The organism is Mycobacterium sp. IEC1808 (genome assembly GCF_002101935.1).
Taxonomy (GTDB): Bacteria; Actinomycetota; Actinomycetes; order Mycobacteriales; family Mycobacteriaceae; genus Mycobacterium.
Map to the genome: position 1 here is coordinate 56,193 of NZ_LQPV01000025.1, position 57,671 is coordinate 113,863.

The 57,671-nt window shown below is 67.1% G+C and carries 50 protein-coding genes and 2 pseudogenes (2 of these 52 cut by a window edge); 24 read left to right on the forward strand and 28 right to left on the reverse strand.

Going from position 1 to position 57,671, the window contains the following annotated elements; genetic code table 11:
- On the forward strand, nt 1-178 hold the 3' portion of the coding sequence (locus AWB92_RS15690) for a PE family protein (RefSeq protein WP_085186893.1). It extends 122 nt beyond the left edge of the window; only the last 178 of its 300 coding nucleotides appear in the window; the start codon falls outside the window, past its left edge; the stop codon is at nt 176-178.
- A gap of 15 nt (nt 179-193) precedes the next feature.
- Nucleotides 194-1,324 carry a PPE family protein gene (locus tag AWB92_RS15695; protein ID WP_085186895.1) on the forward strand — a complete coding sequence of 377 codons (1,131 nt, stop codon included), beginning with the start codon at nt 194-196 and terminating at the stop codon, nt 1,322-1,324.
- Between the two features lie 667 nt (nt 1,325-1,991).
- Here AWB92_RS15695 and AWB92_RS15705 read toward each other — a convergent pair.
- The 5 genes from AWB92_RS15705 to AWB92_RS15725 are packed head-to-tail and all read right to left on the reverse strand — an operon-like array spanning nt 1,992 to nt 7,180.
- A complete protein-coding gene (locus AWB92_RS15705; protein WP_068179564.1) occupies nt 1,992-2,582 on the reverse strand; it encodes a hypothetical protein in 591 nt (196 codons plus the stop codon).
- Between the two features lie 29 nt (nt 2,583-2,611).
- Nucleotides 2,612-3,508, reverse strand: coding sequence for a hypothetical protein (locus AWB92_RS15710; protein WP_085186899.1), 897 nt, complete (start codon nt 3,506-3,508; stop codon nt 2,612-2,614).
- Nucleotides 3,508-5,082 (reverse strand): bifunctional 3-(3-hydroxy-phenyl)propionate/3-hydroxycinnamic acid hydroxylase, encoded by a 1,575-nt coding sequence (locus AWB92_RS15715; RefSeq protein ID WP_241523471.1) that lies wholly within the window; start codon nt 5,080-5,082, stop codon nt 3,508-3,510. The genes AWB92_RS15710 and AWB92_RS15715 overlap by 1 nt, the downstream gene beginning before the upstream one ends.
- Nucleotides 5,079-5,996 carry a fumarylacetoacetate hydrolase family protein gene (locus tag AWB92_RS15720; protein WP_085186901.1) on the reverse strand — a complete coding sequence of 306 codons (918 nt, stop codon included), beginning with the start codon at nt 5,994-5,996 and terminating at the stop codon, nt 5,079-5,081. Before AWB92_RS15720 ends, AWB92_RS15715 begins: the two co-directional genes overlap by 4 nt.
- A gap of 38 nt (nt 5,997-6,034) precedes the next feature.
- Entirely contained in the window at nt 6,035-7,180 is a 1,146-nt protein-coding gene (locus AWB92_RS15725; protein WP_085186903.1) for a VOC family protein, read from the reverse strand.
- A 393-nt stretch (nt 7,181-7,573) separates the two neighbouring features.
- On the opposite strand from AWB92_RS15725, the gene AWB92_RS15730 reads away from it, so the two are divergent.
- Together AWB92_RS15730 and AWB92_RS15735 are read left to right on the forward strand one after the other, a co-directional pair.
- The gene (locus AWB92_RS15730; RefSeq protein WP_068179583.1) at nt 7,574-8,032 is read left to right on the forward strand and encodes an MmpS family transport accessory protein; all 459 of its coding nucleotides are present in this window, start codon (nt 7,574-7,576) and stop codon (nt 8,030-8,032) included.
- Entirely contained in the window at nt 8,029-10,962 is a 2,934-nt protein-coding gene (locus AWB92_RS15735) for an RND family transporter (RefSeq protein WP_085187030.1), read from the forward strand. The genes AWB92_RS15730 and AWB92_RS15735 overlap by 4 nt, the downstream gene beginning before the upstream one ends.
- 46 nt (nt 10,963-11,008) lie before the next feature.
- Here AWB92_RS15735 and AWB92_RS15740 read toward each other — a convergent pair whose 3' ends face one another.
- Nucleotides 11,009-11,314 (reverse strand): hypothetical protein, encoded by a 306-nt coding sequence (locus AWB92_RS15740; RefSeq protein ID WP_085186905.1) that lies wholly within the window; start codon nt 11,312-11,314, stop codon nt 11,009-11,011.
- A 117-nt stretch (nt 11,315-11,431) separates the two neighbouring features.
- Between AWB92_RS15740 and AWB92_RS15745 the strand changes: the two genes are divergently transcribed.
- Nucleotides 11,432-12,937: an NAD(P)/FAD-dependent oxidoreductase gene (locus tag AWB92_RS15745; protein WP_241523472.1), complete on the forward strand. Its 1,506-nt coding sequence runs from the start codon at nt 11,432-11,434 to the stop codon at nt 12,935-12,937.
- Nucleotides 12,938-12,993: 56 nt separating this feature from the next.
- On the opposite strand, the gene AWB92_RS30585 is transcribed toward AWB92_RS15745, so the two are convergent.
- The gene (locus AWB92_RS30585; RefSeq protein WP_085186909.1) at nt 12,994-16,959 is read right to left on the reverse strand and encodes a GAF domain-containing protein; all 3,966 of its coding nucleotides are present in this window, start codon (nt 16,957-16,959) and stop codon (nt 12,994-12,996) included.
- A gap of 218 nt (nt 16,960-17,177) precedes the next feature.
- On the opposite strand from AWB92_RS30585, the gene AWB92_RS15755 reads away from it, so the two are divergent.
- Nucleotides 17,178-18,734 (forward strand): adenylate/guanylate cyclase domain-containing protein, encoded by a 1,557-nt coding sequence (locus AWB92_RS15755; RefSeq protein ID WP_085186911.1) that lies wholly within the window; start codon nt 17,178-17,180, stop codon nt 18,732-18,734.
- A 17-nt stretch (nt 18,735-18,751) separates the two neighbouring features.
- On the opposite strand, the gene AWB92_RS15760 is transcribed toward AWB92_RS15755, so the two are convergent.
- Nucleotides 18,752-18,979 carry a hypothetical protein gene (locus AWB92_RS15760; protein ID WP_085186913.1) on the reverse strand — a complete coding sequence of 76 codons (228 nt, stop codon included), beginning with the start codon at nt 18,977-18,979 and terminating at the stop codon, nt 18,752-18,754.
- A 385-nt stretch (nt 18,980-19,364) separates the two neighbouring features.
- Between AWB92_RS15760 and AWB92_RS15765 the strand changes: the two genes are divergently transcribed.
- Together AWB92_RS15765 and AWB92_RS15770 are read left to right on the forward strand one after the other, a co-directional pair.
- A complete protein-coding gene (locus AWB92_RS15765; RefSeq protein ID WP_085186915.1) occupies nt 19,365-20,753 on the forward strand; it encodes an NAD-dependent succinate-semialdehyde dehydrogenase in 1,389 nt (462 codons plus the stop codon).
- 39 nt (nt 20,754-20,792) lie between these two features.
- Nucleotides 20,793-22,493 carry a thiamine pyrophosphate-binding protein gene (locus AWB92_RS15770; protein WP_085186917.1) on the forward strand — a complete coding sequence of 567 codons (1,701 nt, stop codon included), beginning with the start codon at nt 20,793-20,795 and terminating at the stop codon, nt 22,491-22,493.
- 102 nt (nt 22,494-22,595) lie between these two features.
- Here AWB92_RS15770 and AWB92_RS15775 read toward each other — a convergent pair whose 3' ends face one another.
- Together AWB92_RS15775 and AWB92_RS15780 are read right to left on the reverse strand one after the other, a co-directional pair.
- A complete protein-coding gene (locus AWB92_RS15775; RefSeq protein ID WP_085186919.1) occupies nt 22,596-23,198 on the reverse strand; it encodes a DUF1269 domain-containing protein in 603 nt (200 codons plus the stop codon).
- A gap of 192 nt (nt 23,199-23,390) precedes the next feature.
- Nucleotides 23,391-24,638: a nucleotide disphospho-sugar-binding domain-containing protein gene (locus AWB92_RS15780; RefSeq protein WP_085186921.1), complete on the reverse strand. Its 1,248-nt coding sequence runs from the start codon at nt 24,636-24,638 to the stop codon at nt 23,391-23,393.
- 318 nt (nt 24,639-24,956) lie between these two features.
- Here AWB92_RS15780 and AWB92_RS15785 point away from each other — a divergent pair, with 318 nt between their 5' ends.
- The gene (locus AWB92_RS15785; protein WP_158090381.1) at nt 24,957-25,664 is read left to right on the forward strand and encodes a GAP family protein; all 708 of its coding nucleotides are present in this window, start codon (nt 24,957-24,959) and stop codon (nt 25,662-25,664) included.
- Nucleotides 25,665-25,707: 43 nt separating this feature from the next.
- Here AWB92_RS15785 and AWB92_RS15790 read toward each other — a convergent pair whose 3' ends face one another.
- The 6 genes from AWB92_RS15790 to AWB92_RS15815 form a co-directional block, all read right to left on the reverse strand.
- Nucleotides 25,708-25,965, reverse strand: a complete 258-nt coding sequence (locus tag AWB92_RS15790) for a hypothetical protein (RefSeq protein WP_068179616.1) — start codon at nt 25,963-25,965, stop codon at nt 25,708-25,710.
- Between the two features lie 387 nt (nt 25,966-26,352).
- On the reverse strand, nt 26,353-28,593 hold the full coding sequence (locus tag AWB92_RS15795) for an MMPL family transporter (protein ID WP_241523473.1): 2,241 nt from the start codon (nt 28,591-28,593) through the stop codon (nt 26,353-26,355).
- On the reverse strand, nt 28,590-29,702 hold the full coding sequence (locus AWB92_RS15800; protein ID WP_085186925.1) for a type III polyketide synthase: 1,113 nt from the start codon (nt 29,700-29,702) through the stop codon (nt 28,590-28,592). Before AWB92_RS15800 ends, AWB92_RS15795 begins: the two co-directional genes overlap by 4 nt.
- A 21-nt stretch (nt 29,703-29,723) precedes the next feature.
- The gene (locus AWB92_RS15805; RefSeq protein ID WP_085186927.1) at nt 29,724-31,493 is read right to left on the reverse strand and encodes a fatty acyl-AMP ligase; all 1,770 of its coding nucleotides are present in this window, start codon (nt 31,491-31,493) and stop codon (nt 29,724-29,726) included.
- Nucleotides 31,490-31,756 carry an acyl carrier protein gene (locus AWB92_RS15810; protein WP_085186929.1) on the reverse strand — a complete coding sequence of 89 codons (267 nt, stop codon included), beginning with the start codon at nt 31,754-31,756 and terminating at the stop codon, nt 31,490-31,492. Before AWB92_RS15810 ends, AWB92_RS15805 begins: the two co-directional genes overlap by 4 nt.
- 221 nt (nt 31,757-31,977) lie before the next feature.
- Entirely contained in the window at nt 31,978-32,718 is a 741-nt protein-coding gene (locus AWB92_RS15815) for an IclR family transcriptional regulator C-terminal domain-containing protein (protein WP_085186931.1), read from the reverse strand.
- 211 nt (nt 32,719-32,929) lie between these two features.
- Between AWB92_RS15815 and AWB92_RS15820 the strand changes: the two genes are divergently transcribed.
- Genes AWB92_RS15820 through AWB92_RS15850 form a run of 7 tightly spaced genes read left to right on the forward strand, consistent with a single transcriptional unit; the run spans nt 32,930 to nt 39,745 of the window.
- Nucleotides 32,930-33,484, forward strand: a complete 555-nt coding sequence (locus AWB92_RS15820; protein WP_085186933.1) for a 2,4'-dihydroxyacetophenone dioxygenase family protein — start codon at nt 32,930-32,932, stop codon at nt 33,482-33,484.
- Between the two features lie 22 nt (nt 33,485-33,506).
- Nucleotides 33,507-34,679 carry a CoA transferase gene (locus AWB92_RS15825; RefSeq protein ID WP_085186935.1) on the forward strand — a complete coding sequence of 391 codons (1,173 nt, stop codon included), beginning with the start codon at nt 33,507-33,509 and terminating at the stop codon, nt 34,677-34,679.
- Nucleotides 34,663-35,208, forward strand: a complete 546-nt coding sequence (locus tag AWB92_RS15830) for a MaoC family dehydratase N-terminal domain-containing protein (RefSeq protein ID WP_085186937.1) — start codon at nt 34,663-34,665, stop codon at nt 35,206-35,208. Before AWB92_RS15825 ends, AWB92_RS15830 begins: the two co-directional genes overlap by 17 nt.
- Nucleotides 35,208-35,621 carry a MaoC/PaaZ C-terminal domain-containing protein gene (locus tag AWB92_RS15835; RefSeq protein WP_085186940.1) on the forward strand — a complete coding sequence of 138 codons (414 nt, stop codon included), beginning with the start codon at nt 35,208-35,210 and terminating at the stop codon, nt 35,619-35,621. The genes AWB92_RS15830 and AWB92_RS15835 overlap by 1 nt, the downstream gene beginning before the upstream one ends.
- Nucleotides 35,618-37,408, forward strand: a complete 1,791-nt coding sequence (locus tag AWB92_RS15840; RefSeq protein ID WP_085186945.1) for an acyclic terpene utilization AtuA family protein — start codon at nt 35,618-35,620, stop codon at nt 37,406-37,408. Before AWB92_RS15835 ends, AWB92_RS15840 begins: the two co-directional genes overlap by 4 nt.
- A complete protein-coding gene (locus AWB92_RS15845; protein ID WP_085186948.1) occupies nt 37,405-38,568 on the forward strand; it encodes an acyl-CoA dehydrogenase family protein in 1,164 nt (387 codons plus the stop codon). Before AWB92_RS15840 ends, AWB92_RS15845 begins: the two co-directional genes overlap by 4 nt.
- Nucleotides 38,569-38,599: 31 nt before the next feature.
- Nucleotides 38,600-39,745, forward strand: a complete 1,146-nt coding sequence (locus AWB92_RS15850) for an LLM class flavin-dependent oxidoreductase (protein WP_085186951.1) — start codon at nt 38,600-38,602, stop codon at nt 39,743-39,745.
- Here AWB92_RS15850 and AWB92_RS29825 read toward each other — a convergent pair.
- Nucleotides 39,732-39,869 carry a hypothetical protein gene (locus AWB92_RS29825; protein ID WP_158090382.1) on the reverse strand — a complete coding sequence of 46 codons (138 nt, stop codon included), beginning with the start codon at nt 39,867-39,869 and terminating at the stop codon, nt 39,732-39,734. The genes AWB92_RS15850 and AWB92_RS29825 overlap by 14 nt on opposite strands.
- 124 nt (nt 39,870-39,993) lie before the next feature.
- Nucleotides 39,994-40,332 carry a hypothetical protein gene (locus AWB92_RS15855; RefSeq protein WP_142282121.1) on the reverse strand — a complete coding sequence of 113 codons (339 nt, stop codon included), beginning with the start codon at nt 40,330-40,332 and terminating at the stop codon, nt 39,994-39,996.
- Between the two features lie 326 nt (nt 40,333-40,658).
- On the opposite strand from AWB92_RS15855, the gene AWB92_RS15860 reads away from it, so the two are divergent.
- From AWB92_RS15860 to AWB92_RS15870, 3 genes are all read left to right on the forward strand, one after another.
- Nucleotides 40,659-41,492: an alpha/beta fold hydrolase gene (locus AWB92_RS15860; RefSeq protein WP_085186957.1), complete on the forward strand. Its 834-nt coding sequence runs from the start codon at nt 40,659-40,661 to the stop codon at nt 41,490-41,492.
- 39 nt (nt 41,493-41,531) lie between these two features.
- Complete coding sequence (locus AWB92_RS15865) at nt 41,532-42,818, forward strand: YncE family protein (protein WP_085186960.1); 1,287 nt, start codon at nt 41,532-41,534, stop codon at nt 42,816-42,818.
- Between the two features lie 121 nt (nt 42,819-42,939).
- The gene (locus tag AWB92_RS15870) at nt 42,940-43,620 is read left to right on the forward strand and encodes a cutinase family protein (RefSeq protein ID WP_085186963.1); all 681 of its coding nucleotides are present in this window, start codon (nt 42,940-42,942) and stop codon (nt 43,618-43,620) included.
- A gap of 66 nt (nt 43,621-43,686) precedes the next feature.
- On the opposite strand, the gene AWB92_RS15875 is transcribed toward AWB92_RS15870, so the two are convergent.
- On the reverse strand, nt 43,687-44,397 hold the full coding sequence (locus tag AWB92_RS15875; RefSeq protein WP_241523474.1) for a DUF2182 domain-containing protein: 711 nt from the start codon (nt 44,395-44,397) through the stop codon (nt 43,687-43,689).
- 163 nt (nt 44,398-44,560) lie between these two features.
- On the opposite strand from AWB92_RS15875, the gene csoR reads away from it, so the two are divergent.
- From csoR to AWB92_RS15895, 4 genes and pseudogenes are all read left to right on the forward strand, one after another.
- Nucleotides 44,561-44,920: a copper-sensing transcriptional repressor CsoR gene (csoR, locus tag AWB92_RS15880; protein ID WP_085186969.1), complete on the forward strand. Its 360-nt coding sequence runs from the start codon at nt 44,561-44,563 to the stop codon at nt 44,918-44,920.
- 83 nt (nt 44,921-45,003) lie between these two features.
- Nucleotides 45,004-45,297, forward strand: a complete 294-nt coding sequence (locus AWB92_RS15885; protein WP_142282125.1) for a DUF1490 family protein — start codon at nt 45,004-45,006, stop codon at nt 45,295-45,297.
- Between the two features lie 55 nt (nt 45,298-45,352).
- Nucleotides 45,353-47,644, forward strand: a pseudogene (locus tag AWB92_RS15890) (copper-translocating P-type ATPase); the annotation flags it as partial.
- Between the two features lie 149 nt (nt 47,645-47,793).
- Nucleotides 47,794-48,369 carry a hypothetical protein gene (locus tag AWB92_RS15895; RefSeq protein ID WP_085186978.1) on the forward strand — a complete coding sequence of 192 codons (576 nt, stop codon included), beginning with the start codon at nt 47,794-47,796 and terminating at the stop codon, nt 48,367-48,369.
- A 34-nt stretch (nt 48,370-48,403) separates the two neighbouring features.
- On the opposite strand, the gene AWB92_RS15900 is transcribed toward AWB92_RS15895, so the two are convergent.
- The 4 genes from AWB92_RS15900 to AWB92_RS15915 are packed head-to-tail and all read right to left on the reverse strand — an operon-like array spanning nt 48,404 to nt 52,837.
- Nucleotides 48,404-49,108, reverse strand: a complete 705-nt coding sequence (locus AWB92_RS15900) for a cation transporter (RefSeq protein WP_085186981.1) — start codon at nt 49,106-49,108, stop codon at nt 48,404-48,406.
- 56 nt (nt 49,109-49,164) lie between these two features.
- Entirely contained in the window at nt 49,165-50,775 is a 1,611-nt protein-coding gene (locus tag AWB92_RS15905; protein ID WP_085186984.1) for an esterase-like activity of phytase family protein, read from the reverse strand.
- A gap of 19 nt (nt 50,776-50,794) precedes the next feature.
- Nucleotides 50,795-51,565 (reverse strand): hypothetical protein, encoded by a 771-nt coding sequence (locus AWB92_RS15910; protein WP_085186987.1) that lies wholly within the window; start codon nt 51,563-51,565, stop codon nt 50,795-50,797.
- 48 nt (nt 51,566-51,613) lie between these two features.
- A complete protein-coding gene (locus tag AWB92_RS15915) occupies nt 51,614-52,837 on the reverse strand; it encodes a class I SAM-dependent methyltransferase (RefSeq protein WP_085186990.1) in 1,224 nt (407 codons plus the stop codon).
- Between the two features lie 169 nt (nt 52,838-53,006).
- Here AWB92_RS15915 and AWB92_RS15920 point away from each other — a divergent pair, with 169 nt between their 5' ends.
- Nucleotides 53,007-53,327: a DUF732 domain-containing protein gene (locus tag AWB92_RS15920; protein ID WP_085187036.1), complete on the forward strand. Its 321-nt coding sequence runs from the start codon at nt 53,007-53,009 to the stop codon at nt 53,325-53,327.
- A gap of 28 nt (nt 53,328-53,355) precedes the next feature.
- On the opposite strand, the gene AWB92_RS15925 is transcribed toward AWB92_RS15920, so the two are convergent.
- The 5 genes and pseudogenes from AWB92_RS15925 to arsB form a co-directional block, all read right to left on the reverse strand.
- Complete coding sequence (locus tag AWB92_RS15925; RefSeq protein ID WP_085186992.1) at nt 53,356-53,973, reverse strand: TetR/AcrR family transcriptional regulator; 618 nt, start codon at nt 53,971-53,973, stop codon at nt 53,356-53,358.
- Complete coding sequence (locus AWB92_RS15930; protein WP_085186995.1) at nt 53,966-55,219, reverse strand: cytochrome P450; 1,254 nt, start codon at nt 55,217-55,219, stop codon at nt 53,966-53,968. The genes AWB92_RS15925 and AWB92_RS15930 overlap by 8 nt, the downstream gene beginning before the upstream one ends.
- Before the next feature lie 186 nt (nt 55,220-55,405).
- Nucleotides 55,406-55,954, reverse strand: a complete 549-nt coding sequence (locus AWB92_RS15935) for a DinB family protein (protein WP_085186998.1) — start codon at nt 55,952-55,954, stop codon at nt 55,406-55,408.
- Between the two features lie 26 nt (nt 55,955-55,980).
- On the reverse strand, nt 55,981-56,466 hold the full coding sequence (locus tag AWB92_RS15940) for an ArsI/CadI family heavy metal resistance metalloenzyme (protein ID WP_085187001.1): 486 nt from the start codon (nt 56,464-56,466) through the stop codon (nt 55,981-55,983).
- Between the two features lie 23 nt (nt 56,467-56,489).
- Nucleotides 56,490-57,671 (reverse strand): annotated as a pseudogene (gene arsB / locus AWB92_RS15950) (ACR3 family arsenite efflux transporter) (it continues 331 nt past the right edge of the window).

A 57,671-nucleotide genomic window follows, 5' to 3' on the forward strand; every position in this document is an offset into this window, starting at 1 on the left:
GGCTGCCGCCGACGAGGTGTCGGCACTGACCGCGGCCGCGTTCACCGCGCACGGCGTGTTGTATAAGGAGGTCGGCGCGCAGGCCGCGGCCATGCATCAACTGTTCGTGGCCACCTTGCAGACCTCCGCCGGTTCCTATGCGGCCACCGAGGCCGCCAACGCGGCCGACGCCCGCTGAGAGCCGGTCGGACACATGGACTTCGGAGCACTACCGCCGGAAATCAACAGCGGCAGAATCTATTCCGGACCCGGCCCGGGGTCGATGTTGGCCGCCGCGACGGCTTGGGAAAAGCTGGCCGCGGACCTGTACTCGACGGCCTCCTCGTACGCCGCGGTGGTTTCCGGACTGACCTCCGACGGCTGGCAGGGGCCGGCATCAGCCTCAATGGCCGCCGCGGCGCGGACCTACGTGACCTGGCTGGGTAGCGCGGCATCGCAGGCCGGGCAGGCGGCGAATCAGGCGCACGCCGCCGCGGCGGCGTTCGAGGCGGCGTTCGCGGCCATGGTGCCACCGCCGCTCATCGCCGCCAACCGCGCGCAGTTGGCAACGCTGGTTGCGACGAACTTTTTGGGCATCAATACCGCGGCCATCATGGCGACCGAGGCCCAGTATGCCGAGATGTGGGCTCAGGACGCCGCCGCCATGTACTCGTATGCCGGATCTTCGGCCGCCGCGGCGACGCTCACGCCGTTCACCGCGCCGCCCCAAAACACCAACCCGGCCGGTGTGGGCACGCAAAGCGCCGCGGTCAGCAGTTCCACCGGGTCGACCCTGCCGTCGATCGACACGATCGTCCAGCTGATCGCCGACGACATCAACAATGCACTGGCGCCCGACCATATCAACTCCGGAATCAGCGCGTTCGCGACGATCCCCTCGATCATCTTGGCGGCGGCCTCCCTGTTTTCGAGTTCCGGCACCAGCGCCGCCGACTCAACGGCGGCGGCATTGACCGACGTGAGCGCCGGGCTCGGCCGGGTGGCGAGCACCCTAGGATCGGCGGGCTCCGCGTTCGGCCCGGTCCAGCTGGGCGGATCGGTGTCCGCCGCGATGGGTCGGGCGGCCGGTTTGGGCGCGCTGTCGGTCCCACAGAGCTGGGGCACGCTCACTTCCGCGGCGTCCGGCTCGCCGAAAGCGTTGCCGGTCAATCTCGTCAGCGAAACCGACCTCGGGGAGATGGCGCCGCCGGTCAGCCTGGCGGGCGCCCCGGCGACCCTGGCGGCCGGGGGGGCCGCCCGGGGCAGGTCGATCGTGCCCGACGGAACGACCCTGCGGTCGTTGATGCGGCCCACCGTGCTTCCGCGTCAAAGGTATATCGGATAGCGCGACAGCACGCCCGCACCAAGCGCCTCCGACGGCGTTGGGCCACCGGCTATTTCGGCGCGTCCGCGCCGCGACCAGTGCCCATGCCGGCGGCCGTCACACGCGCGGACTGGGCGCGCCGGTCATCGCCGCGGGAATCCCGTGTGCCGCTCGACGACAGTGCGACTGTCATGCAGGGCCCACGCGAGGGTGCTCAATAGCAGGATTGCCAGCAATACGGTCAACATCGGCGATACCTGCCCTTCTCGGTCGTCCCCGTCCAGACCGGCCGCCGCGTCCGACGAGACTGTCTCACAAACGCTTTGGCCGCCATCGCGGCGGGTTGCCGGGCGAAGGTAAACGCGCCGCCCGGCAGTTACAACTTCAGCATCGCCCGCGACGGCCGACATGTCGTCCCTGCTGGCCGCCGCAGCAGCCCCCGGGTAGCTGTACATCGCCACGTCCGCACCCCGACACCTCGGCTTCGGCAATGGCGCGCACGCGTGTACCGGCCAAGCCCTAGCCCGCCTGGAGACGGCCGCCATGCGCATGCTGCGCGCGCTGGTCAGACGCGTCGACCGCATCCATCTCAGTGGCCGACCGAAATGGGCCGTCAACAACATCATTCGCCGACATCTTTCGCTTTCGGTAACCCTCGAAGCAGCCTAAAGAATTGCGTCAGCCCCCGTCAGTTCAGCGGGAACTGCGCACTATTGAGGCTTTCGCGCAGCATGCGCCGGTAGCGTGACCACACCGGCACGTAGAGGCCGAGCTCCTTGCGCGCTGCCTGCACCACGTCCTGACGCCTGACCTTAACGTCCTCGTACGTCCTAAGGGCCGCTCGTTGCCCTTCGGGCATATTGTCCAGCCACATGTCGAGTCGCCCGGTCAAACCCTCGTCGGTTTCGACCTGCCTTACCCACTCCGCCAGCTGGACGGACTGCTGGTACGCGTAAGCGATGGCGAGATCTGCGGTCTTGAAGTTTCCGGTGAGCGCGAGCTCGCTGATCACCCGATCGATCGCTTCGGCCTTTTCAGCGAGGGCTTCCCTTCGGACGTCGGGCGGCAGCGCCTTGAGAATCTCCAGGTCCCTGCCGATCCTGAGGGCTTCGGCGTAGAGCTGCTTCATCTCCTCGTAGTGGAAGCGCTTATGCTCTGACCTCCGGTCGAGCGAACCCGTACCGAACGCGATGATGCCAGCCAGGACGACGAAGGCGCCGCCCAGCAGGGTCCCCTGTCCCGGAGTTACGTTGTGCCAGAGGTCCATCCACCCGCTCACATTTGCCACCTTTCACCACGGCGAGCAGATCAAGTCTGGGCAAGCGCGAGGCCCGTGAGCCCGAAGCCCAGGTGCACCAGTTCAGTGTCGACGCCGGTGTCGAGGTTGACGTAACGGATGCTGCCGCCGAGGTCGCCGACGTAGAACTCCGAGTCGGACACCGCGGCGACACCGATCGCCTCGTGGTACCCGCGAGACACAATCTCCGGTGCACCGATCGTCGGCTGCACCGCTGCGCGGTTGAGCGTGTTGCCGTCGGGTTCGGCGCCGCGATCGGTCCACAGCATCGTCGTGCCCGCGAACAGGTGCAGATCGATGGGTTCCGGGAGACCCCGCCACAGCAGTTCGATGTCCTCGCGATGCCGCGGACTGACATCTGCCGGCAGATCCAGCGGCGCCCGAAAGATCCTGCCCTCACCGGCCTTTGGTGCACCCTTCTGCGTCCAGTACAGCAGCCGGCGCTCCAGGTCGACGGCGATGCCGACGCAATGGTAAGCGATCGTTTGCGCGTCCTCCTCGCCTACCCCGGTCACCACCAGGGGCCGCAGGTCGCTGCCGTCGAGGTTGCAGGTCAGCACTTGCATGCCCTCACGGTCGCACCAATACAGCACGCCCGCTTGCCAATCGGCCGCGAGCTGCTTGCCCGTGGTGAAGGCGCCGCGCGGCACGATCGTGACGCGGTTGGTTCCGTCCAAATCCGCGCGCTCCAGCGATCCGTTGCGGGCGTAGGCAACTTCCGAACGTGGGTCGCCTCCGGGATCGGGGGCGCCCATGTTCGTCCAGTAGATGTGGCCGCGTTCCTGGTCGACGACGAGACCGTCGGGCCTCTCCTCCAGCCCGGCGATCAGGGTCCGCACCCGGGCACCGTCCAACGACACCGCCTGCATCTCCTGCTTGCCGTCATTGAGCACCAGCAGCTCGGTCATCAGCGCTCGCTTTCGTTTTCCGCGGCAGCGCCGACGGAGAACGACGGCACCGCATCGCACAGCGTACGAATGTCCTTGCCGGCCTGCATGACCGCGCCGTCCGGTCGGACGATTGCCGCAGTCGCCCGGCCTCCCTGGAGCCACTTGCCGAGCTGGCTCTCGCGAGTGACGGAGACCACCACGGCCCCGCGGTCGTCGAGCTCCTTCTGCTGCGTCGGGCTCAACCACGCCGACGTGACCAGCGCGAAGCGGTTGCCAACGACCTGGTCGAGGTGCAGCCCGTCGCGCAGGACCGGGTTGGGGCACAGCGTTCCCGCCAGGCCGCCCGGAACACGCGACTTGACGACCATTTCCGACCGGTGCAATCCGGGCGCGACGCCGTCGGCGGCGCTGGTGCGGGTGCCCGGCAGGCGTAGGTTCTGCAGCCGCGGAAAGACCACCTTGCGGACGAGGTCGCCGACCGTGCCGCCGCCCGTCATCGCCGCTCCGACCGACACGGCCATCATGATCATGGCCGCGGCGTGGGCCTTGCGCTCCTGCTCGTAGGTGTCCAGCACGCTTTCGGGCAGCGAATTGCCCAGCACGCCAGCCACTTTCCAGGTCAGGTTCAGCGCGTCACGCAGGCCGGCCGCCATCCCCTGGCCGACGAACGGCGGCGTCAGGTGGGCCGCGTCGCCGAGCACGAACACGTTGCCTTCGCGCCAGCTGCTGGCCACCTGCGCGCGGAAGGTGTAGGCGGTGACGCGGACCAGGCGCAACTGCTCCGCCGGCACCTCGCCCAGCCATGGCTTGATCAACGGCTCGATCTGCTCGATGGTCTGGTAATCCGCGGCGCTCTCCCCATCGAGAAGCCGGAATTCCCAACGGTAGCGGGTCTGCCCGACGCGCATGTACGTGCCGGCACGCTCCAGGCTGCACAGCTGGTGGCAGCCCTCCCACTGGTCGAGGTCGGCGTCGGTGTCGACGTCGATGACGATCCACTCCTGCTGAAACGGCAGCCCGTACATGTGCGAGCCGATCGAGGCCCGGACGATGCTGTTGGCGCCGTCGCAGCCCAAAACATAAGCGGCCTCCACGGACTGCTGGCCGCCGCGGACGCGGTCGAGGAAGCTCACCCGCACCTTCCCGTGCTTGTTCTGCGTGACGCTGGTGACCTCGACGTCGCCGCGGAGTGTGACGTGCGGGTAGCGCTTGAGGTTGGTGCGCATCATCGCTTCCAGCTCCGGCTGGTCGAACATGTTCATCTGCGGGTAGCCATTGGCGCTGGGCTCCGTGCTGCGCGCGAGCTCCGCGAGCACGTGGAAGTCCTTGTCCAGCAGCCGAAGACCGTGCGCGGGCCGCCGGTGGGCGGCGAACTCGTCGCCCACGCCCAAGCGGGCCAGGATGCGGTAGATCTCGTCGTCGGCGTGCACCGCCCGCGGCAGCGGGTAGACGGTTTCGTGCCTGTCGAGCACCAGCGTCGGGATGCCGTACTGCCCCAGCAGCGTGGCCGCCGTGATGCCGGTCGGCCCGGCGCCGATGACGATCACCGGCACGAAGTTTGGCAGGGCGCCCGGGTTGGAGTTTGCGTTCACTTGTAGACCACCTTGTTGCGTTGCGTGCCGAGGTCGATGGCGCCGTCGTCGGTGGCCACCGTGGCCTCCACGACGTCACCGTGATGCAGGTAGTTGGGGTTCTTCGCCTGGCCGGCAAGGAAACTCGCCAGATCCATCTGATGCGGGTTCTCGACGCCACGCGCGGTGAGCGCGGTGCCGACCGGGGTCCCCGTGAGGATCAGGTCGCCGGCTTCCACCTTCTGGAACCTGGCCAGCGTCTGCAGAGCCTCGACGGGCGAGTACAGCATGTCGCCCTCCACCACCATGTTCTGCCGCAGCTCGCCGTTGACCCGCAGCTGCAGCCGAAGGTCACCGAAGCGCTTGAGCTCGTCGGCGTCGACCAGCACCACGGCCGGCCCGACCGGGGTGAACGTCGGGTACGACTTCGACTCGAAGAACTGCTGTTTGGTCAGCTGCACGTCGCGCGCCGACACGTCGTTGGTCACGACCAGCCCGTGAACGAACTCGGCCAGGTTGGCCTCCGTCACCTCGGTGCCCACTGGGATCTCGCGGCCGATCAGCAGACCGATCTCGAGTTCGTAGTCCAGCAGCTTCACGTGGGGTGGCTTGACGATGTCGTCGAACGGACCGGTGACCGAACCGGAGGCCTTGCGGAAGAAGGTCAGCGGTGTCTTGGCCGGGTCGCGCCCGACGTCGCGCACGTGCGAGGCGTAGTTGGTTGCCTGGGCCACCAGCCGGCACGGCGTGGTGACCGGCGAGACCAGCGCGAGGTTCGCCACCGGCACCGTGTCGGTGGAGTGGGCGGCGTCGTCGATGGCGTGGCGGTCGGCCAGCACGCCGGCGGTGGTGGTCGCGTCGGTGCGGATGCGGGCGGCGCCGTTGGGCGTCTGCACCCACCACGCGTCGGCGGTGCGCAGGATCGAGATGGTCATTGCGGGGATCCTTACTTTCTCTTGGTGGGTGGTGGGTGTCAGGAGTTGCCGACCGCGAACAGCCCGCGCAGGGCGGACAGGTCGAACTCGTTGTCGTGGCGCAGCGCGTCGACCATCAGGGCGACTTCGCGCGCGGTCTCGCTCGGCGAGCCGACGCCCAGGAAGTCCCGGCTCGGCGGCGGGCCCCATTGGTACAGGCCGGAGGCAGTCAGCGGCGCCCAGCCGGGCTCGAGGGTGTTGTCGAACATGTCGCCGTCGGCGTAGTGCTCGACGAGGAAGTCGCCCTCCGGGTCCCGCCAGTAATCGAAGAGCTGGCTGCCCTGGATGTGGCGGCCGATGCCCCACGAGCGGAAATACCCTTGCTCGCGCAGGTATTCGCCGCCGGCCGCCAGCGCGTCGAGGTCGGCGACCTGATAGGCCGAGTGCACGTAGCGGTGGGTCGGCCCCAACGCCATCGCCAGCGTGTGGTGGTCGGCGGGCACCGAGCCGCGGTCGCAGCGGATGAAGCTCATGACGGGGCCCCGCTCGCGCTGGCCCGGGTAGTAGCAGAAGTCGCTGACGATCAGGCCGAGGTGCTCCAGGTACCAGTTCAGCGCCTCGATGTACTTCGGGGTCTGCAGCACGATGTGCCCGAGCCGCTGGACCGTGGCGGGCACGCGCGGGGGCCGCTGGGTGGAGTTGGCCCGGACGGTCCGGTGGCTGGGGCCGAAGTTGAACACGTGCGGCTGCTGGGAGGGCAGCTCCTCGAACTCGTAGACGCCCGAAACCACCTTCAGCGGAATGCCGCTCGGGTCGACGAGGTGGATCGCCACCCCACCGAGGGTCTCGGGCAGCGGCCGCACCGTCGTCCCGGTCGCGCCGGCCAACCGCAGCAGGTCGGAGTACTCGGCGGCCACGAAGGCGGGGCCGATGAACCGCGACCGCGCGCCGCGGCGGATCAGGACGCACGGCGCACCGGCGTCACTGCCGCGCAGGTGTAGCTCGTCTTCGGTGCGCAGCGCGACGCTGAACCCGAACGCCACCGCGAATTCCTGGGCCTGGTTCAGGTCGGGCTTCTCGAACTCCAGCCAGATGACGTCGTGGACTTTGATGACCGGGTTGGCTGAACGTCCGGGATGCTCACCCGGCAGGCCGCCCTGCTCGCTGTGCAGCCCGTTATGGGCACCGATGAGTTGGTCGGTCATTAGTCGCTCCTCAGACAAGATGAAAGACATGAATTGGCAAGGCTTTCGGCGGCACACACGTCCGCGTACCGCACTCCCCATCAAGCATGGCGCCGTGGTGACCGTCTGTCCTTGCGGCTGACGGCAATCGGCACACCCTGCTAGCGGGTATTCGCGGTTCTGAGGATTTGTCACTGTTGTGCTGGATGACAACGCAACTCGGTCAACGACGAGCCGATGCCCCCCAAGAATCGCTGTTAGATTGCGCAACTAATTCATATAGCGCTCTTCGCTTTTTAGCGCTTACTATGCACACACAACCGAATCTGACGGTCCAGGAAAGGTCGAAAGACCCGCCTTGGAGGCTTGCCTCCAATAGTGCGCGCGTGGTGAACGATCCGGAGGAGGATCGGCATGAGCACTAGACGCAAAGGGCGAGGAAACATAAGCGCCCTCGGTAAACTTTGGCGGCCCCTCGTCATTGTGGCCGTCCTCGCGGTCGTCGCTTACGGCGTCAACATCGTCCGGAATAACAGCGAGGCCATCAGCCATCCGGCCACGACGAGCTCCCTCCCGGCCACCGTCGTCCAGATCAACCCCAAGAACGTCACCTACGAGGCATTCGGCACGCTCGGCGAGGGCGGCAAGGTCGTCTACGCGAACCTTGACAGCCAGCCGGTCGAAGTCCGGCTGACAGCCCTGCCCTGGTCGGTGTCTGAGACGACGATGTCGCCCTCGGCGACCTTGAGCCTCGTGATGCAGGTCGACGGGGACTCGGCCGGGTGCCGCATCCTCGTCGACGGCAAGGTCCGGGACGAGCACCTCGTGTCCCACCAGAGCGCCGCCGTCGCGTGCACGGTGACCGCGGCATGAACGACGAGGCGCCCACCGGGCCCATCGAGACCGAAGAACCGGTCCCGGCTGACGAACCGGTCAAGCGACCCCTCCTCGCGAGATTGTGCCGCCAGTTCGCACTGCCGATCGTCTTGTTCTGGGTGGTGCTGGGCGTCGTGGTGAACGTCTTCGTCCCCTCCATCGAGGAGAACACCAAGGCCAACGCCAAGGCGCTCGTCCCCCGGGATTCGCCGTCGTCGCAGGCCGCACTGGTGCAGGGGCACGCTTTCCGCGAGTCCGACTACACGAGCGCCGTCGTCGTCCTTCTCGAAACGGACGGCCGCAAGCTCGACGACCAGGACCACAAGTTCTATAACGAGCTGGTCCGCCGGTTGCGCGAAGACAAGCAGCACGTGCAGTCACTGCTGGACCTCTGGGGCAAGCCGGTGACGAAGTCGGGGCAGCAGAGCGCCGACGCCGAGGCGGCCACGTTGACCGTCCGCCCGACCGGGGACACCGGTGACGCCACGTCGAGCCGCTCGATCGACGCCATCCGGGACATCGTGGCCAAGGTCCCGAAACCGCACGGCCTCAGGACCTATGTCACCGGACCGGCCGCGCTGAACACCGACACGCTCGACGCCGCCGACGCCAGCATGTTCACGCTCACGATCGTGTCGGTGATCGTGATCATCGTCATGCTGCTGCTCGCCTACCGCTCGGTGGCCCGAGCCCTTATCCCGCTGGTGGGTGTGCTCCTCATCCTGGCGACGGCCCGAGGCGTCGTCTCGTTCCTCGTCGGCCTGCACGTTCTGGGTATCTCGTCGTTCGCGATGAACATGCTCGTCGCGTTGGTTCTAGGCGTCGCCACCGACTACGGCATTTTCTTCATCGGCCGATACAACGAGGCGCGCCGGGCGGGACACGACAAGGAATCCGCCTACTACGAGTCGGTCGCGAACACGCAGCACGTCATCCTCGGGTCGGGCATGGCGATCTCCGGGTCGACGCTGTGCCTGAGCCTGACAAAACTGAACTACTTCCGCACCCTGGGCCCGCCTTGCTTCGTGGGGATGGTCGTGGCGGTCGTCGCCGCGCTCACGCTGGGGCCCGCGATGCTCGCGCTGGGGGGCCGCATCAAGTGGCTGCAGCAAATCAGCCCGACGAGCCCGATGTGGCGCCGACTGGGGACCGCGATCACCCGGTGGCCGGCCGCATTCATCTTTGTCGCCCTCCTCGTCGTCCCGCTCTGCGTCATGAATCTCGCCACCTACAAGGTGAGTTACAACGACCGGGACTTCGCGCCTGCGACGGTCGAGTCGGTCGAAGGCTACGCTGCCTCGGACCGGCACTTCCCGAAGAGCCAGTTGTCCGTCGACAACCTCTACGTCAGCGCGGATCACGACATGCGCAACACGACCGACCTGATCTCCCTGGACCGGATCGCCAAGACCATCCTGCGGGTTCCCGGCATCTCCATGGTGCAGGGCATCACCCGGCCGAACGGCCGGCCCCTGGAACACGCTTCACTTCCCTACTCCATGGGGTCGATGGGAACGAAGATCGGCGAGAACCTCGCCTTCTTCAAGGATCGGGTCGCCGACATCGACACGACGGCAGACCACATGGGCAAGCTCATCGAGGAAACCACCCAGCTTGAACAGCTCACCGGCCGGCTTGAGGATCTCACCAGCCAGCTGACCGGGGGCACTCACCTCTCCCGCGAGGCGACCGACCGGATGCGAGCGATCACCGATGAAGTCCGAGACAACCTGGCGAACGTCGACGACTTCTTCCGGCCGCTGCGCAGCTACCTGTACTGGGAGAAGCACTGCTACGACATTCCCGTCTGCTGGGCCATCCGGTCGCTTAACGAGACGGTCGACAACGTCGACCAGGTGAGCGAACAGCTCGGCAACTTGGTGAAGGGCCTCGCCATCATCGACTCGGTCACTCCGCAGATGGTTCCCCAGATGCACGCCATGGCCGAACACATGGGAACGATGGTCAAGGAAATGCGGGCGATGCAGTCGCTGACGCTGAGTACGCAAAGCACTCTGCACGCCATGATTCCTCAGATGGAAGTCATGATTCATCCGATGATCGACATGGCGCAGGCATTCGACAACGCGAAGAACGACGACTTCTTCTTTCTGCCGCCAGAGTCGCTCCAAACCGAGAATTTCAAGGTCGGTCTCGAGTTCTTCATGACTCCTGACGGAAAAGGCGCGCGCTTCTCGATTTTCCATGAGGGCGAGGCGATGAGCCCGGCGGGCATTCAACAGACGCGGAATGCGACTACAGCCGCGCACGAAGCCATCAAACAAACGGCGCTCTCGAACGCGAAATTGGACATGGCGGGCGCCTCGCCGACCTACCGCGATGTCGAGGACTTCTCCCACAACGACCTCATCCTCATGATGCTGGCGACTTTCGGATTGGTATTCGTCATCGTCTTGGTCATCACCAGGGCACTGGTTGGCTCAATCCTGGTCCTGGTCGTCGTCGTGCTTTCGTTCGCTGGTTCGTTGGGTTTGGCGTCTTTGATCTGGGAGACGTTGCTCGGCACCCAACTGCATTGGCTGAACGTCCCCATCGCGTTCATCGTGCTCGTGGGAGTGGGTTGTGACTACAACCTGCTGCTGCTCTCCCGGTACCGGGAAGAGCTCGACGCCGGTATTGCGACCGGCATGATCCGCGCAATCGCGGGTTCCCTGAGCGTGGCGGTCACGGCGGCCCTGGTCCTCGCCGGCACGATGCTGGCGCTGCTTTCCAGCGACGTGAAGAACATCGGACAGGCCGGGTCGACGATCGCGATCGGGCTGATCTTCGACATGTTCATCATGCGGCTGTGCCTCGTCATGCCGATCGCCCGAATACTCGGCCCGTGGTTCTGGTGGCCGCAGCGGGTGCTGAGCCGGCCCAGGGCTGCCGCCGGTGCTCGGCCGGCGGCCGTTCCGCCGCTATAGAGTCAGCCGCCGTGATGCGGCCGCCGGAGCTCACGCCGCCCGAGCCTCACAGGGGCCGGAAACACATGCACTGTTCGACGGTCTTGAAATTCTGCCCGCAGTAGATGCACCGCATTCGGCCCGAGCGGCCGATTCTGGCCAGAGAAGCCCGCACCCACTTGCGGTAGTGGAACGTGCACACCGGCTGATGACCACCGCAGGGCTGGTGGCGCAGCGCGAGCCAACTCGCCGGCCGCTTACACCCGTACGCGCTTTCACAGCGCACCGGCTCGGCCCATGCGGACACCACGGCGTCGAACGAGTCGGCCGTTTCGGCCGGGACGGCATCCGACGTCTCGGGACGCGGGGTCATGTCGGTGCCTATACCCTCCGCCGCTCTCGTCAATCGCCTCGGCGGGATCCTTTCGCGGGGCGGATATCGGAGTCAGACGCGCTCAGACGGGTTCACGCCAGCCGGTAGGTGCCGCTGGTGGCTTTCCGCAATCGGCTATGGGTGCCAGCGGTGATGTGTTTTCCAGCGTCAATCTCGATCATTGACACGCACGGACTCAGTCGGCGCGCCGGTTTGTTCCGTGGCGCGGAACCGTGCGGAGCAAGTGCAACGCGAGATGGTGATTTAAGAACTACTGAAGGACGTGAAGTGGCAGTGCAACAACGGCATCGCGTTGTCGTGATCGGTTCCGGGTTCGGCGGGCTGACCGCCGTCAAGGCACTCAAGCACACTGCCGTCGACGTCACGATGATCGCCCGCACCCAGCACCACCTGTTCCAGCCACTCCTGTACCAAGTGGCGACCGGCATCATCTCGGAGGGCGAAATCGCCCCCGCCACCCGAGTGATCCTGCGGAAGCAGAAGAACGCCAAGGTGTTGCTGGGCGACGTGGTGCACATCGACCTCGAAGGTCGCCACGTGGTTTCCGAGGTGCTCGGGCGTCGTTATACGTGCGAGTACGACACATTGATCGTTGCGGCAGGGGCGGGCCAATCCTATTTCGGCAACGACCATTTCGCCGAGTTCGCCCCCGGCATGAAGACCATCGACGACGCGCTGGAGTTGCGCGGGCGCATCCTCGGGGCGTTTGAGCAGGCGGAGCTCTCCAGCGATCCGGCGCACCGGCAGAGGCTGTTGACCTTCACCGTCGTGGGGGGTGGTCCGACGGGTGTGGAGATGGCGGGTCAGATCGCTGAACTGGCCCGGGAGACGCTGAAAGGCTCGTTCCGAAACATCGACTCCGCCACGGCGCGGGTGATCCTGCTGGACGCCGGCGATGCGGTGCTCCGACCGATGGGACCAAAACTCGGCAGGAAGGCCCAGGACCGGCTGCATAAGATGGGGGTCGAGATTCAGCTGGGCACGATCGTCACCGACGTCGACCACAGTGGCCTGATGGTCAAGGACGCTGACGGGAGCGTCCGCCGCATCGAATCGCAATGCAAGGTGTGGTCGGCGGGCGTGTCGGCCAGCCCCTTGGGTCAGGACATCGCCGACCAGTCCGCGGCCGAGATCGACCGTGCCGGACGCGTCAAGGTGCTGCGGGACTTGTCGATTCCGGGCTATCCGAACGTGTTCGTGATCGGCGATATGGCGTATATGGAAGGCGTGCCCGGCATGGCCCAGGGCGCGATCCAGGGCGCCAAGTACGTGGCTGCAGTGATCAAGACGGAACTCAAGGGCGCCGGCGGCGCCGAACGGAAGCCGTTCAGCTACTTCGACAAAGGATCGATGGCCACGGTGTCGCGGTGCTCGGCGGTGGCCAAGGTCGGCCCGATCGAGTTCGGCGGGTTCATCGCCTGGTTGGCTTGGTTGTTCCTGCACCTAGTGTACCTGGTGGACTTCAAAAGCAGGACAACGACACTGGTTTCGTGGATCCTGACGTTCTTGAGCACGCGTCGCGGCCAGCTGACGATCACCGAGCAGCAGGCCACCGCCAGCGTCACGCCGCAACAGCTGGCGGACATCGCTGCGGCGAGTTGAGACGAACAGGTTTTCCGCCCCGCCCGTTCAGAAGCCTTGCCTTGCAGCGCTTACCTTCATTCGGCTCGGCTGGTGTGGTGCGGGATGGTGATGTCGAGGGCGGTGCCCCCTCCCAAGGGGCTGGCCACCCGCATCCAGCCGCCGAGCACCTCGATGCGGTCCTTCAGGCCGATCAGCCCGGAGCCCTTACCGGAGTCCGCTCCGCCGACGCCGTCGTCCGAGATGAGCACGGTGAGGTTTCTGTCGTCGGCGTGCGCCCGCACCCTCACCTCGGATGCCTGAGCGTGTTTGGCCGCGTTGGTCAACGCCTCCGCGACCACGTAGTACGCGGCGACCTCGACGGAGTCGGGCAATCGCTGCCCGATCGCGACGTCGAGCTCGACGGGCACCGACGAGCGGCGGGCCAGCGTCTTGAGCGCCGCGGGCAGGCCGCCGGTCGACAGCACCGCCGGATGGATGCCCCGGGATATTTCCTGCAGCTCGGTGAATACGTCGGTCAAGCCCGAAACCGCCTCGGAAAGCTCGTGTTTCAGGGCATCGGACTCGGGCGGCACCGACTCCTGCGCGAGACGGAGTTTCAGGCCCAGGGAGACGATCCGTTGCTGGGCTCCGTCGTGGATGTCTCGTTCCAGGCGGCGACGGGCATCGTCGGCGGCCGCCACGATCCGGGCCCGCGACGCGATCAGCTCCTCGCGGGTGGTCGCGGCCGCGATCGCCGTCGCTACCAGTTCGGCGAATTCGACGATGCGCGCTTCGGTGTCGGGCGGCAACGGATCTTGGTCGGTGGTGGCAACCACGGCCAACCCCCACAGCCGCTCGTCCACCACGATCGGCGCCCCGACCCGCGACCGAACACCCAACTCCCGAACACGCTCGGCGATGGGGCCGTCAGCGCCCTCCCAGCTGTCCATCCGCGCCGCGCGCCGCGTATGCAACACCCTCGCGGCGACGTTGTCGCCCTCGGTGCCCAGGCGCTCCCCCACCTCCAAATGCGCCACTCCGGGCGCCGCATGGGAGGCCACGACGAAGATCGCCGCGCCGTCGTCCTCGAAACGGAGCACCTCGGCGCTCCCCACATCGAGGCAGTCGGCCATCTCCTCGGCCACCGCCGAGAACACCTCCGCCGGACTGACCCCTTGTGCGACCAGCGTCGCCACGCGCCGCAGCGCCGTCTGCTGCCTGGCCAGCACGCTCAGGTTGTCGGCGAGTTCGCGCAGGCTATCGCGGCTGGCCTGCAACTCAGATCTGGTGGCGGCGTTGGCAATCGACGTGCCCACTAGATCCGCGAAGTCCGCCATGCGCGACTCGGTGTCGGGCGGCAAGGGTCCCGTTCGCGACGCCACGCCGACCGCACCCCAGACATGGCCACCGACGACGACGGGGACCGCGACCATGGATTGGATGCCGAGATCACGGATGAAGGCAGCCGTCGAGCCGGCCGCGCCGTCGTGGGTGTCCATGCGGGCGGGCCTCCCGGTGCGCAGCACCATCGGCGCGACGTGGTCGCCGCCCAGCGAGAAACGCTGACCGGCCGTCGGCGCGCTCATGTCCAACTCCTCCACGCGCCCGACTGCCTCCACGACGATGTCGTCACCGTCGAAACGAATCACGGTCGTGTTGTAGACGTCCAGGCATTCCCCCAGCTGCTCGGCGACCGCGTTGAAGACCTCGGCGGGCGCCGCCTCGCGGGCAACGAGTTCGGCCACCAGGCGCAGCGCCGTCTGCTGGCCAGCGAGGTCGCGCAGGCTGTCACGGCTGGCTTGAAGTTCAACCCTGGTGGCGGCGTTAGCGATTGACGTGGCCACCAGATCCGCGAAATCGGAGATGCGCGCCTCGGTGTCGGCCGGCAGTGGGTCGTTGCGCGACGCCGCGGCAAGCACGCCCCACACGTGCGCCCCGACGGTGATGGGCACGCCCACCATGCACCGCACCCCGGCATCGCGAATGCGTGCGGCCGTCACGCCCGCCGCATGGTCGTGGCTGTCAATTCGGGCGGGGCGACCGGTGCGCCGGATGATTGGCCCGATGTGGTCGCCGGTCAGGGGTAACCGCTCGCCGATCGCCGGCGGGTTCGGCAGTTCCGGCTCGGCGCGACCAAGGGCCTCGATGACGATGACATCGTCATCGAACCGGCCGACGGTCGTGTTGTGGACGTCCAGGCAGCCTGCGGTTTCCTCGGCCACCGCCCGGAATACCTGGCGAGGCGGCGCCTCGCGCGCAACCAGTTCGGCCACCCGCCGCAACGCCGTCTGGTGCCGGGCGAGGTCGCGCAAACTGTCGCGGCTCGCCCGAAGCTGTTCCCTGGTGGCCGCGTTGGCGATCGCGGTGGCGACGAGGTCGGCGAAATCGGCCATGCGGGCTTCGGTCTCAGGGGGCATGGGCGTGGTCCGCGACGCGACCGCAAGCACTCCCCACAGATCTGAGCCGACAACGATGGGGACACCAACGACTGATTGAAGTCCGCCGTCACGGATGCGTGCGGCCCACGCGCCCGAAGCGTTCTCGTAGTCATCAATTCGCGCCGGTCGACCGTCTCGCCGAACCATTAGGGCGATGTTGTCCCCCTCCATCACGAACCGCTCCCCGACCACCGGAAGGTTCGGCACCGCGGAATCGGCCCGCGCGACGGCCTCAACGATCGTCGCGTCGTCGTCGTAGCGGACCACCGTCGCATTCTGGACGTCGAGGATGCTTGCGATTTCCTCCGCGACCGCGTGGAACACTGCCGCCGGCTGCGCCTCACGCGCGACCAGTTCCGCCACCCGGCGCAGCGCCGATTGGCGTCGCGCGAGCTCGCGCAGGCTGCTGCGGCTGGAATTCAGCTGTTCACGAGCCGCCGCATTGGCGATCGCGGTCGCAACCAGATCGGCGAAGTCGGCGATGCCCACCTCGGTGTCGGCCGGTAGTGAATCGCCCCGCGACGCCACGGCGGCCACCCCCCACAGTTGTTCACCGACCATGATCGGGACGCCGACCATCGATCGGATGCCCATCTCCCTCAGGCGCGCCGCCGAAACGCCCACCGCGTGCTCGTGGTTGTCGACCCGCGCGGGCCGTCCCGTGCGCCGAACGATCGCAGCGACGTCGTCGCCCTCGAGTGGAAACCGCTCGCCCACCGCCGGCGGATTGGGGAGGTCGATCTCCGGACGCCCAAGCGCCGCAGTGACTATTTCATCGCCTTCGTAACGACCCACCGTCGCGTTGTAGACATCCAGAATATTGGCCATTTCCTCGGCCACGGCGTTGAACACGTCAGCAGGCTCGGCATCGCGGGCGACCAGTTCGGCGACGCGGCGCAGCGCCGTCTGATGCCGGGCGAGCTGACGCAGGCGGTCCCGGCTCGCCCGCAGCCGCTCCTGGCTGGTCTCGAGCATGGTCCGGATTTCGCGGAGTTGCTCTTCTTCCTCGCGTTGACCGGTGACATCACGGCCGACGGCATAAAACAACCCGTGGTGCGGCGTGACGATCCATTCGATCCACCGCGAAGAACCATCACGTCTAATCGCCCGATTTTCGAAACGAACCGGCCCACGGCCCTCGGTCAGGTCTTTTATGGGCTCGCGGAGCCGATCCATGTCTTCCGGCGGTACCAATTCGAAAGGGGCGGCCATCAAATCGTCCATCGTGTAACCCAGCGTCTTTTCGAAGGCCGGATTGACTTTGAGCAATTGACCCTGATCGGAAATGACCATGAGGTCGGAAGTTAGTTCGAAGAACTGTTCCAATCCGTGCGGGCTCTCGGCCGATCGGTTGCTGACCTTCCCGCGGGCGGTGGCGGCGGCGACGACGGCGGCCACAAAATTGCCGACGAGGGCCACGCCCAACAGAACCGCGTAGATCGTCCCAGTCGGGTCGTCCGGTGCCACTTGCTTGAGGAGAACGACCAGCACTGCCGCGACGACCGAGAATCCCGCCGCGGCGGTGACCGCAAATCCGGGCGCCGGAACTGCCCGCAGCCGAACCGACGCTTTTGAAGGCGCAACCGTTGACGTGCGGGCGGCGCGCCGACGTCTGGGCGACATCTGTTCAGTATGTAGCGTTCGGACGTTCAGCAAAGCCCCCACCGTTGCTTTTTTGCACTCCCCTTACCGCGCGTCGACCTTGCCACCACGCAGCGGCGAAGCCGACCAGCACACCTGGCAGAGTCCTCAGAAAAGGCGAAATGAGCGGCTTTGTCGCATGCCCTGCGCGTTGCCGGAGATGTGATGACGGCCAACGCGTACAGCAGTACGCTCATCCGATGGCGGAAACGTCGTACGCGCCCTGCGGCGATTTGAGCCTTGCTTATCAAGTATTCGGCGACGGGCCCATCGAGCTGGTCCTCATCCCGCCTTACGTCAGCCACGTCGAGCTGTTCTGGACGCAGCCGGAGTACAAAGCGTTTTTCGAGCGTCTCGGGACCTTTTGTCGCGTCGTGGTGTTCGATAAGGCCGGCGTCGGATTGTCGGACCCGGTCCCTAAGGTTCGCTCGGTGGACGATCGAGCCGCCGAGATCGAGGCCGTCATGGACACCGTTGGCTTCGATAAGGCCGTCCTTCTTGCGTTGAGCGAGGGTGGCCCCGCGGCCATTGTCTGGGCGGCACGTCGACCGGAGCGAACGCGCGCGTTGATCCTGCACGGCACGTACGCCACCCTGGGCGGTCTGGAGTGGGACGACTTGGATCGCAGCACGGAGGAGGTGCGAGCGCGTATCGTTCGCGAACTCGGTGACGAGTACGCGCCGACGATTCAGCAGCTCGAACGCTGGCAGGACTTTGGCGACGCTGTCCGCTCGGATTGGGGCGACGGTAGGGCGGTCAAGTGTCTGGTGCCGTCAGTTCGTTCGATCCGCCAGCTCGGAATGATGGAGCGGATGTGCGCGAGCCCCGGGATGGCGCGGGCAACCGTCGAAGCGTCGTTCGGCATCGACGTTCGGCCGATCCTGCCGACCCTCAACGTCCCGACACTCATCGTCCACGCCCGCGGAGACCCCGGGGTGCCGGTGCAGTATGGGCGATACCTCGCCGACCACATTTCCGGTTCTCAGATCATCGAGGTCGAGGGCGTGGACCATGCGCCCTGGTTCACCGAGCCCGAAAGGACCACGACGGCGATCGAGGAGTTCCTGACCGGCAGCCATGCAGCGCCGCCGCGATCGCGTCGCGCCCTGCGCACCGTGTTGTTCGCGGATATGGTCGCCTCGACACACGTCGCGGAGACGGGCGATGATCATTTTCGTGCGATCCTGCAGCGCTTCGACGAAGTCGTGCGCGAACTCACCCAGCGGTTCGACGGCAGCGTGCTCAAGAGCACCGGTGACGGCCACCTCGCCAAGTTCGACGGCCCGACGCAAGCGATCCGCTGCGCCGAGGCGTTGCGCAACGACGCTGACACACTGGGTATCCGGATTCGCAGCGCCATCCATACGGGCGAGTGCGAACTGCTCGACGGAGACATCACCGGAATTGCGGTAGACGTCGCCGCGCGGATCCTCGAGCAGGCCGGTGCCGGCGAAATCCTCGTCTCCCGCACCGTGCGTGACCTTGTCATCGGCTCGGGCACAGGCTTCGACGACCGGGGCACCGTCGAGCTGCGCGGGGTGCCCGGCACGTGGCAACTGCTGGCGGTCGACCGGCGCGGTGCGCGGGCCGGAACGGCTGAGGCCACACTGGCGTCAATGCCTACGCCTGGCCCGCGCACCGGGATGCGCCGATCGGACCGCGCCGTAGCGGCCATCGCCAGAAGAACACCGTGGATCCTGCGGGGGTTGGCCTATTTGGCCCCGGACGTCGACCGCAATGGATCAGAGACACGTTGAGCTGCAGGGCATTTAGGTTAGTTGACGCAGATCGTGCCCCTCAAATGCGTGCCGTCGCCGGTAAGGCATCCGTTCGGCGGATCCTTGGGTAGCCCGGGCGGCAGGCAGTTCTGCCGTTCGCTATCCCAGTACCAACCGCTCGGGCAGTCGGCTAAATTGTCCGAGCCGGCCGTCGCCGCCAGCGACGCCAGCGCAATTCCTGCCACGGCCATCGAGGCGGCCACGGCGACTTTCAGGTTCTTCATGTCGGCGTTTTCCTTTCACGTTGACATGCCTTGCCACCAGTGTCGCCATTCGCGGTGGCGGATAGCTGCATGCCACCCGCAGACCAACCCCCCGGCTAGCACCAATTCGCCGCCGAGGTCCCGTCGGCGCGAATCTCGTTGTCAATCATCACAATCCTGACGAATCGTCAGGATGTCGTTGATCCGGCCGGAATACCAGCTGGCAGGAATCGCCATTTGACGGTGGCCGTAACGACACGCATGGGCCCGGCCAGCATCCTGATAACAACGCCGCGCATGCAAGGGATTGCGCGTAAGCGCTTGCGGCAAGCGCTGTTTCACAGAAGCAGGCACAACATGCAAAGACGCCGGCCACGGGCCGGTGCGAAACAATGGAGGAACAACCATGGCATACCGGACCGTCAACCCGTTCAACAACGAGGTCGTGGCCACTTTCGACGAGCTCACCGACGCGGAGGCAATGAACCTTCTTGCCCAGGCGCAGAAGACTTTTGAGTCGTGGAGCCAGGCGTCCTACGCCGAGCGCGCCGCTTTGTGCCAGCGTGCCGCGGCCATCCTCGCCGAGCGCCCCGACGAATTCGCCCGCCTGCTGACGCTGGAGATGGGCAAGCTCTACAAGGAGGCCCTGGGCGAGGTGGCGCTCAGCGCACACATCTTCGCCTACTACGCCGAGAACGCCGAGAAGTTCCTGGCGCCCGAGCGCATCGACACGCTCAGCATCAACGACAACGCGATGCTCGTCAGCGAACCGCTCGGGGTAATCCTGGGCGTGCAGCCGTGGAACTTCCCCTTCTACCAGCTGGCGCGCGTGGCGGCCCCGAACCTGATGGCCGGCAACGTCGTCATGGTCAAGCACGCCTCCAACGTCCCGCAGGCCGCGGCGGCCTTCGAGCGCTTGCTGCTGGAGGCGGGCTTCCCCGAGGGTGCCTACACCAACCTGTTCGCGACCAAGGACCAGATCAACCTGCTGATCGACGACCCGCGGGTGCGCGGTGTGTCGCTGACCGGCAGCGAAGGCGCCGGCAGCGTCGTCGCGGCGCGCGCCGGCAAGAACCTGAAGAAGTCGACCATGGAGCTGGGCGGCTCGGACGCGCTGATCGTGCTGGCCGACGCCGACCTGGACAAGACCGTCCCGTGGGCGGTGTGGGGCCGGATGAACAACGGCGGTCAGTGCTGCGTGGCCTCCAAGCGGATCATCGTCGCCGAGGAGATCGCCGACGAGTTCCTGGAGAGGTTCTCCGCCGCACTCGCCGAACTCAAGACCGGCGACCCGTTCGACGAGGCCACCACTTTGCCGCCGATGTCGAGCCAGGGTGCCGCCGACGAGCTCAACGAGAAGATCCGCGTCGCCGTCGAGGCCGGCGCGACGGCCATCCCGCTCGGCGAGCCGGTGCCCACCACGGGCGCGTTCGTGCAGCCGACCATCCTGACCGACCTGACCCCGGACAACCCCGCCTACTACCAGGAGTTCTTCGGGCCGGTCGCGCTGTTCTTCCGCGCCACCAGCGAGGACGACGCCGTGCGGATCGCCAACGACTCGCGATTCGGGCTCGGCGGTTCGGTGTTCACCCAGGACCCCGAGCGCGGCGTCGAGGTGGCCAAGCGGATCGAGACCGGCATGGTCTTCGTCAACCACCCCACCTGGACCAAGCCCGACCTGCCCTTCGGCGGCGTCAAGCTCTCGGGCTACGGGCACGAACTGTCCAGCGTCGGCATCAAGGAGTTCGTCAACCAGAAGCTGATCAACGTCGTGCCGATCGACGCGCCCGAGTAATTCGATTCCCTACTGGCTCAACGCAAAAGGAAGGCAATCATGGCTGACTTCACCGTGGGGAAGTACCTCGCGGCCCGGTTCGAGCAGATCGGGCTGAAGCACTACTTCATGGTCCCCGGCGACTACAACCTCGTCCTGCTCGACGAGCTGCTGGAAAACGAGCACATCGAGCAGATCGGCTGCTGCAACGAGCTGAACGCCGCCTACGCCGCCGAGGGCTACGCCCGGGTGAATGGGGTCGGCGCCGTGCTCACCACGTTCAACGTCGGGGCGTACTCGGCGCTGAACGGGGTGGCCGGCGCCCACGCCGAGCGCCTGCCGGTGATCATGGTGTCGTCGAGCCCCAACACTAACGACGCCGGTGAGAACCACATCCTGCACCACACAGTCGGCACGCACGACTTCACCGCGCAATACGAGGTGTTCCGGCAGGTGACCTGCGCCGCGGTGCGGATCCAGCACCCCGACAACGCGCCCGCCATGATCGATTACGCGATCAGCACCGCGCTGCGCGAGCGCAAACCGGCTTACATCGAGATCCCGTGCAACCTGTCGGCCGCGCCGTGCGCCGCGCCGGCTCCGTTCTCGGAGTTGCCCGGCTGGCAGCCGAGCAACGCGCGGACGCTCGCCGACGCCGTCGCGCGGGCCACCGACCTCATCGCCCAGGCGAAGAAGCCGATCCTGCTGGCCGGCGTGCACCTGCGCGCCTACGGCGCGATCGACGCCTTCCGCGAATTGGCGGAGGCGCTGGGCTGCGCGGTGGCGGTGATGCCGAACGCCAAGGGCTTCTTCCCCGAGGACCACCCGCAATACGCGGGGATCTATTGGGGCGAGGTGAGCAGCCCGCAGTGCCAGGCCATCGTCGACTGGTCCGACCTGATCGTGGCCGCCGGTCCGGTGTTCAACGACTACACCACGGTCGGCTACAGCGCGTTGCCGCCGCGGAAGCGGATGATCAACGCCGAGCCCCGCGTGGTGCGGTTCCCCGACGCCGAGTTCACCGGAGTCGCGCTGGCCGAGTTCTTGAGCGACCTCGCGAAGAAAGTGCAGGCCAACGACGCCACCCTGACGCAGTACAAGCGCCTGCGCGGGACGGCATCGGTGACACCCCGGCCGGCGGCCGACGACCCGTCGGCACCGCTCAGCCGGGTGGAGATGTGGCGCCAGATCGAGGACGAGCTGGACTCCAACACCACCCTCTTGGTGGAGACCGGCGACTCCTGGCTCAACGGCATGTACACGCGGCTGCCGGGTGGCGCGCGGTTCGAGATCGAGATGCAGTGGGGTTCGATCGGCTGGTCGGTGCCCGCCAGCTTCGGCTACGCGATGGGCCTGGAGGACGACCGCCGGCTGGTCTCGGTCATCGGCGACGGGTCGTTTCAGCTAACGGCCCAAGAGGTTTCGAACATGATCCGCCACCGCCAGGAGATCCTGATCTTCCTGGTCAACAACCGCGGGTACGTGATTGAGTCGGCGATCCACGACGGTCCCTACAACTACTACAAGAACTGGGACTACGCCGGGCTGGTCGACGTCTTCAACGCCGAGGACGGCGGCGGGCTGGGGCTGAAGGCCATCACCGCAGCGGAATTGGCCGAGGCGATCGAGAAGGCCCGCGCCCACACGGGTGGCCCGGTGCTGATCGAGTGCGAGATACCGAATGACGACGCCAGCCCCGAGCTGATCTCCTGGGGATCGAAGGTGGCCCGCGTCAATTCCCGCCCGGACCCGCGGTTCTGAACGGCGGGTTGCGGCGAGAGCCAGCCGGCCGGTAGTGCAAGTTGCTGAGGCGCACTACCGGCCGGCTTTCGCGGATTTAAGAAAACTTGGTCGGCCGGGCGATCAGCTGATGTGCAGCTTCTCCCGCAGTTGGTTCTTGCGCTCCTGGTACTTGCCGTGCAGTTCCGCCTTCTTGCGTTCGCGCGCCTTCTTGCGGGCCTGCCTCCGCGCCTCCTCGGCGGCCTCCTCGGCAGCCTCGATCTCGGCCAGGACGTCGTCGGCGGACCGACGCAGCACGGTTCCGCCCTGCGCGGTCATCGCGCCGTCGACGACCTCCTCGGCGTATTCGTCCACCTCGGCCAGGAGTGCGTTGTGGCCGGGCGGTACGTGCCGGCCGACCTCGGCCAGCGTCTCGTCTTGCACGTCCGCCTGATCCATCTCGTAGATTCCCCCGACGAGGCCGCCAGCGCCCAGGCCGAGAAGCATCCCGAGCGGGCCGCCGAGGACGCCGATCAGCATGCCGATCAGCCCGCCTGCCAGGAAACCCTCACCGGAGACGTTGTCCGTGTCCTCCGGGACGCGGAGTTGCCCGTCCTCGCTGCGCTCGACGACCGCCGCGCTCTCGAGTCCTACGCGGCCCTCGCGGTCCAGCCCCTTGAGGGTGCTCAGGGCTTGATACGCCTTGCTCGGCTCGTCGAAAGTCACAGCAATCACGTTCACGGTCATGGCTATTGCTCCTTTTCTCCCTTACGGCCCGCGGATGGGCGGTAGGGACAGTCAAGGCAGCAGACCCGAGGTGCGCTAGGGACATTCGGCCCTCAATGGTCACCAGTTGACCCGAAGACACGGCAGGGATTCGCCGAAATCGCCGTGACGCTGTGCTCGCGCGACAGCCAGTTGGTTAGTGACTGCCGCGCGTCACGAGCGAACGCTCACCGCGGCGCCGAGCACTCGCTGCTCGATCAGGTCGGCACCGCGGGCCACACCGCCGGTTGCCCGGAAACCGCCCGCCACCAGGCGGGCGCCGGCCGACATGGTCATCGCCTGCTGCACCTTGGCCGAAAGCCGTTTCGCGGTGAGCTTTTTCGCCGGCAGGCGGGTACCGCACCGCGCCACCTCGACCCGCCGTGCGACCTCGAACTGGTCGCGTCCGAACGGCACCACACACACCGGGACGCCGCGAGCAAGGGCCTTCTGGGTGCCCCCCATGCCGCCGTGCGTGATCGCGCACACCGCGCGGTCCAGCACCGGGCCGTGCGGCACGAACTGAACCACCGTCGCGTTGCGGGTGGGGGGAATGTCCCCGGGCAGGCCGGCGGGCAGCGTCGCCACCACATGCACCGGCAAGTCGGCCAGGGCGGTGATCGCGGTCCTGACAAGTCTCTCGTCAGCCTGTTGTTGTGACGAGGTAGTCACCAGGACGATCGGCCGGTCGATCGCCTCGAGCCACTCGGGCACCTCGTGCATGGCCGGTTCGAACATGCACGGGCCGATCATCTGCACGGCGTCGCCCCACTCGGTTTGCGGGTACTCGAACGGCTTGCCGCTGGCCACCAGCATCAGCGGAGCCCGCCGGAAGAACCCGTCCGCCGACGTGACCGGCGGTGCGCCGGCGCTCGCGCGAATCTTGTTGCCCGCCGGCAGAACTGCCCGCTCCATCATGCCCATCACGATCGGCCGCAGCGCGGCGTCGCGGGCCCGGCCCACCGGGCCGGCCAACGGAGCCAGACCCAACCCGAAGGGCGGGACCCCGCGCGACTGCAGCGGCGGCGTGTACGGCGAGAAGCATGCCCACGGGGTGTCGCCCGCGTCGGCGACCGACAGGGCGCCCCAGCAGTTGACGTCGACGATCAGGGCATCGGGACGCGTGCGGGCCACCGTGTCAGCGAAGTCGGCGACTTCGTAAGCGGCCCGGCGGCAGAACACGTCGACGGCCCGCTTGAGGGCACCTCGCGGGCTGGACGCCTTCCAGTCGTCGTTGACCGTCGCCTCGATCCGGGGATCGATGATGTCGGCGATGAAACCGAGCTCCCGCGCCATCTCCACTCCGGTGGACAGGGTGCGCAGGTGCACCTCGTGGCCGCGGGCCGAAAGTTCGAGCAGCAGCGCGCTGAACGGGAACAGATGGCCGAGCGCCGGCGACGTGTAGGCCAAGATTCTTGCCATTTGTGTTTCCCATCTTCTGGGCGCGTGATGTTCATCGGGCGTCTCATATTGTTTCCGACCAAACGTCGCGTGTCAGTAGGGCAGGCCACCATATGCATTGGGTGCCAACAGCTATTCGCTCGCATGGTCTCCGGCTTTGCTGAATAGTGCTGACAGGAAGGGCAAATGGCGGCCAGCTGTACCGACGGGAATCGCTTCGTCAGCGACACTGTAGCCATGTCGGCAGCAACCCTACTGATGCTTCGTTGCGACATGTTCGCGTTTCGCACGGCTCATTTCGACCTGGCGTAGGCGCCGATGTGTAGCGCGGTCATTCTTTTGTCGCTCGTCGCGGCTGTCGACCCGGTGCGGATCGGTATCACGGCGCTGCTGATCTCCCGACCGAAGCCCATGCTGAATCTCTTTGTCTTCTGGCTCGGAGGCATGGTGATGGGCATCGGCGCGGCGCTCGCCGTGGTGCTCTTCCTGCGCGACGTCACGCTCTCCGCCATGCAAACGGTGATTTCGACCACGAACTCCCCGACAGCGGCCTACGTCCAGGTGGGAATCGGCTTGCTCGCAGTATCTTTCGCCGCCCTGCGGCTGGCGCGTTCGGGAGCACAACAGCGCCCACCCGTGCCGGCGACCGCTGGCCAGTCCTCGGTGCTGCTGTTGGAACCGGACGAACCACCGCCCGCCTCTCGGCTGTCGATTCGGGGCCGGCTCGAATCCGGATCATCGTTGGTGGCGTTCGTCGCGGGGGTTGCTCTGGCAACCCCGCCGGTTGAGTACATGGCGGCGATCCTGGCCATCCTGGCGTCCGAGCCCGCGGCGGCTGAGCAGCTGGGCGCGGCGGTCTTCTTCACCGTGGTCGCGTTTGCGGTCGTCGAGGTTCCGCTCGTCACCTATCTCACCGCGCCGATGCAGACGCTTGCCGTCGTGCAGCGACTGAACAGCTGGATGAGCGCGCGTCGTCCTGCCATCCCCGCCGTGGTCGTCGCCGTCTTAGGTCTCTCATTGTTGGCCTCCGGCATGGGCCGGCTCTAGCGGCCTCGCCGCGCCGCCGCGACCCGATCGGGAAGCGGCGCGGTCAGATTCGCGACCAGCGCAGCACCGAGACAGCCAGTTTGCAGCGCTCGCACGTCCCAACGACGTCGCGATGCTTGCGGCACGAGAGCATGACCGCGCCGCAGCAGTCGTTGCGGGTCGCCCAGCGGGCGGGTCTCTTGCAGCGCCACAGCATGATCGGTCGGGCCAGCTTCAGCGCGGCGAACAGGTCGCACGGAAGGTCGAACCTCAACTGGTCGAGAATCGCTGCCTCGGGGCCATTCTGGCGGCCGGTTCTCATCGCGCCACCTCGGGCCGGGCGGCGGTCGCATAGTCCGCAGCGCTTCGGTCAGAGCATGTCGTCGAATCCCCTGGGGCATGCGAATGACGGTCACAACGGATCTCGGCCGACATGCTTCGCCGGTCGAATTGCCTTGTCAGGTCGAGCATTTCCCGCCACTTCGCCGTACGCGCTTCACTGTCCACACCCTCAAGGGTGGATGTCACTGCCCGGTAAGTCATCGGCGCTGGCGCCTATCAATGACTGTCGGGCAACCTCAGTGCCGCATACTCGCCAGCTGCAATCGTCTGCCGTTTACTTGCGTGCGTCGACCTGAACAAAGGGCGTGTGTTGACGCCAAACGGACGTCTGCGCTCAGGCCGCTTCAGGCGCGACGCGAACAGCCCCTTACTGGGCTTCCAATGCGTACGCCGGTTGACCGCCGACCGCTGGACGCTCGGGATGCGGGACGGCAACGCCGGTCTCATGCCGATGGCGCAACCGCGTAACCCATTGTGGCGCCCACCAGTTGGCCCGCCCCATCACGCGCATGAACGCCGGGACGAGCAACATGCGGACCAGGGTCGCGTCGGACAGTACCGCCAGCGTCAGCCCGACACCGAACATCCGCATGAACGACACCTGCGCTGCGATCAGCGCGGCGAACGAGATCGACATGATCAACGCGGCGGCGGTGATCACACGCCCGGTTCTGGCCAGGCCGAGCGCCACGCTGTGGTCGTTGCCGGCGGCAGTCCGGTCCGACGCCAGCCAGTACTCGTAGATCCTCGACACCAGGAAGACCTCGTAGTCCATCGACAGGCCGAAAGCGATGCAGAACAACACGACCGGCATGGTGAGCACGAGCGTGCCGGTAGCGGTGGTGCCTAGCCCGCCGAGGTGGCCGTCCTGGAAGATCCAGACGAGCGCCCCGAAGGAGGCGGTCAACGACAGGCCGCTCAGCAGCAACGTCTTCAGGGGCAATACCACACTGCCGGTGAGCCGGAACATCACCACCAACGTGATCAGCGCGATGGCCGCCAGGACGAGCGAGAGCCGTGAGGTGATCGCGTTGGCGGTGTCGCGGTTGACTTGGGCGGTCCCGGTGATCAGCACCTGCGCGCCGCCGGGACCCGCGACCGCGTGCAGCCGGTCCAGCTGGGTGTTGGAAGCATCCGAGAAAAGCGGGGCGCTGCTGGCCACCGTCAGGAACGCGCTGCCGTCGGCGACCCCCGCTTCGGCGACGGGCGGCCCGACGCGGACCCCGGCGACGAACGTCCCACCCGGCGCCGAAACCGACGGCACGTCGGGCACCATCGACAGCTGAGAGGCGTAGTCCGCCAACGCATTCGGAGTCAGCCCGCGGGCATCGGGGACCACCACGCTCAGGCTCGACGCCACGTCGGCGCTGAACTTCGTGCGCAGCTGGTCGCCAACCTGGCGCGCCGTGCTGGAGGTTGGCAGCACACGATCGTCCGGAATGCCAACCTTCATCCCGAACAACGGCATCCCCAGCGCGACCAGCACGACGGTGAGGCCAAGCCCGATCGGAACCGCCCGGCGCATCACGAAGTGGGCCACCCGGTAGAAGAACGTCTGCTCGACGGGGCGGGCGGCGCCCGCGCGCGAATCCACTCGCTTTCCCAGCAGCACAATGGCGGCGGGTGTCACGATGATCGCCGCGCCGACCGCCAGAGCCACCACCGCGATCGCGGCGTAGGCGAACGACTTCAGGAACGGCATCGGGAAGAACATCAGGGCCGACATGGACAACGACACGGTCATCGCGGAGAAGAGCACGCTGCGGCCGGCGCTGGTCATCGTGCGAACAATTGCCGCGTTTCGCTCTGTGCCGCTGGCGATCTCGTCCCGGAATCGGCTCAGGAGCAGCAATGTGTAGTCGATCGCCAACGCCAGGCCCATCGCGAGCAGCAGGTTGAGCGCGAAGATCGAGACATCGGTGACGCAAGCGAGCCCGCGCAGCACGGCCATCGACCCGAAGATCGCAATACCGCCGACGGCCAGAGGGATCGTTGCGGCCAGGAATCCGCCGAACACCCACACCAACACCAGGAAGCTCACCGGAACCGCGATGGTCTCCATGACTTTCAGGTCGTCCCGGGTCTGGCTGGTGATCTGCGCATCGACCATGGCCTGCCCGCCGGCGCGCACCGTCACGCCGTCGCGGCTGCGTACGACCTGGTCGCTGAGCGTCTCGGCGTGCTGTCCGGCCGCGTTGGTCCCGCCGGTGATGCTGGCGACGATCAGACCGACCTTGCCGTCTTTGCTGACCAGTCCGGTCGACGCCGCCGACGGCGCCGCCCAGGGCGAGGCCACCCGCGCCACGTATGGCGAATCGTGCAGCTGGCGCACGATGTCCGTGCCGACCCGTTCGGCGGCGCCGCTCTGAATGCCGTCGTCCGAGGAGACGGTGATCAACAGCTCGGTGTCACCCCGGTGGAATCGGGTGGCCAGCATGTCCGTCGCCCGGGACGATTCCGCGCTCGGATCCCGAAAGCCGCCGGCGGACAGGCTGTGAATCACCGGAAGGCCGACCACCGCCGTCGCCACCATGGCGAACAGCGACAGCGCAATGATCCGTCGCGGCGCGCGGATTGCCAGTCGGGCGAGCCGCTCCAAGGCGTTCAAAATCGAAGCACCGCACCTTCAATGGTCAGGCCGGGGCCGAACGCCAGGAGCACTCCGTGCTCGCCTCGGCGCGGCTTGTCGACGCGCAGGATGTTCTCCAGCACGAGCAGCACCGTGGCCGAGGCACAGTTGCCGGCGTTGGCCAGGACATCCCAGCTGGCGCGCAGCTGCTCCGGCTGCAAGCCGAGTTGCTTACCCAGCTTGCGGACGATCTTCGGGCCACCCGGATGAATACCCCAATGGGTGACGTCGTCCTTCGAAAGGCCAAGCGGCGTCAGGAGTTTGGCGAGGAAGCCCTCGATGTTCTCCTCGAGGACCGCGGGCACGCCGGCGGCCAGCGTCATCCAGAACGACCGGTTGCCGATGTTCAGGCTCATCATGGTGTGCTGGTCGTATAACTGCTCGGTGTGGGTGCGCAGGAACTGCACCCCGGCGCCGTCGGGGGCCGAGCCCATCAGCATCGACACGCTGGCGTCACCGAACAGCGCCTGCGTGATGAGCGCTTCCACCGGGTCCTCCCCGGGCATCAAACTTTCCCGGATGTGCGCCGAGCTCAACTCGGTGTTGTTGCAGATCACCAGCTCGCCGGGCCGGGCGGCGACGCTGTCCATCGCGACCTTGATGACGTTGAGCGCCGCGTAGCAACCCATATGGCCGATGAAGGTGCGACGCAGATCCGACCGCAGACCAAGCTCTTTCGCGAGCATGAGGTCGGGCCCGGGGTTGACGTACCCGGTCGAGCAGGCCATCACGAAACTGCCGATTCGCTGCGTGTCGAAGTCGCCGATGGCTTCCTTGAGGGAACGGCCTGCGACATCGATGACGGCCTCGCTGTGGGCCGCCATCCGGTCGCCCGTGAGCAGACCGGCGGCCTCCGCGAGAATGTCGGGGTGCCACATAATGTGGCGCTTCTGGACCTTGGTCGATTCGACAATTCGCTTCACGAAACGCACCGAGGACACCCGCTCGAAGAACTGGGTGGTCTCTTCCTGAGTCACCTCGAACGGCGGGTGGGCCGATGCGATGCCCAGCAGGGTAGGACGTTGGCGCACGGCGCCTTTCGTCACGTGCGACGGCGCCAGCACGTCGAAGGGATCTGCAAGATACATTGGCTGACTTCCTTACTCGCTCTACCCGACGAATCGGTTCTTCTTGCGTCGTGCCAGCGCTGCACGAGCGTGGAGGACTTCCCCATTGGCCGCCTGCACCAACAACCGTGGCGCGGTGACCTTTTTGGGTGCGGACAACCGACCCGTCTGCCATTGCGTGAGCGCCTCGCGTCGGCGAAGCTTGCCGCTGCTCGTGCGCGGCAACGTGCCGGGCTCGAGCAGCTCCACGTGCGCCGGCAGGATGCCCGTGTGTTGCTGCACGCGCACCGCGACGTCGTGGGCCAGGCCGGGCCCGGCGTCGGGAGCCGTCTCGACGAGCAGCGCGAGCGCCTCGTCTTCCTCGCCCGGCGGCACGAATCCCACCGCGACCGCGCATCCGGTGCGCACGCCCGGCAGCCCGTCCAACGCGGCCTCGAACTCCTCGGGGGCGTGATTGGCGCCGCGCACGATGACGATGTCCTTTTGGCGTCCGCACACGTAGAGCTCGCCCTCGTGGACGAAGCCTCGGTCGCCCGTGTGCAGCCAGCCGTCGTGCAGAGCCTGGTCGGTGAGGTCGGGGCGACCGAAGTAGCCGGCCATGATGCTGGGGCCCGCGACGAAGATGTGGCCGGCCCGGCCCGGCGGCAGCGCCTTCCCGTGGTCATCGCGGATCTCGACCGCCATGCCCGCCAGCGGACGCCCCACGCTGACAATCTCTTTGCCGCCCGGTTCGACGACGCCTTCGGCCGCCAGCCTGTCGCCATCCACGCCGAGTGTCTTGAAGGAGGTAGCCGCCGGCTTGAAGGTGACGGCCAGGGATGCCTCCGCCATGCCGTAGCACGGCGTGAACGAGGACGCCCGGAATCCCCAGCGCCCGAAGCGCTCGCTGAACCGCCGCTGCGCTTCGGCGCTGACCGCCTCGGCGCCGTTGAGGCAGATGTTCCACGAGGACAGGTCCACGCCGTCGAGCTCGTCATCGCGGATGCGCTTGAGGCACAGCCCGAAAGCGAAACTCGGCGCGGCGGTGATGGTGCCCCGGTGCCGCGACACGGCTCGCAGCCAGGCCCCGGGCACCGCGACGAACAGCTCGGGTGGCAACAGGACCAGCTTCCCCGGAACGTAGAACGCGCTCAGCAGGTTTCCGATGAGGCCCATGTCGTGATAGAGGGGCAGCCAGGTGACGCCAACCGGATACGGGGCGCCGTCCGTGGTGATGTACTGCTCGAGGCTCGCCAGGTTGGACAGCAGGTTCGCGTGGGTCAGCGCCACCGGTTTGGGGTCGTTCGTGGTGCCCGACGAGAACTGGATGACCGCGACGTCGTCAGAACGGACTTCGACGGCCCCCGCTGCCGGGCCCGTCAGACTGGCCGCCGTGACGCATCCCAGCGGCGGGGCCGCGTTGGCGACCGACACACCGAGGAAACGCCGGATGCGCTCGTCGGTGACGACCATGGCGGCGTCCACCGCGCTGAGCATGGCAGTCGTCCTACGGTGGTACTCGTCGAGCTTGCCCAACCGCAGGGGTGGATAGAGCGGGACGGGAATCGCGCCGGCGCACAGCACGCCGAAGAAGCATTGCACGAATTCCGGCGAGGTCGGCAGCACCAGCGCGACGCGGTCGCCCTTACGAATTCCGCGGCGGATCAGGTCACCCGCCACCGCCAGCGCCTGCTCGCGGATCCGGGCGAAAGGCACGTCGTGGTCTTGCTCTTTCTTGTCCACGAAAACCAGTCCGAGGTCGGAGTGGGCCGCCGCATCGAGCATTTCGATCAGCGAGGCGTGCTTGGGACGGATCGCCGGCGCCCCCTTCACGGCAGCTCTCCCATGCGACCGACGACCAAGTTGGCCAAGTCGCCGACTGTGCTGAGATCGTCGGCGTCTTCCTCTTGCAATTCGATGTCGTAGTGCGCCTCGATCTTGAAGACGATCGACATGAACTTGAGGGAATCGAGGCCGATGTCGGCGAGGTTCGACTCCGCCGTCGGAGCGGCTTCATCGGCTTCCTTCTTGACGAAGTCGATGATCTCCTGCGTGATGATCTCGAGAATTTCGGAATCTTGTGCTGAGACGGTCATGCCCAGAAGTCTTGTCGGAGCGACCTCAAAAAGCGTCCCCGCCAACACGACTCGTCTTTTCTGGTTAGCACCAATCCTCAAATCAGCCGTCGCGGGGCCAAAGAAGTTGTGGTGCAACGTGCTAGATCGCGTGTGGCAAGCGTGCCAGCACCAATCCTTGATTACCGGCAGTGCGACTGACCGGATTCCGGCCAGCTGGAAGACAGCCGGCCGGCGCGCTTTCAGGAAGCTTTGAGGCCGTACTTCGGGCCGAGCGTGGTGACGGCATTTTTGAGCTGTTCGCCGAGTTCGTCGAGGCGGTCCGCTTGTGAGGCGTCGACGGCCGCGCTGACCGCCGCGATCAGACTGCCGTCCGGGGCGAGCAGCGGCGTGGCCACCGCGTAGGCGTCCGCGAGGGTGCCTCCGCGATTGAAGGCCAGGCGGCGAGCGCGGATGTCGGGGAGTTCGGCGAGAAATTGCTGCACTTCACCCGCCTGTTCCGGCGCGGCGAGGTCGAGCAGCCGGTACATCTCATCGTCAGAGACGTTGGCGAGCAGCGTCTTTCCGGCGGCGCTGGTGTACAGCGGACGGCGGGCATGGATTCGTGCGACGAACCTCAGACTCGGTGATTCCTCCCCCACCAGGTCGGTGAAAATGATGGCGTCTCCGACCCGTACCCCGACGAGGACGGTACAGCCGAGCGTTTCGCCCAGCTCGGCGACGAATTGGTGATCGAGCGCGAGCGCGGCCAGCTTGTTCGCGCGAGCGGCGAGAATGAACGGCCCCGGCCCGAGGTGGAACCGGCGTTCCCGCTCGACGAGGTAACCGCACGCGAGCAGCCCGTTCGTCAGCTCTTGCACGGAGCTCTTCGCGGCCTCCAGAGCGGTCGCCAGCTCAGCCAGCGTCAAGCCGCGCGGGCTCAGGGAGACGGCCTCGAGGATCTGGACCACGCGGTCGACCGTGCGATGCGGGCGGGCAGGCATGCGGCTGACGGTAGCAAGCCCGTGCCGCGAATCGAGATCAGGACATCGTCTTCCTGCCTGTGCACACGGATGTCTGGCTCCCAGACTGCACCCGCTCGCAGACCGCCCAAAACTTTTCCCGGGGGACTTGCATTGCGACGGCAGTCACAGTACTTTATACGCATATCCGGTTTGTTGTACGTAAATACGTACTCATGAGAAAGGCCCCACGATGACCGCACCGACCCGTCCCGGAATGATTCGGACCGCCAACGGCGTCCCCCTTCCCCTCGTCGCCATGCCCCAGAACGAGCTTCTCACCGTCAACGTCGACCAGATCCCCCTGCTCAAGGACGCCATGGGCCCCGGCATCCACATCCAGCCCCTGCGCCTCGACCCGGAGAAGGGTCAGGTGGTCCTGATGGCGGTCATGGCGCCGGGCTGCAAACTGCCCGTGCACTACCACACCGGCACGGCCGAGGTGTACACGTTCTCGGGCCGCTGGGAGTACGCCGAGTACCCGGACCAGCCGCAGGTTGCCGGCTCCTACCTGTACGAGCCGGGTGGCTCGGTGCACACCTTCTACTGCCCCGAGGACAACACCGAGGACACGGTCGTCCTGCTATGGATGGAGGGCGCGCAGATCGGCTTCAACGACGACGGCACGTTGGCGCACATCAACGACGCGACGTCGATCCAACATGTGACGGAAACCGTTGCGGAGGCACAGGGTGTCGGACCGGTCGGCTACATCCACGGCGGCGAGGCCGGCGTCGTCGGGTCCTGATCAGAAGAAAGGCAATTCGCTCATGTCACCGGCGTTTGACGGCGTCCGGGTCCTCGAACTCGGCCACGTCTACAACGGCCCGTATTGCGGGCTCCTCCTCGCCCAACTGGGTGCCGAGGTCATCAAGATCGAGCCGCCCGGCGGTGAGGCACTGCGCTTCCGTTCCCACCAGCGCGCCGAGTCACACGAGTTCGTGATGCTCAACTCGAACAAGCGCAGCGTGGTCCTGGACCTGAAGTCCCCGGCGGGCCGCCAGGCGCTGCTCGATCTGGTGGAGACCGCCGATGTGCTGATCGAGAACTACGCGCCGGGCACGATGGAGCGGCTCGCCCTGGCCCCGGAGTTACTGATGCGCCACAACCCCCGGCTGATCGTCGCCTCGGGCAAGGGTTATGGGTCCACCGGTCCGTACGCGCACATGTCCGCCATGGACATCACCGTCCAGGCGATGTCCGGCAGCGCGTCCGCCACCGGTGACCCTGACGGGCCACCGACCAAGGCGGGCGCGGCGTTCGTGGACTTCTCCGGTGGCGTCCATCTGTTCGGCGCCGTCGCGGCGGCGCTATTCCAGCGCGAGCGGACCGGACGCGGGCAGATCGTCGAGGTCTCGATGCACGACACCATCTACCCGATGCTGGCGTCCAGCCTCGGCGGCCTGCACAACGATCCCGAGCGCCGGCTGCCCGAGCGCACCGGCAACCGCCACTCGGGAATGGCCGTCGCGCCGTACAACATCTATCCCGCGAGCGACGGATGGCTGGCGATCATCTGCATCTCCGAGCGGCACTGGCACGGCGTGGCAACGGCATTGGGTCGCCCAGAGCTGGTCGACGACGCGCGGTTCCGCACCGAGAAGGACCGGGTCACCAACATCGACGCGGTCGACGACGAGGTGTCTTCAGTCACCAAGGCGCGGACTCGCGCCGAACTCGTCCGCGACCTACAGGCCGCCGGGGTGCCCTGCGCACCGGTCAAGTCGGTCCGCGAGGTCGACACCGACGAGCACCTGATTGAACGCGGCATGATCACCTACGTCGACCACCCGAACCGGGGTCGCGTGCCGGTCCCGGGATGCCCTCTGCGGCTGAGCGATTCACCGGTCGGACCGTTGCGCGCCGCACCGCTGCTCGGCGAGTCGACCGAGGACGTCGTCGCCGAACTGGCAGAGGGGACCAGCCGTGTCCGCTCCGCTTGAGTCAGGCACCCCGTTGGCGACGTACTACGCCCAGACGGCGCCACGAGTGGGAGAAACCCTGTCCCGGCGCGCCATCGGCACGCTGGACGCGGTGGCGATCGGGCGCTACGCGATGACGATCGGGGCGGCGGACCCCAGCCACTACGAGGCCGAGGCCGCCCGGTCGGCCGGCTATCCCGACGTCGTCGCGCCGCCCAACATGCTCGCCGCGATCGTGGAGTGGGGCATCGGCACTCCCGAGGCCCGGCTGTTGCCGGACGGGACGCCGCAGGACGGCGACATGCCCCTCGGGGAGGCCGAGCTCGGGCTCCGGGTGATGGGCGCCGGTGAGCAGATGGAGTTGGTCAACCCCGTCACCGCCGGCACGGAGCTGGTCCTCGAGACGACACTCGAGTCGGTCGTCCCGAAGCAAACCCGTTCGGGCCCATGCATTTTCGTCACCACCTTGAACACCTTCAGCGCCGCCGACGGCACGGTGCTCAACCGCAACCGTCGGACGGTGGCGCTGCGCAACCCCTTGGAGTCGTGATGTCGGTCGCCTACGAAGTCGCGGACGTACTCGAACCGCTCAAGCACACCGCCACCCCGCTGCAGTTGTTCCGCTACAGCGCGGTGACCTGGAACCCACACCGCATCCACTTCGACGAGCCCTACGCCCGCGAGGAGGACCACCAAGGCATCGCCTTGCACTCCCACCTGCGGGCGGCGCTGGCCCTGCGGTGTGTCACCGAAGGCCTCGGCCCCGACTGGCGGGTCGCGAAGTTCACCTACCGCCTGCGCAAGCCGGTGTACGCGCCGGCCGACCTGGCCTACACCGCGCGGGTGACCGCAACGGAAGGGGACGCGATGACCCTCGAGGTCACCGAGCAGCACCCGTCGGGCACGGCGGGCTTCGAAGGGACGGTCCGGGTTACCAGATCCGTTGCGGGAGGGAAGAAATGAGCGCGACGCAAGAGCAGCATCCGGTCCGAATCGGCAACTGCTCCGGGTTCTACGGCGACCGGGCCTCGGCGATGGCCGACATGGCCCGGGCCGGCGGCGTCGACGTCATCACCGGCGACTACCTGGCCGAGGTCACCATGCTGATCCTCGGCAAGGCACGCGCCAAGGACAGCACAAAGGGCTATGCGGGCACCTTCCTGACGCAACTGGACGCGGCGCTCGAGCACCTCGTCGCCAACGACATCCGGCTCGTCGTCAACGCGGGCGGGCTCAACCCCGGCGGGCTGGTCGCGGCCACCCGCGACCTGGTCGCCCGCCGCGGATACGACCTGTGTGTCTCCCACGTCGGGGGCGACGACGTCTCCGGCCGTCTCGACGCGCTGCTCGCCGACGGCCATGCGCTGCAACACCTGACGAGCGGCGCGCCGCTGTCGTCGTGGCCGCATGAGCCGCTGACGGCCAACGCCTACCTGGGCGCGTTCGGCATCGCGCGGGCACTGGAGCACGGAGCGCACATCGTCATCACCGGGCGGGTCGCCGACGCGTCACTGGTCGTGGGCGCCGCCGCCTGGTGGTGGGGCTGGGGCCAGGACGACTACGACGCGCTGGCCGGCGCGGTCGCCGCGGGGCACGTCATCGAGTGCGGCGCGCAGGCGACCGGCGGCAACTTCTCGGGGTTCCGTTTGATCGCCGACCTGCGGCAGCCGGGATTCCCGATCGCCGAGGTCGACGCCGACGGCTCGTCGGTCATCACCAAGGACCCGGGCACCGGCGGCGCCGTCACGAAAGACACCGTCACCGCCCAGTTGCTCTATGAGATCGGCGATCCCGCCTACCTGAATCCCGACGTGGTCGCGCACCTGGACACCGCCGAACTGACCGACCTCGGTAATGACCGGGTGCGAATCGCCGGCGTGCGGGGCTCGGCGCCGCCGGCGACGACCAAGGTCGCCATCACTGGAATCGGCGGCTGGCAGAACAGCGTCGTCTTCGCGCTCACGGGCATCGACCTCGATGCGAAAGCCGATCTCGTCGAACGCTCCGTGCGCGACTACGCCCAGGCCGTCGGCGGGCTCGACGCGGTGGCCGTCGACCGCATCGGGCAGGCCGCGCCGGACCCCGAGCGCCAGAACGCCGGGACCGAGCTGCTGCGGGTCGCCGTGCAGGGCACCAAAGAGGCCGCGGGACGCGGCTTCTCGTCCTGGATGGTGGAACTGGCCCTGTCCAGCTACCCCGGGCTGTACTCCCTTGGTCCGCCGCAACCCGGATCCGCGTTCGGCGTCTACTGGCCCGCGCTGCTCGACCAGGATGCGCTGAACCACCTCGTCCATCATTTCGACGGAACAACCGAGGTAATCGCACCGGGCAACCCGCATGGCACCGCGCCGCGGGCGCCGCAGCACGCGCCGGCGCGATCCGCGGAATCGCCGTCCGGTGACGAACTCGTCGTCGCCACGCTCGGCGAGATCGTGCACGCCCGCTCCGGCGACAAGGGCGGGGACGCCAATCTTGGTGTGTGGGTGCGCGATCCACGCGCGTGGGAGTGGCTGGAATCGTCCCTCACCGTGGATGAGCTGCGACGCCTCCTTCCCGAGACCCAGGGGCTGGCGATCTCACGGTACGAATTGCCCAAACTCGGCGCCGTCAACTTCCTCGTCCAGGGACTGCTGGGCACCGGCGCCACGTCCACCCTGCGGCTCGACGCGCAGGCCAAGGCCCTCGGCGAGTGGCTGAGAGCGCGCAGCGCCAAAGTGCCGAAATCCATTATTGGTCAGGAGCATTCGTGAGCCGGTCCGACGAAAGCACTATCGACGTCGTCCGCAAGGCCACCAGGGCGGTGGCCCGGTCCTTCGACTACGACTACTGGCGCCGCAAAGACCGGCTGGGCGAATACCCGTGGGAGTTCGTCAGGGCTTTCGCCGAGGGCGGCTGGCTGGGCGCCCTCATCCCCGAGGAGTACGGCGGTCTGGGCCTCGGGATCGCGGAGTCGGGCGTGATGATGCAGGAGATCGCGGCGTCGGGCGCCGGGGCCAGTGGGGCCTCCGCGGTGCACTTCTACCTTTTCCCGCCGGCGCCCATCATCCGGCACGGCTCGGAAGAGATGAAGCGGGCATTTCTGCCGAAGCTCGCCCGCGGAGAGCTCCTGATGGCCTTCGGCGTCACCGAGCCGACCGCCGGTGTCGACACCTCGCGCATCCGCACCCGCGCGGAAAAGGTCCACCGCGGATGGATCGTCAACGGCCAGAAGGTGTGGATCAGCAACGCGCAAAACGCCGACAAGATCCTGCTGCTGGCCCGGACCGCCCCCCGCAACGACGAGAAGCCGCTGGACGGGATGACGCTGTTCTTCACCGATCTCGACCGCGAGCGGATCACCGTCCGTGAGATCGAGAAGCTGGGCCGCTCGGCGATCGACTCCAACGAGCTCTTCATCGAGAACCTCGAGGTCCGCGACGACGAGGTGGTCGGCGAGGTGGGCCGCGGCTTTCGGTATCTGGTCGACGGGCTCAACTCCGAGCGGATCGTCGTGGGGCTGGAGGGCGTGGGCGTCGGTCAGGCGGCGCTGGAGCTTGCCACGAAGTACGCCAAAGAGCGGGTGGTCTTCGACCGGCCCATCGGGCAGAACCAAGCGGTGGCGCACCCCCTGGCGGATTCCTGGATCCGGCTGGAGGCCGCGCGATTGACCGCGATGCACGCGGCGACGCTCTACGACGACCACCGAGACTGCGGAGTCGAGGCCGCCGCCGCCAAGTATCTGGGCGCCGAGGCCGGCTTCGACGCCTGCGACCGCGCCATGTCCACCCTCGGCGGCTACGCGTACGCGAAGGAATACCACGTGGAGCGGCTGTGGCGGGAGGCGCGGCTGCTGCGCAACGCGCCCTTCTCCCAGGAGATGGTGCTCAACTACGTCTCGGCCCAGGCGCTGAAGCTACCGCGCGCCTACTGATCCGCTGGCTCCCAAGGAAGGTCCAAGTGCAATGCCCAAAATGCGTGTCGGAGTGATGGACACAGCCCTCGTGTCGCGACCGGCGGCGGATTCGCTTACCCGCGCCAACTACCTGGCCGCGGTCGCCAACAGGGTCGACTCCTTCTGGGTGCCCGACCACCTGAACGCGTTGTTCCCGCGATCGATCTGGGCGCCGAAGTACTGCGGTGCGGCACGGCTCGTCCCGCGGGCGGACGCGTCGATGGAGCCGTGGACCATGCTCGGGCACCTGGCCGCGCGAAACCGGCTGGGCCGCTTACGCCTTGGGGTGAGCGTCACCGACACCGGGCGCCGCAATCCCGCGGTCACCGCCCAGGCCGCCGCGACGCTGCACCTGCTCACCCGCGGGCGCGCGATTCTGGGCATCGGCACCGGCGAGCGGGAAGGCAACGAGCCGTACGGGGTGGATTGGTCGAAACCCGTCGCACGTTTCGAGGAGGCACTGGCCACCATCCGAGCGTTGTGGAACTCGAATGGCGAACTGGTGAAACGGGATTCGCCGTTCTTTCCGTTGCGCGACGCGGTCTTCGACCTCCCGCCGTATCGCGGGAAATGGCCGGAGATCTGGATCGCCGCTCATGGCCCGCGGATGCTGCGGGCCACCGGGCGATACGGCGACGCCTGGTTCCCCGCTTTTCCGCACCGCCCGCAGGACTACGGGCAGCGCCTCGAGATCGTGCGGGCCGCGGCCTCCGACGCCGGACGGGACCCGATGGCCATCCTTCCCGCGGTGGAGTTCTTGGTCGTGACCGGTCCCAGCCGCGCCGCCGTCGACGACGCGCTGGGTTCACCGGTGCTGAAGGCGTTGTCGCTGACGGCCTCCGACGAGGTGTTTGTCCGCCACGGCGCCAGCCACCCGCTGGGACAGGGGTTTTCGGGTTCTCAGGATCTCGTGCCGCACGCCTTCGACGCGGAGACGGCGCTGTCCCACGCGCGCGAGGTGCCACCGCCCGTCATGCGTGAGGTCTTCCTGAGCGGGACTCCCGACGAAGTGATCGATCAGGCCGCGCAGTGGCGCGATCGAGGGGCGCGCTACGTCGTCGTGGCAGACGTCAGCTCGCTGCAGCGCAGCCTCCGCGGCGGGTTGGCCGCGATGCCGTCATTTGCCAAGGTCTTGCGCGGCCTCAGGAAGCTGTAGCGGCACATTCCGCGGCCTGCCGGGCCCCATCGGCCTCCGCCGTGCCGGGATGAGACACCATCACGTAACCGGCGTAGCCCCACATCATCGGTATCGCGGCCAGAACGCCATAGAACACTGTCATGACGTCACCTCCCTGGATTGCAAGGGCGTCAACACTTCGTTGATGTCTCAAGCCTTGCGCCGCCGCACCCCGATGTCGCCGTTGCTGGCACCCATCCCGGGGCCCCACCAGTGGGGATCTTCGCCTACTGGCTAGCGGGCATGGCCGTCCCCGCGCCAAGCTCCGAAGCAAACGAGCCGCCGAGGCAGCGATCGGATCGCCGGATCATGCCGGCGGCGACGGCGGCGGCCGCGCCGCACACCAGGCCCAGATTGGCGAGCAGGGCCACGCTCAGCAAGATGGCCAGCGGAATGGCGGCCGGGGTGCGGGGGTCCGCCTCCCGAAACAGGATGACCGAGATGGTCTCCGCGGCCAGCAGGATTTCGACGACGATGAAGGCCGCGGCCGGCACGATCGCGGGCCTAACGGCGCCCACCGGCTGGCCGGTTCCGGCGGCCGCCGGCCTCGACGCGGTGATCGACACGTCCTTCATCCCTTCACTCGCGCGGCGGGGCCGCGACGCTGTGCCGAGTCTGACGCGGCGGCCGATCGATCCGCATTGCCGCTAGCCGCCGCGTGGCCTTCCCGCTGGCGGGACCCCGGCTCGCTGGGCGCGAAAGTAGACAACCGGAGCTGTCGCAGTCGCCATAGCCAAAGTCATTGCGGCGCAGCCCGATCTGTTTCGGGTTCCGGCTAACCAGTAAGGCCCCGCCCCTGCGGGCCCGCATCGCAGACTGCGGCTGGCAATGAAGACGCGCGAGCCGCCGACCGCCATCGTCAACGTGATACGCGAGACGAAGGAGGTGCGACATGGTGCAAACGCAGCCGACGATGAGGCGGCCGAGCAGGTTCGGCGGGGCCGGCACCACCCTTCGGGCCGTGGCACGCGCCGCGGCGGTACACGCTCGCGAGGCCGCGCTGATGCTGTCGGTGCCCGCGACCGCGCCGGTGCGCCTGATCCGCGGTGACGACGGATCCGCCGAAACCGTGTCGCCGCGGGCGCGGTCATGCGCCGCGGGCGCGCCTCCGGTGTTGCTCGTCCACGGGTTCGGGGGCGCCAAGTCCAGCTGGTCCGCGGTCGCCGAGGCCCTGGGCGCAAAGGGCCTGAGCGTCGACACCATGTCCTACCCCCCGGTCGGAAACACCGTGGAGCAGCTCGCCGACAAGCTGGTCGCCCACGTGGAGCAGATGTTGTCGCGCAGCGGCGCGGACAAGGTGCATCTGGTTGGCCACAGCCTGGGCGGAGTGGTTGTCGCACAAGCGATTTGCGACCCCCGGTTGAAGGGACGGGTCGAAACGGTGATCACGCTGGGCTCTCCCTTCGGTGGTTCGCCATGGGCCGACATGCTCCCGGTCGTCGATATGGTCCGCGCGCTGCGGGCGGGGTCACCCGTGCTGGCCCGCCTCGCCGCCACCCCACTGCCCGACGGGGTGCGCTGGCTGTCGGTGACGGCGGACCTCGACATCGTCGTGCCGGGCCTGCGGTCCGCGCCGCCGCACCCCCAAGCCGAACACGTCACGGTCAGCGGCGTCGGCCATCTCGGCATGCTCGGCAGCCGTCGGGTCATCCGGCACATCACCGCCGCCCTGTGCGCGGACGGCCCTGCCACCGGCGCCGAACGCGTCCTGCGGAACGCCTCCTGACCGTCACCCCGTCGTCCGTCGATTCCGTTGCGAGGAAAGATGAGTCAGCCACACATCGACCCCGACGCCGACCCGAGCCGGCGTGCATGGTTGGCGTGCCCGAACTGCGACCACGGCGCCGGCTGCGCCGACTGCCAAAGCGGGCGCAACTGCGCCACCCACTGGCAGTATCTCCTGAAAAACGCGGCGTCGCGGGTGTTCCTGCAATGCCCGACCTGCCTTTGCACCTGGACGGTCGACACCGCGGAGCGTAACCGGCGGACCCGTGCCCGGCCGGGTGTCGATGGGGTCGTCGTCGCCGAGGTGTGGCTCGGCACCTTCCCGCGCGACATCGTGACGAGCCCCAGCGGTGAGCTCGTCTATGTGATGACCGTCGATTCGGTAAAGGCGGTCGACCGCCAGCACCGCGTCATCGCCACGGTTCCGATCGGTGCGGACGAACCGAAGCGAATGATGATGAGTTCGGACGGCAGCCGGATCTACGTCACCTCATACGACGGCGCGCTGTCGATCATCGATCCCGTCGGCATGACCTCGAAAATCGTTGCCAAGCCGCGCAGTACGGCGGCGGTCGTCAGCCCGGACGGCAACTACGTCTACCTGGCCCATAGCCACGCACGTCGTGACGGCGGCAGCGCCTGGGTGTCGGCCATCCGCGCCGACGGCGTCGCCGTGGCTTTCGCCGCAATCGACGGGTTCATCACCGGGATGGCCGTGAGCCCCAACGGTCGCCGCTTGTATGTCGCGTCCAGCCCCTACGGCGAGGAGGCCCGTGGCGGCACCATCGCGGTGCTCGACACCGCCAGCTATCAGGCCGTCGACGTCATCGCGGTTGACGAGGCGCCGGAGTCCATCACGGTGGACGCCGACGGCATCCTGTACGTGACCCACTTCCACATCAACTCGGTCTCCGTGGTCGATCCGGGCACCCGATGCGCCATCTCGATAACCCTCGACGACGCCCCGATGGAGGTCGTGGCCCGGCCCGACACCGAATTCGCCTATACCGCCAACGCGCACTCGGTGACGGTGATCGACACCACAACGTCGGCCACGAACAACGTCATGGCGGGTAAGCTGCCGCGGCGGCTCTGCATCAGCCCCGACGGCCAACGGTTGTACGCGGCCGATTTCGCCGACGGCAGCGTGTGGGCCCTGGACACCTCGAACAACTCCGTCGTGGCAACGGTCACGGTCTGCGCCCACCCGGCGGCGGTGAGTCTCAGCGCCGATGGGGAGCTGCTCTACGTGACGGACGACCGTGCCGGGACGCTCACGGTGGTCGCGACGGCCCTGCTCACCCCCAATGCGCGGGACGGGATGTGACGGGCGCAACGCCGGGAATTCCGGCCTGCACCCATTGCGTTTGCAGGTTAGCGCTGACGACGAGGGGCGCCGGGTCGCGGATGCTTTGACAGAGCGAACCATCAACTCCGGAAGGCGAGTTATGAGACTGAGTGCGGCCAAGGCTTTGCTAGGCGTTGGCGCGGTGTTGATCTCCGCGATGCTGATGGCGCCCGCGGTGTCGACCGCCGACCCGGGCGGCGCTCACACGGGGCGGGCGGAATCGTGCCCCGACATCCAGGTGGTGTTCGCCCGCGGCACCAACGAACCGCCGGGCCCGGGACGCGTCGGCCAGGCATTCGTCGAATCGCTGCGCCCCCTGGTCAACGGCAAGTCCGTGGCGCTGTATGCCGTCGACTACCCCGCCTCCTATGACTTCTTCCGCGCGGTCGACGGCGCCAACGACGCCAGGCGTTTCGTTCAGAGCACCGTCGCGTCGTGCCCGCAAGCCAAGCTGGTGCTGGGCGGCTACTCGCAGGGCGCGGCAGTTGTCGACCTGATCACCGTGCCCGGGCAGGCCACATTCGGGTACGGGGACCCCCTGCCGGCCGACGTCGCCGACCATGTCGCCGCCGTCGCCGTCTTCGGAAACCCGTCCAACCGCGTCGGGGGCCCGCTCACCGCGCTGAGCCCGCTGTTCGGCTCCAAGGCGATCGACCTGTGCAACGGCGCGGACCCGGTGTGCTCGCCGGGCAATGACGCGTCGGCGCACCGCGTCTACGTGGAGTCCGGCTTGGCCACGCAGGCGGCGCAATTCGTCGCCGCGCGGCTGGCGGGCGGCTAGCCCGGCCTCAGCCGACCTTGATCGGCACCGTCACCGATTCGATCGTGGTGTTAGCCGACGTCTCCCTCAGGAGATGAGGCGGGCGACGAACATGGGGTGCACGAGCAGCGCGACACCAAGCACGATCAGCGTCGCCGCCGTCAGGCGGCCTAGCTGATCGCCGAACGGCGCGACCTTTTCCAGCCAGATGACAACCGACAGCGCCAGCATCCAGCCGAGTTGCATTGTGCCGAAGGCGATCAGCAGCACCATCAGCATCCAACAGGAACCGAGACAGTAGATGCCGTAGCGCCCCCCGGCAAGAATGGCCGCCGCACGACCGTTGGCGTGTTCGCGAGAGCCTCCGGACGAGAGCATCGGGCGACGGCAGTGATGCAGGCATACCGTCTTGAACCGCGTGAGCTGGTGCAGCCCGGCGACCACCGCGACCGCGCCCGCGGCACGACCCCCCCACGGGCAGCTGTGCATGATCGGGTTCAGGCGGTTCGATACCACGAACGCCGGGATCCCCACCGCGCTCCACACAGCGAGGTAGCCCACGACGAAGAGGACCGCCGCAACGGCGCTGCCGGCGGCGGTCCGGACATAGCGGCCGACAACGGGCAACACCGCGGGAAGCATCATCGCCGCCATCATCGCCACCCAGGCGACGAGGAATGCGGCCAGCGGCGTCGTGGATTCGCCGTCCATCGGCATCGGGTCACCGCGCATGCCCGCGGCACTGACCATGGACCACCACCAGCCCAGGCCGGCCAAGCCCAGCAGTAAAGCCGGCAACCAGATCTCCGTCCGCGACCACCCACGTCCCTGGCCGTTTTCCACGTACGCCACTCCCTTCGATCGAGGCTGACAATGCGAATCCGCCCTCAAGCTACCCCATCCCGGGTGGGGTGGGGTATGCTGGGCCGCGACCGGTGTTGGCAAGAGTTCTGGGGTAGTTATGGACGACGAATTAACGGCCAAAAAGCATGCGGCGCTCAACCGGCTCAAGACGGTTCGGGGCCACCTCGACGGGATCATTCGGATGCTGGAGTCCGACGCGTATTGCGTGGACGTGATGAAGCAGATCTCGGCGGTGCAGTCCTCGCTGGAGCGGGCGAACCGGGTGATGTTGCACAACCACCTGGAGACGTGTTTTTCATCGGCGGTGCTCGATGGCCGTGGCCAAGCCGCAATTGAGGAATTGATCGACGCCGTCAAGTTCACTCCGGCGCTGACCGGCCCGCAGGCCGCGCTGGCCGGCGCGGCGGTCGGCGAACCCGCCGACAAAGAACCGGCGGCGGCAGGCAGCCGAGGGTAACGACCGCCAGATTTTGCGAGCGATCGGCTACGACACGCCCGGCAGTAGCGGGCAAACAAAAACGAGAGGGAGCGTTGAAGATGTTGGCGTTGCACGGATTTATGGCCAAGGCGGTGCCCACCGTGGTGACCGGAGCGGTGGGCGTTGCGGCGTATGAGGTCGTGCGCAAGGGGGCGGCCAAAGTCCCGCTGCGCGCGGCGACCGTCACCCTCACCGCGTGGGGCATGCGCGTTGCCCGCGAGGCCGAGCGCAAGGCCGGCGAGAGCGCTGAGCGGGCCCGGCTTACCGCTGCCGACGTGGTGGCCGAGGCCAAAGAGCGCATCGGCGACGACGTTGCTCCCGTGGCTTCGGCCTCAGGCAACTCAGATGATCACTGACACGGTCCCCGAGGGCGATGTCGCGCTGAAAGTCGTTTCCGACGCGTCCGGACGGATGCGCGTGCAGGCCAGCGGGTTTCGATTCGACGCGGTTCGGGCTGTCGCGATCGAGGACCGGGTGGCCCAGGTGGCCGGCGTGCGCGCGGTGTATGCCTACCCGCGCACGGAGTCGGTCGTGGTCTTGTATTCGCCCGAAACCCACGACACCGCAGCTGTTTTGACGGCAATCACCGAAGCCCAACAGGTTCCCGCCGAATCGGTCCCCGAGCGGGCGCCGCACTCGGCCGGCGTCCGCGGCACGGGCGCGCCGCAGAGATTCCGTGACACGATCCGGCGCCTGCTCGGTCGCGCGCCGGCCGCCGACGAGCCGGCCAAGGCCGGCGGCGGCTGCCACTCGGGGCAGAGCGCCTGCGGGCAGGTGGCGCCGCGCGAGGACAATCGGCGCCAGCGCCGGACCTGGCTGCGGCGCCTGTGGTTGGCCATGCCGTTGGGGCTACTGGCGTCGGGCCTGACAATGTTTTTTGGCGCCTATCCGTGGGCGGGGTGGCTCGCGTTCGGCGCGACGGCACCCGTGCAATTCGTGGCCGGGTGGCCCTTCCTCAAGGGCGCGGTGCAACAGGCGCGGGCGTTGACCGCCAACATGGACACGCTGATCACACTGGGCACGCTGACCGCGTTTTTCTACTCCACCTATGAGTTAATCGCCGGTGGACCACTGTTTTTCGACACCGCCGCGCTGATCATCGCCTTCGTGGTGCTAGGTCGCTATTTCGAGGTCAGGGCCACGGGCAAGGCGTCCGAGGCGATCAGCAAGCTGCTGGAGCTGGGCGCCAAGGAAGCCTGCCTACTGGTGGACGGCCAGGAGCTGCTCGTCCCGGTTGAACAGGTGCAAGTCGGAGACCTGGTGCGGGTGCGGCCTGGCGAGAAGATCCCGGTGGACGGCCAGGTTGTCGACGGACGCGCCGCCGTCGATGAGTCGATGCTGACCGGCGAGTCGGTCCCGGTCGAGAAATCGCTGGGTGACCACGTCGCGGGCGCGACGGTCAACATCGACGGCGTGCTGACCTTGCGCGCCACCGCCGTAGGCGCCGACACCGCGCTGGCCCAAATCGTTCGGCTGGTCGAGCAGGCGCAGGGCGGCAAAGCCCCCGTGCAGCGCCTGGCCGACCGGGTCTCGGCGGTGTTCGTGCCCGCCGTCGTCGGGGTTGCCGTCGCGACGTTCGCCGGGTGGACGCTGCTCGCTGCCAACCCGGTCGCCGGCATGACCGCCGCGATCGCGGTGCTGATCATCGCGTGCCCGTGTGCGCTGGGCCTGGCCACCCCCACGGCGATCACGGTCGGCACCGGCCGCGGCGCGGACCTGGGGATCCTGGTCAAAGGCGGCGAGGTGCTGGAGGCATCCAAGAAGATCGACACCGTGGTGTTCGACAAGACCGGCACCCTCACCCGCGCCCAAATGCGGCTCACCGATGTGATTCCCGGCATCCGGCGGCAGCCGAATACGGTGCTGCGGCTCGCCGCCGCGGTCGAGTCGGGCTCCGAACACCCCATCGGTGCCGCGATCGTCGCCGGTGCCCGCGAGCGAGAGTTGCAGATACCGGACGCCACGTCGTTCGTCAATCTCGCCGGGCACGGAGTGCGGGCCGACATCGACGGCCATCCCGTAGTCGTCGGACGGCGCAAGCTCATCGAGGAACATGGTCTGGACCTGCCCGACCAGCTTGGCGCGGCGGCCACGGAGCTCGAAGAGCTTGGCCGCACAGCGGTATTCGTCGGCCGCGACGGCCAGGTCATCGGAGTACTCGCGGTCGCCGACACGGTCAAAGACGACGCGGCCGACGTCGTGGCGGCGCTGCACGCCATGGGGGTGCAGGTCGCGATGATCACCGGCGACAACGCCCGCACGGCCGCCGCGATCGCCCAGCAGGTCGGGATCGACCAGGTGCTCGCCGAGGTGTTACCCGAAGACAAGGTGGCGGCGATTCGAAAGCTGCAGGACGACGGCCGCATGGTCGCCATGGTTGGCGACGGTGTCAACGACGCGCCGGCGCTGGTGCAGGCCGATCTCGGCATCGCGATCGGCACCGGTACCGACGTGGCCATCGAGGCAGCTGACATCACGCTGATGTCCGGTCGGCTCGACGGGGTCGTGCAGGCTATCGAACTCTCGAGGCATACCCTGCGCACCATCTACCAGAACCTCGGCTGGGCGTTCGGCTACAACACCGCCGCGATCCCCCTCGCCGCGCTGGGCCTGCTCAATCCCGTCATCGCCGGCGCCGCGATGGGGTTCTCGTCGGTCAGCGTGGTGACCAACTCGTTGCGGCTACGCCGCTTCGGCCGCGACCCCAGACCGCACGGAAACCGGCAGCAAGGGCAGAAAGCGATATCAAAGGCGACGGATTTGATTGCCGTAGAAGGTAATAGCGCAACTATGGGGTTGGGCGCCAACCAGATTCACGCAGGGACATGATGCGCTGAGCGGGAGGTCGTCACATGGCTAAATTCACTCGGCGGGCCGCGCTCGCCACACTCGGTGCGGGCGCGGTCTTGGGTGCCGGTTACGCGCTTCGCGGTACCCTCGGCCTGCCCGCGCTGCGCATCCGCCTGACCGATGGCGGCATGATGGGAGCGAGTCCGGCGGACATGAGCCTCTATATGGACATGTTCAACCGGCACACCGAGATCACCCGCACGGTCGAGGAGATTCCCGGCGGCGTGCGCACCACGACCCAGTCGGGCGCTCCCGATCTGGCCGCTCAACTCCACGCGCACGTGTCAAGCATGTATTCCCACCTTGACCAGGGCTCCGAAGTCATGTGCATGAGCCAAAGCCTGCCAACGCTATTCCGCAACGCCGGCTCGTACCGGCGCCAATTGACCCTCACACCAACAGGTGTCATCGCCGAGGAAACCTCCGACGATCCCGCGATCACCGACTCCATCCGCGCCCATGCCCGCGAAGTCACCGGGTTCGTGCGCGACGGAATGCCCGCAATGATGCAAGGCATGATGGGACCAGGCGGCATGATGGGGCCGGGCGGCATGATGGGGCCGGGCAAACGGCCATAGCCGCGACCAACGCGTCATAGGGCCGGGTGCGCGGCTATCGGGCGCAGCAGTCGTCGCCGCGCCAGGACTGGATGCCTTCCCACACTGCGGCGGCCGAAATGCCCAGTCCGATAACCGGATCGATCCACCAGCCGCCGGGCAAGGTTGCGGTGATCGTGAGGCCGGCCAGAACCGCGGCGGCCTGGGCAGCACAAAGGTAGTTTTGCGTGCCCTCGCCGGCGGTGGCGTTCGAGCCCAACTGCGCGCCCAGTTTGTGTTTGGCGCGGCCGAGCAACGGCATGGCTACGAGCGCGATCGCCGTGAGCACGATTCCGATGACGGTCGGTTCCGTGCGTTGTCCGCCGAGCAGGTGATGGATGGATTCGGCCGCGATGTAGGGGGCCAGCAACCAGAACGACACCGCAACCCCACGCTGGGCACGCCGCTCGGCGGTGTCGGACAGGGTTCGCGAGCCGGTGAATCGCCAGATCACGATCACGCTGGCCAGGCCCTCGACGGCACTGCCCAGCGCCCACCCGGTCAGCGCGATCGAGCCGGCGATCACGCCTTGCCAGAGCCCGACCGCACCCTCGGTAAGCATCCAGGCCAGGCTCAGCCAGGACAGCCACCGGGCCCAACGAGCCGCCCGGTGCCACCGCGCGTCAGGCAAACGCGGCCCGGACTGCGCTGGCAAGGCTGTGTCGCAGCAGCCGTGATCGTCCACCGCAGTGTCGTGCGTCGGGAAGTCAGCACCAGTCATCGGGTGTCCCCCGGAGTGCCATGCCTCCGCATACTGCCACCGCTTGAGCGGTCACTTCAACCGACCTTGATCGGCACCGTCACCGACTCGGTCGCGGCCGGCAGCCTCGTGGTGTCGACCACCAGGATCTCGCCGCTGTCCTGCGTGCCGTTGGGCAGCATCTTGGGCTTGAGCTGAAACGGCGGGGTGGCGGCCGGCCCGCCGACCAGCCCTTCGATCCCAAAGTCGCTGTCGTTGGCGATGATCAGCGTGTTACCGCCGTCGCGGCTGATGAGTCCCTCGACGTGGTCGTGCCCGAAGAAGTCACCCTTCGGGGACAGCGAACGCACCAGTCCCCCCAGGTCGAGCTTGAGCGTCTTGGTCGGAAGGGTGATTCCGGCGGCCCTGAGTTTGTCGGTGGCCGCCGCGTCGGTGCTCACCCCGACGAACGTCTCGATCGGGACGCCGTCGATCAGCAGGCCGCCGCCGTCGGCCCGATAGGTCGCCCCCGGCACCGTCGAGCGCGGTCCGACGTCGGTGGCACCAGTGATGTCGGCCGCGTAGATCTTCTTGTCGCCGTCGGGCTGCGGCCGGTCGTCACGTTCGTCGACCAGGAACGTGGTGGCGCTGACGGCGGTGATCTCCGACACCGCGACCTTCGTGTGCTGCGGATCGGCCAGCGGATAGAGGTACTCGTGCACGTCGGCGCGGTTGGCCAGGTTGATGGTCACGATGCGGGTGACCGGAACGGATCTGGCCGAGCCGGCCAGGCCCGGCGGGTTGAGGGCCGACTGCATGATGCCCACCAGCGTGCCGCCATCGGGCGTGATGGTCAGCCCCTCCATCCCTTGGTTCGGGCCGCGCAGCGACAGCTCGCCGGGCAACGTGCCGTCATACGGCGAAAGGCGTTCCAGCTCTTTGCCGTTGGCGTCGAAGTGGACGACGAACGGACCGTATTCGTCGGAGACCCAGAAGGTGCCGTCGGGCATGGCGACCAGGCCTTCGCTGTCCAGGCCGTGATCCGACGGTGGCAGCCGATTGCCGTTGAGGTCGACGAGCGACTCGCCGGTGGACGCCTGCGGGTCGACGACTCCAACCAGCGGCACGCCGTCCTTTCCGGTCAGCGTGATGATCTGCTCGAGCGACGCGATGCCGTCGCGGAGCTTGAGCTTGGCGATCTGCGGATGGAAAGTCGGTATGGGAAGGACCTTTTCGCCGGCGGTGCGCCCGTCGACGTTCGGGCCGCGATCGGACAGGCCGTAGATTTCGTCGGCGCTGCCGGGCACCGGGGCGATCGCGGACCCGTGCGCGTTGGCCTGCACGGCGACCTCGCCGACGATGAGCAGCGGCGTCTCGTCCTCGGCATAAAGCCGCACGGCGTGGCTGACGGTGACCGGAACCTGATCGGTGCCGGTGAAGCCGGCGTCCGGGGTGTAGGTCATCGCGCCGTACGCGCCGTAGGCGATGGTGCCGTGCGCGGGCTTGCCGAACGCGACCGGTGTGACGCCGCTGGTGGCCGTCAGCAGCTGGCCCGGCGAGATGGTCAGGGCCGTCCCGGGCCTGGTGGTCAGCTCTTTGAGGGGCGGCACCGACAGCGGGGGCGGGGGATCCGACGCGCAGGCCGCCACCGTCAGGAACACCAGCGCCGCCAGCAACGCACGCGACGACGTCAGGCGAGTGGATGCCATGAAGCCGATTTTTACGCGTCTAGCGCCGCTTATCGCGCACTTTGTAGGTAGAAGGCCATGACTTTCGCGACTCGTCGCCGGTCAGCGGGGTCCCCATCCCCCCGACCTTGACGTTGTAGGCCTCCTTGCCGGGGCCGACCTCGCGGTTGGCGTGCTCCTGCGCCAGGTAGTACAGCTCGTCGATGGTGGCCTCGTCGTAAGCGACGAACGACGTCTCCCGGGCGACGTCGTCGATGCCGGCCAGCATTCGCTCCGGCAGCACCCGCGACGCCAGCGCCGCCAGGCCCAGCAGCGAGAACGGGATGATCCAGTAGCCGACGTAGGACAACGGGGCCGGGTCCTGCAGGCCGGCGTTGCGGTCGACGATCGGCGGGATCACCGACGACACCGTCATGCCGGCGAACGCGGCGATCCAGACCCAGGACAGCACCCGCACCAGCCGGGCGAACAGCTCCGTCTTGACCACGTCGGCGGGGTGTTCGGCGGCGGCGGACTCCCGCACGAACGGCCGGCCGGCCAGCGCGCCGACGAGCGCGACCGCGAGGATCCCGGCGTTGCTCAGCGGCAGCAGCCACCGCTGACCAAACGAATCACCGAGCGCGAGGGCCAGGATTGTCAGACCTAAAAACGTTGCGAGAGTGCCAATTTGGAATATTTTGCCGCCGGGGGCGCCGGCCGCGAACGCCGCGGCCGCGATCGCCAGCGCGACCAGAGCGGCGGCGGCGAACGGGACGTTCCCGACCAGCACCCAGTAGACGATCCACGGCGCGAAACCAGACAGCATGCCCACGAGGGGCCAGTTTATGAGCGGCTCTTTCCGGTGCCGTCGGCGGCAAGGCTAACCGGTCGAATGCGTGTCCAGCGCCATCGCCAGGAAGTCGATGCGCCACAGCGACCGGAACAGCACGCGCGCGAATTCCTCGAGCTCGGCCCGGCGTTCCGGGGCGACGCCGCCCTGTGCCACCTGCTCGACGATCTCCCGAATCGTGCGGCGCCCGTCGACGTGGCGGACGAAGGCCAGCTGGGCCGGCTCGAGCTTCAGCTTGCCGCCCGGCAGGTGGATCTCGTCGCCGGACAGCAGGCACGCCGCCCGCGTCAGGGGAACGTAGTCGAGCGAGCCCGGCGCCGAGAAGTCGATCGTGTAGTCCTCCTTCGGGCGCTCGGGTCGGCAGGCGATGAAGAAATGGGTGGCATTGGCCGTTTGCAGGCGTTCCACCGCGGACCAGAGTTCGATGTCGGGCAATCGATTCAGCACGGATGTGAAAGCGTTCCCGGGCGCAAACACGTCGTGCGGGTAGTACGGCATTTTGTGAAACCATCCCTGAAACGCAAGCCCGGCCGAGCTGACGAGGTCCAGGCATTCCGCAACGGTGTAGCTGCGTTGGCGACTGTGCAAAAACGTGTCAACGAGGGCGCCGTCGGAACTCAAATCGAGCGCCCCGTTCAGATAGGTCCGGACGGGGTGGTCCGGCGGCAGCAGTGCGAGTGCGTCTTTGACCAGCTGGACCGACGCCTCGTCCTGCGTCAGTCCGAGGTCGCGGAAAAGCGATTCCAGTATCTCGACTCCGACCCGACCGTATTTCGCGTAGAGCATGACGCCCAGAGCGCCGTCCCTGCGCAGGCATTCGCCCAGCGCCGTTAGGCCCGCCAGGGGATCGGCCATGTGGTGCAGAACACCGCTGGAGACAATCAGATCAAAGTCGCGATTGAGCGACGACACCTCTTCGATCGGAAGCTGGTGCAGCTCGAGATTTTGCAACCCGTGTTTGTCTTTCAGGTAGCGCTCGTGATCCAGCGCCGCCCGGCTGACATCGATCGCCACCACCGTGGCCGCCCGATTCATGAACGCGAAGACCGCCGCCTGATACGTTCCGCAACCCGCAATCAGAATGTCAAGGTCTGGCTTGTACTCCTGGTTTGGCCACAGGACGCGATGGGCCCAGAAGGGATCGAACCAATCCCAGTGGTTCTTGGTCCACGCCTCCAGATCCATTACGGGCGGCGGATACTCCCACCGATCGTATTGGCGCGAGACGCCGTCGACGCGCGGGTCCTCGGGCACTTCGGCGCTGACTCCTTCGCGGTGCGGTGGCCTGTAACGAACCCGACCAACTTACTGCGCATTTCGCTATTGTTCTGTTCGGATTTTGCTGCCGCCACACGGCGCCACACCAAAGAAAGGGAATCGAATGCCCTCACCTCGCTGGCTGGCCGCGTTGGCCGTCCCCACGATGGCCGGCGCCGCGCTGCTCGGCAGCGCCGCGACCGCCGGTGCCACCACCCCCCAAGATGAGGCGTACCTTGCGCAGCTGCGCGCCGTCGGCCTGTCGTGGCCGCCGCAGACGGAAGAGGCGCTGATCGGTGAGGCGCACCTGATCTGCTACGACCTCACGTGGGGTTGGACGCCCCAACAGATCGCCGACGACGTTCACGCCCACTTGAACGCGAGGGGCGTGACCTTGTTGGACGTCGGAACCATGGTCAACGCCGCACACTCGACCTATTGCCCGGGGAACGTGTGCGACGCCCCCACCCTTTGCACGGGGATCTGACCGTCCCCGGCACGTGACCCGGACACCCTTATTGCGACAGCGACGTCATCCGCGGATAGAGGATTGCCGGGCCGAGCCATCGGGTAACGAACCGGCGTAGTGCGATTCCGTCGCGCTGCTCCTGCCCGGGATCGGTCAGGAGGGACTGCGCAGTGCGCAGCGTCATTTCGGCAAGCTCACCGAGCGCGTTGGCGTCGAAGCCGTGAAGCGTCCAATCCACATCGAGGCGGTGGAAAACCGACAGGCAGAATGCAATCGCGGTGTCCGCGGTCAGCGAGATGACGGCGTCGTCCTCCTGTCGCCGCGTCAGCAGGCTTTCCAGTTGTGGATCGCCGACGAGATTCTCGATTCCGAACGACACGCATTCGACGACCGCGATGACCGGGTCTTTCTGTCCGCTGGCGCGTTGTACAGCCTGGTCGATGAACCCGTCGACCGCACGCATCGCGCTGGCGATGAGCAGCGCGTCGGCGTTGGGGAAGTAGCGGTACACCGTCTGGCGGGTGACCCCGAGTTTCCGGGCGACGTCGGCCAGGCTTATCGCTGGTCCGTGTTCGGCGACGACTTCGTCCACGGCATTCAGAATGCGGGCGATTGCCTCCTCGTCCGAGGCGGGCGTCGATCCCGCCCAGCCGCGACTACGCATCCGCTGCCACAAGCATTTCGGCCACGAACTCGATCTCGAGTGTTGTGGGGCCGGTCATACCGAGCAGGGATTTCCACGGCGCCGGACCGACGCGATGGGGTGCAGACAGACGTCGGGTGAGGATGGTGAGTGCTTCCGCCAGCTCCCGCCGCGCGAGGTTGGCGCCCAGACAGTAGTGCGCGCCACCACCGAAAGTCAGAATCGCCGGCAGGTCGTTGCGCGCGATGTCGAACCGATCTGCATCGGCATAAATCGCTGGATCACGATTGGCCGCAAAGGTGTTCACGACTACGAAAGTCCCGGCCGGGAACAGGTAACCACCGAATTCGGCATCCTCGGTGGCGGTGCGCGGCGCGATACACACCGCCGGTGAGTGGCGCATGCTTTCCTCGACCGCCTGCATCGCAAGCTCGGGATGGTCGCGCAGCTTCGCCCACTGGTCCGGATGCTCGCAGAGCACCTGCACCGACGCGGCCAGTTGGTGTCGCGTCGTATCCGTTCCCGCCATCAAGAAACCGGCCACCAGCATGCGGAGTTCGTCGAGACTCAGCCGATCTCCGTCGCTCTCGGCGCGGATGAGCTCGGAAAGCAGGTCATCGGTCAGACTGTTCCGGCGGGCGGCGACCATGTCGTCGACGTAGGCGTCCAGCTCGCCCCACGCCCGCATGATCGCGCCTTCATCGAAGGTGGCGGCGGGCTGAAAATTGAAGGCCTTGAAGATTTCGTCGGTCCACTCTGAGAACAGGCGCCAGTCCTCGCGAGGCGCACCGATCAGCGCGCACATGATGGGGGTGGGGTAAGGCCGCGCGATGTCGCTGACAACGTCGCACCGTCCGGCGTCTGCTACCCGATCGATCAGGCCATTCACCACCTCGTGGATCGTGTCTTGAAGACCTGCTGTCGCGCGGGGAGTGAAGGCTCTCGAAACCAGTTTGCGCAGGCGCGTATGTGGCGGGCCGTCGAGGCCAAGCAGGCTGTTCGCCAACTTGTCGTACAACGGACCTGAGGTGACGCCCTGCGCTGCCAGCGTGATTCCGGATGGCATTCGAAACCTGTTGTCACGCAGCATGTCCCGGGCCATTTCGTAGGACAGGATTTCCGGGCCGAGGGGCCCGATGGCGATCGGTGCGCGCGCTTGCGCCTCTCGGACATCCTCGACGATGTCGTGCGGGGTGGCGGTGAGGCCGTAGTCGAACGTTGGGAGGCCGGCTTCGAAGACGCTGGGGGCGGTGCTATGGGCGTTCATCGATGTCTCAACCTCCGCTAGAGCCCAAACGGGCGCCGGATAACGACGTTTATATCAAGAATGTATGACCACCGCTACAAGTCGGTCAAGGTATTACAGGTATAAGGGGCACAGCGCCAGTGGCTGGTCATACGTTCTCTGCTATAACGTCCGAGCTGGTGGGTGCGATGGTTCGGACTCGCGGACTCAATTTGTAGTCGGAGTCAGCCCGTTGATGGCGAGTTGTCGGCGGTGATGGTCATAGTGCCGGCCGGGGTAGCGGTACACGTCGGCCAACGTCATCGACTCGTGAAAGTACGGGTCCCAGCGCGTCGGGAAATACATGGCTCGGCGAAGCGCGGTCTCGTCCCGTGCGGCCAGTGTGCGTTGCAGCGCGTCGATGACGCGATCCATCTTCGCTTCCATACGTGTGCGGTTGTAAACGCGCGCCGCGAGGCACGTTCCGAAGTAATTGATCCGATGAAACAGCGGTGTCGCTGCGTCGAGCATCCGGGCGAACCCACGGCTGAGCGGTCGCGGTGATCGGCCAAGTATCGCGACGAGTACAAGCAGCCGCTGCACAACCATGTAGCCGAACACCATGTGGAACAGAAGTTGCTCGTTGGTCCACCGTGTCCCGGAGGTTCGCCTGGACCACTCTTCGGTCCCGACGACCAGTAGCACGCGATGAAAATCGGCTCGCGCGCGCTCCAGATCGTTGGCTATGGCCGCTATGTCACCGGTCGGTCGCAGCATCGCTCACCTCACTGGGTGATTGCTTCTCAGCAGCAGGCGGTGCTGGTGGCAGCCACGTCGGGGGGCGCGTCAGCGGCGTTGTCGCCGCTGCAAGAGCAGCCGCCTGTTTCCTCGGCGGCCGGCAGGTCGGCCCCCGTGCCGAACGTTTCCGCATCCGACAGGACGGTGTAGACCTCCCACCCCTCGCCGGCGGGCCCGGTGACCCAGGCCTTGTCCTGCGTGGCGTAGCAGCACGTGGTGCCGATTTCCGCTTCGGGAAGCATCCCGCCGCTCGCGAGTCGCGCGATTTCTTGGTGCACCTTCTCAGTCGTCTCCACTTCGACGCCGAGGTGGTTGAGAGTGCCGCCGTGGCCGGGATTTTCCAGCAACACCAGTTTCAGCGGGGGCTCGGCGATCGCGAAGTTGGCGTAGCCGGGTTTGACCTTGGCCGGTCCGGTGTCGAACAGCTTGGAGTAGAACGCGATTGCCTCATCGAGGTCGTCGACGTTGAGGGCCAGCTGCACGCGAGACATGATGGTTCCTTCCTTCGGTGCGATTACGTTGTCGTGGCGTTGGGCAGGAGCTCTGCGATCAGTGACTCGACGCGCCCGGCGATGTCGTCGCGGATCGCCCTGACGGCGGCCAGGGGTTGGCCGGCGGGGTCGGCAAGTTTCCACTCGCGGTAGGACACCCCGGGAAAGTAGGGGCAGGTGTCGCCGCAGCCCATGGTGATCACGACGTCGCTGGTCTGTACCGACTGGGCGGTCAGGACTTTTGGCGTGGCGGCGGTGACGTCGACGCCGATTTCGGCCATCGCGGCGACGACGATCGGGTTGATCTGGTCGGCGGGTTCTGTTCCGGCGGAGCGAACTTCGATGCGATCGCCGGCGATGCGGCTCAGCAATGCGGCGGCCATCTGCGAGCGTCCGGCGTTGTGGACGCAGACGAACAACACACTGGGCTTATCGGCCATCGGCCCCGGCCTTTGCCTGCGGCTCCGACCGGAACAGCCGGGAGCGCATCGCCAAGGAAACATAGACGAGCCCAACCAACACGGGCACTTCGATCAGCGGTCCGACCACCCCGGCCAGGGCTTGACCCGAGGCCGCGCCATAGGTGGCGATCGCCACCGCGATGGCCAGTTCAAAATTGTTGCCGGCGGCGGTGAACGCCAGCGTCGCGGTGCGCGCGTAGCCCAAGCGCAGCAGGAAGCCGAGGGCATACCCGCCGGCCCACATGATCGCGAAGTAGGCCAGCAGCGGCACGGCGATGCGGGCGACATCCCATGGCCGGGAGGCGATTTGGTGGCCCTGCAAGGCGAACAGGATGACGATGGTGAACAGCAAGCCATACAGTGCCCACGGACCCACCCGCGGCAGGAACGTCGTCTCGTACCAGTGGCGACCCTTGGCCCGTTCACCCAGTCGGCGCGACAGGTATCCGGCCAGCAGCGGAATGCCCAGGAAGATGAGCACGGACTTCGCGATCTGCCATGGGGACACGGCGATGCCGGTTTGCGGCAGGCCCAGCCAGCCCGGCAACACCGACAGGTAGAACCAGCCCAGCGCGGCGAACATCACCACCTGAAACAACGAGTTCAGGGCCACCAGCACTGCCGCGGCTTCGCGGTCCCCGCACGCCAGGTCGTTCCAGATGATGACCATGGCGATGCAGCGGGCCAACCCCACGATGATCAGCCCCGTGCGGTAGGCGGGCAGATCCGCAAGGAGCAGCCACG

Coding starts and splice junctions, on each gene's coding strand:
- AWB92_RS15695 (WP_085186895.1), top strand. CDS start 194: ATGGACTTCGGAGCACTACCGCCGGAAATCAACAGCGGCAGAATCTAT.
- AWB92_RS15710 (WP_085186899.1), bottom strand. CDS start 3,508: ATGACCGAGCTGCTGGTGCTCAATGACGGCAAGCAGGAGATGCAGGCG.
- AWB92_RS15720 (WP_085186901.1), bottom strand. CDS start 5,996: ATGACCATCTCGATCCTGCGCACCGCCGACGCGTGGTGGGTGCAGACG.
- AWB92_RS15725 (WP_085186903.1), bottom strand. CDS start 7,180: ATGACCGACCAACTCATCGGTGCCCATAACGGGCTGCACAGCGAGCAG.
- AWB92_RS15730 (WP_068179583.1), top strand. CDS start 7,574: ATGAGCACTAGACGCAAAGGGCGAGGAAACATAAGCGCCCTCGGTAAA.
- AWB92_RS15735 (WP_085187030.1), top strand. CDS start 8,029: ATGAACGACGAGGCGCCCACCGGGCCCATCGAGACCGAAGAACCGGTC.
- AWB92_RS15740 (WP_085186905.1), bottom strand. CDS start 11,314: ATGACCCCGCGTCCCGAGACGTCGGATGCCGTCCCGGCCGAAACGGCC.
- AWB92_RS30585 (WP_085186909.1), bottom strand. CDS start 16,959: ATGTCGCCCAGACGTCGGCGCGCCGCCCGCACGTCAACGGTTGCGCCT.
- AWB92_RS15755 (WP_085186911.1), top strand. CDS start 17,178: ATGGCGGAAACGTCGTACGCGCCCTGCGGCGATTTGAGCCTTGCTTAT.
- AWB92_RS15760 (WP_085186913.1), bottom strand. CDS start 18,979: ATGAAGAACCTGAAAGTCGCCGTGGCCGCCTCGATGGCCGTGGCAGGA.
- AWB92_RS15765 (WP_085186915.1), top strand. CDS start 19,365: ATGGCATACCGGACCGTCAACCCGTTCAACAACGAGGTCGTGGCCACT.
- AWB92_RS15770 (WP_085186917.1), top strand. CDS start 20,793: ATGGCTGACTTCACCGTGGGGAAGTACCTCGCGGCCCGGTTCGAGCAG.
- AWB92_RS15775 (WP_085186919.1), bottom strand. CDS start 23,198: ATGACCGTGAACGTGATTGCTGTGACTTTCGACGAGCCGAGCAAGGCG.
- AWB92_RS15780 (WP_085186921.1), bottom strand. CDS start 24,638: ATGGCAAGAATCTTGGCCTACACGTCGCCGGCGCTCGGCCATCTGTTC.
- AWB92_RS15790 (WP_068179616.1), bottom strand. CDS start 25,965: ATGAGAACCGGCCGCCAGAATGGCCCCGAGGCAGCGATTCTCGACCAG.
- AWB92_RS15800 (WP_085186925.1), bottom strand. CDS start 29,702: ATGTATCTTGCAGATCCCTTCGACGTGCTGGCGCCGTCGCACGTGACG.
- AWB92_RS15810 (WP_085186929.1), bottom strand. CDS start 31,756: ATGACCGTCTCAGCACAAGATTCCGAAATTCTCGAGATCATCACGCAG.
- AWB92_RS15815 (WP_085186931.1), bottom strand. CDS start 32,718: ATGCCTGCCCGCCCGCATCGCACGGTCGACCGCGTGGTCCAGATCCTC.
- AWB92_RS15820 (WP_085186933.1), top strand. CDS start 32,930: ATGACCGCACCGACCCGTCCCGGAATGATTCGGACCGCCAACGGCGTC.
- AWB92_RS15825 (WP_085186935.1), top strand. CDS start 33,507: ATGTCACCGGCGTTTGACGGCGTCCGGGTCCTCGAACTCGGCCACGTC.
- AWB92_RS15835 (WP_085186940.1), top strand. CDS start 35,208: ATGTCGGTCGCCTACGAAGTCGCGGACGTACTCGAACCGCTCAAGCAC.
- AWB92_RS15840 (WP_085186945.1), top strand. CDS start 35,618: ATGAGCGCGACGCAAGAGCAGCATCCGGTCCGAATCGGCAACTGCTCC.
- AWB92_RS15850 (WP_085186951.1), top strand. CDS start 38,600: ATGCCCAAAATGCGTGTCGGAGTGATGGACACAGCCCTCGTGTCGCGA.
- AWB92_RS29825 (WP_158090382.1), bottom strand. CDS start 39,869: ATGACAGTGTTCTATGGCGTTCTGGCCGCGATACCGATGATGTGGGGC.
- AWB92_RS15860 (WP_085186957.1), top strand. CDS start 40,659: ATGGTGCAAACGCAGCCGACGATGAGGCGGCCGAGCAGGTTCGGCGGG.
- AWB92_RS15865 (WP_085186960.1), top strand. CDS start 41,532: ATGAGTCAGCCACACATCGACCCCGACGCCGACCCGAGCCGGCGTGCA.
- AWB92_RS15870 (WP_085186963.1), top strand. CDS start 42,940: ATGAGACTGAGTGCGGCCAAGGCTTTGCTAGGCGTTGGCGCGGTGTTG.
- csoR (WP_085186969.1), top strand. CDS start 44,561: ATGGACGACGAATTAACGGCCAAAAAGCATGCGGCGCTCAACCGGCTC.
- AWB92_RS15895 (WP_085186978.1), top strand. CDS start 47,794: ATGGCTAAATTCACTCGGCGGGCCGCGCTCGCCACACTCGGTGCGGGC.
- AWB92_RS15900 (WP_085186981.1), bottom strand. CDS start 49,108: ATGACTGGTGCTGACTTCCCGACGCACGACACTGCGGTGGACGATCAC.
- AWB92_RS15905 (WP_085186984.1), bottom strand. CDS start 50,775: ATGGCATCCACTCGCCTGACGTCGTCGCGTGCGTTGCTGGCGGCGCTG.
- AWB92_RS15920 (WP_085187036.1), top strand. CDS start 53,007: ATGGCCGGCGCCGCGCTGCTCGGCAGCGCCGCGACCGCCGGTGCCACC.
- AWB92_RS15925 (WP_085186992.1), bottom strand. CDS start 53,973: ATGCGTAGTCGCGGCTGGGCGGGATCGACGCCCGCCTCGGACGAGGAG.
- AWB92_RS15930 (WP_085186995.1), bottom strand. CDS start 55,219: ATGAACGCCCATAGCACCGCCCCCAGCGTCTTCGAAGCCGGCCTCCCA.
- AWB92_RS15935 (WP_085186998.1), bottom strand. CDS start 55,954: ATGCTGCGACCGACCGGTGACATAGCGGCCATAGCCAACGATCTGGAG.
- AWB92_RS15940 (WP_085187001.1), bottom strand. CDS start 56,466: ATGTCTCGCGTGCAGCTGGCCCTCAACGTCGACGACCTCGATGAGGCA.